At 64.6% G+C, this 56,890-nt stretch carries 52 protein-coding genes, 1 pseudogene and 1 riboswitch (2 of these 54 only partly in view); of the genes and pseudogenes, 23 read left to right on the forward strand and 30 right to left on the reverse strand.

The genetic code is table 11. From position 1 onward, the window contains the following. The 3 genes from JQN66_RS12830 to JQN66_RS12840 form a co-directional block, all read right to left on the reverse strand. Positions 1-7: the beginning of an NUDIX hydrolase gene (locus JQN66_RS12830; protein ID WP_204677589.1), read on the reverse strand. 908 nt of this gene lie to the left of the window's left edge; the window shows 7 of its 915 coding nt (coding positions 1-7); its start codon is at positions 5-7; its stop codon lies off the left edge, out of view. A gap of 61 nt (positions 8-68) precedes the next feature. Next, entirely contained in the window at positions 69-545 is a 477-nt protein-coding gene (locus JQN66_RS12835; protein WP_204675381.1) for a RidA family protein, read from the reverse strand. A 32-nt stretch (positions 546-577) separates the two neighbouring features. After that, on the reverse strand, positions 578-733 hold the full coding sequence (locus JQN66_RS12840; protein WP_113607488.1) for a Sp36 family protein: 156 nt from the start codon (positions 731-733) through the stop codon (positions 578-580). 175 nt (positions 734-908) lie between these two features. Between JQN66_RS12840 and JQN66_RS12845 the strand changes: the two genes are divergently transcribed. The 4 genes from JQN66_RS12845 to JQN66_RS12860 all read left to right on the forward strand — a co-directional run bounded on the left by JQN66_RS12845 (position 909) and on the right by JQN66_RS12860 (position 7,952). Continuing rightward, positions 909-3,086: a transglycosylase domain-containing protein gene (locus JQN66_RS12845; protein WP_239464005.1), complete on the forward strand. Its 2,178-nt coding sequence runs from the start codon at positions 909-911 to the stop codon at positions 3,084-3,086. 113 nt (positions 3,087-3,199) lie between these two features. After that, positions 3,200-4,153, forward strand: coding sequence for a metallophosphoesterase (locus JQN66_RS12850; protein WP_204675385.1), 954 nt, complete (start codon positions 3,200-3,202; stop codon positions 4,151-4,153). 158 nt (positions 4,154-4,311) lie between these two features. Beyond that, positions 4,312-6,147 (forward strand): ABC transporter ATP-binding protein, encoded by a 1,836-nt coding sequence (locus JQN66_RS12855; RefSeq protein ID WP_204675387.1) that lies wholly within the window; start codon positions 4,312-4,314, stop codon positions 6,145-6,147. Beyond that, positions 6,144-7,952 carry an ABC transporter ATP-binding protein gene (locus JQN66_RS12860; protein ID WP_204675389.1) on the forward strand — a complete coding sequence of 603 codons (1,809 nt, stop codon included), beginning with the start codon at positions 6,144-6,146 and terminating at the stop codon, positions 7,950-7,952. The genes JQN66_RS12855 and JQN66_RS12860 overlap by 4 nt, the downstream gene beginning before the upstream one ends. Positions 7,953-8,043: 91 nt before the next feature. On the opposite strand, the gene JQN66_RS12865 is transcribed toward JQN66_RS12860, so the two are convergent. After that, a complete protein-coding gene (locus JQN66_RS12865; RefSeq protein WP_204675391.1) occupies positions 8,044-8,949 on the reverse strand; it encodes a phosphoribosylaminoimidazolesuccinocarboxamide synthase in 906 nt (301 codons plus the stop codon). A 14-nt stretch (positions 8,950-8,963) separates the two neighbouring features. Beyond that, positions 8,964-10,250 carry a phosphoribosylamine--glycine ligase gene (gene purD, locus JQN66_RS12870; RefSeq protein ID WP_204675393.1) on the reverse strand — a complete coding sequence of 429 codons (1,287 nt, stop codon included), beginning with the start codon at positions 10,248-10,250 and terminating at the stop codon, positions 8,964-8,966. A 98-nt stretch (positions 10,251-10,348) separates the two neighbouring features. Between purD and JQN66_RS12875 the strand changes: the two genes are divergently transcribed. From JQN66_RS12875 to purM, 5 genes are all read left to right on the forward strand, one after another. After that, a complete protein-coding gene (locus JQN66_RS12875) occupies positions 10,349-11,332 on the forward strand; it encodes an asparaginase (RefSeq protein ID WP_204675395.1) in 984 nt (327 codons plus the stop codon). A 67-nt stretch (positions 11,333-11,399) separates the two neighbouring features. Continuing rightward, entirely contained in the window at positions 11,400-11,780 is a 381-nt protein-coding gene (locus tag JQN66_RS12880; RefSeq protein ID WP_188948734.1) for a sterol carrier family protein, read from the forward strand. A gap of 4 nt (positions 11,781-11,784) precedes the next feature. Next, positions 11,785-12,111 (forward strand): hypothetical protein, encoded by a 327-nt coding sequence (locus tag JQN66_RS12885; RefSeq protein WP_188948733.1) that lies wholly within the window; start codon positions 11,785-11,787, stop codon positions 12,109-12,111. 104 nt (positions 12,112-12,215) lie between these two features. Then, positions 12,216-13,739 (forward strand): amidophosphoribosyltransferase, encoded by a 1,524-nt coding sequence (gene purF, locus JQN66_RS12890; RefSeq protein WP_204675397.1) that lies wholly within the window; start codon positions 12,216-12,218, stop codon positions 13,737-13,739. 89 nt (positions 13,740-13,828) lie between these two features. Beyond that, positions 13,829-14,971 (forward strand): phosphoribosylformylglycinamidine cyclo-ligase, encoded by a 1,143-nt coding sequence (gene purM / locus JQN66_RS12895; protein WP_204675399.1) that lies wholly within the window; start codon positions 13,829-13,831, stop codon positions 14,969-14,971. Positions 14,972-15,462: 491 nt separating this feature from the next. Here purM and JQN66_RS12900 read toward each other — a convergent pair whose 3' ends face one another. Both JQN66_RS12900 and JQN66_RS12905 read right to left on the reverse strand, forming a co-directional pair. After that, a complete protein-coding gene (locus tag JQN66_RS12900) occupies positions 15,463-16,383 on the reverse strand; it encodes a Sir2 family NAD-dependent protein deacetylase (RefSeq protein ID WP_239464006.1) in 921 nt (306 codons plus the stop codon). A 164-nt stretch (positions 16,384-16,547) separates the two neighbouring features. After that, positions 16,548-16,766 carry a DUF3073 family protein gene (locus JQN66_RS12905; protein WP_204675401.1) on the reverse strand — a complete coding sequence of 73 codons (219 nt, stop codon included), beginning with the start codon at positions 16,764-16,766 and terminating at the stop codon, positions 16,548-16,550. A gap of 224 nt (positions 16,767-16,990) precedes the next feature. On the opposite strand from JQN66_RS12905, the gene JQN66_RS12910 reads away from it, so the two are divergent. After that, complete coding sequence (locus JQN66_RS12910; RefSeq protein ID WP_204675403.1) at positions 16,991-17,617, forward strand: septum formation family protein; 627 nt, start codon at positions 16,991-16,993, stop codon at positions 17,615-17,617. A gap of 101 nt (positions 17,618-17,718) precedes the next feature. On the opposite strand, the gene clpB is transcribed toward JQN66_RS12910, so the two are convergent. Further along, on the reverse strand, positions 17,719-20,310 hold the full coding sequence (clpB, locus tag JQN66_RS12915; RefSeq protein WP_204675405.1) for an ATP-dependent chaperone ClpB: 2,592 nt from the start codon (positions 20,308-20,310) through the stop codon (positions 17,719-17,721). A 147-nt stretch (positions 20,311-20,457) separates the two neighbouring features. Here clpB and JQN66_RS12920 point away from each other — a divergent pair, with 147 nt between their 5' ends. Further along, positions 20,458-20,961 carry a DinB family protein gene (locus JQN66_RS12920; protein WP_204675407.1) on the forward strand — a complete coding sequence of 168 codons (504 nt, stop codon included), beginning with the start codon at positions 20,458-20,460 and terminating at the stop codon, positions 20,959-20,961. A 246-nt stretch (positions 20,962-21,207) separates the two neighbouring features. Then, positions 21,208-22,392, forward strand: a complete 1,185-nt coding sequence (locus JQN66_RS12925) for a TerC family protein (RefSeq protein WP_204675409.1) — start codon at positions 21,208-21,210, stop codon at positions 22,390-22,392. Positions 22,393-22,500: 108 nt separating this feature from the next. On the opposite strand, the gene JQN66_RS12930 is transcribed toward JQN66_RS12925, so the two are convergent. From JQN66_RS12930 to JQN66_RS12955, 6 genes and pseudogenes are all read right to left on the reverse strand, one after another. Beyond that, complete coding sequence (locus JQN66_RS12930; RefSeq protein WP_239464007.1) at positions 22,501-22,887, reverse strand: hypothetical protein; 387 nt, start codon at positions 22,885-22,887, stop codon at positions 22,501-22,503. 21 nt (positions 22,888-22,908) lie between these two features. Then, positions 22,909-23,847, reverse strand: a pseudogene (locus JQN66_RS12935) (IS4 family transposase); the annotation flags it as partial. 215 nt (positions 23,848-24,062) lie between these two features. Next, on the reverse strand, positions 24,063-24,680 hold the full coding sequence (locus tag JQN66_RS12940; RefSeq protein ID WP_204675411.1) for a hypothetical protein: 618 nt from the start codon (positions 24,678-24,680) through the stop codon (positions 24,063-24,065). 19 nt (positions 24,681-24,699) lie between these two features. Beyond that, a complete protein-coding gene (locus JQN66_RS12945) occupies positions 24,700-25,128 on the reverse strand; it encodes an integrase core domain-containing protein (RefSeq protein ID WP_204675413.1) in 429 nt (142 codons plus the stop codon). Positions 25,129-25,158: 30 nt separating this feature from the next. Then, positions 25,159-25,422, reverse strand: a complete 264-nt coding sequence (locus tag JQN66_RS18735; protein ID WP_374192901.1) for a transposase domain-containing protein — start codon at positions 25,420-25,422, stop codon at positions 25,159-25,161. Beyond that, the gene (locus tag JQN66_RS12955) at positions 25,379-25,789 is read right to left on the reverse strand and encodes a YccF domain-containing protein (RefSeq protein WP_374189863.1); all 411 of its coding nucleotides are present in this window, start codon (positions 25,787-25,789) and stop codon (positions 25,379-25,381) included. Before JQN66_RS12955 ends, JQN66_RS18735 begins: the two co-directional genes overlap by 44 nt. 130 nt (positions 25,790-25,919) lie before the next feature. Between JQN66_RS12955 and trmB the strand changes: the two genes are divergently transcribed. After that, the gene (gene trmB / locus JQN66_RS12960) at positions 25,920-26,777 is read left to right on the forward strand and encodes a tRNA (guanosine(46)-N7)-methyltransferase TrmB (protein ID WP_188948722.1); all 858 of its coding nucleotides are present in this window, start codon (positions 25,920-25,922) and stop codon (positions 26,775-26,777) included. A 56-nt stretch (positions 26,778-26,833) separates the two neighbouring features. Then, on the forward strand, positions 26,834-27,463 hold the full coding sequence (locus JQN66_RS12965) for a GNAT family N-acetyltransferase (RefSeq protein WP_229777371.1): 630 nt from the start codon (positions 26,834-26,836) through the stop codon (positions 27,461-27,463). A gap of 239 nt (positions 27,464-27,702) precedes the next feature. Here the strand turns inward: JQN66_RS12965 and JQN66_RS12970 are convergent, their stop codons facing one another. The 4 genes from JQN66_RS12970 to dnaK form a co-directional block, all read right to left on the reverse strand. Beyond that, complete coding sequence (locus JQN66_RS12970; RefSeq protein WP_188948721.1) at positions 27,703-28,131, reverse strand: heat shock protein transcriptional repressor HspR; 429 nt, start codon at positions 28,129-28,131, stop codon at positions 27,703-27,705. A gap of 106 nt (positions 28,132-28,237) precedes the next feature. Then, complete coding sequence (locus JQN66_RS12975) at positions 28,238-29,206, reverse strand: DnaJ C-terminal domain-containing protein (RefSeq protein WP_204675417.1); 969 nt, start codon at positions 29,204-29,206, stop codon at positions 28,238-28,240. A gap of 86 nt (positions 29,207-29,292) precedes the next feature. Continuing rightward, a complete protein-coding gene (locus JQN66_RS12980) occupies positions 29,293-29,865 on the reverse strand; it encodes a nucleotide exchange factor GrpE (RefSeq protein ID WP_204675419.1) in 573 nt (190 codons plus the stop codon). Between the two features lie 13 nt (positions 29,866-29,878). Further along, positions 29,879-31,729, reverse strand: coding sequence for a molecular chaperone DnaK (gene dnaK / locus JQN66_RS12985; RefSeq protein WP_204675421.1), 1,851 nt, complete (start codon positions 31,727-31,729; stop codon positions 29,879-29,881). Between the two features lie 248 nt (positions 31,730-31,977). On the opposite strand from dnaK, the gene JQN66_RS12990 reads away from it, so the two are divergent. Beyond that, positions 31,978-32,208 (forward strand): PLDc N-terminal domain-containing protein, encoded by a 231-nt coding sequence (locus JQN66_RS12990; RefSeq protein WP_204675423.1) that lies wholly within the window; start codon positions 31,978-31,980, stop codon positions 32,206-32,208. Between the two features lie 102 nt (positions 32,209-32,310). Here JQN66_RS12990 and JQN66_RS12995 read toward each other — a convergent pair whose 3' ends face one another. From JQN66_RS12995 to JQN66_RS13005, 3 genes are all read right to left on the reverse strand, one after another. Further along, on the reverse strand, positions 32,311-32,781 hold the full coding sequence (locus JQN66_RS12995; RefSeq protein ID WP_204677594.1) for a hypothetical protein: 471 nt from the start codon (positions 32,779-32,781) through the stop codon (positions 32,311-32,313). A 214-nt stretch (positions 32,782-32,995) separates the two neighbouring features. Next, positions 32,996-34,549 (reverse strand): DEAD/DEAH box helicase, encoded by a 1,554-nt coding sequence (locus JQN66_RS13000; protein WP_204675425.1) that lies wholly within the window; start codon positions 34,547-34,549, stop codon positions 32,996-32,998. A 314-nt stretch (positions 34,550-34,863) separates the two neighbouring features. Then, positions 34,864-37,014, reverse strand: coding sequence for an MMPL family transporter (locus JQN66_RS13005; protein ID WP_204675427.1), 2,151 nt, complete (start codon positions 37,012-37,014; stop codon positions 34,864-34,866). 111 nt (positions 37,015-37,125) lie between these two features. On the opposite strand from JQN66_RS13005, the gene JQN66_RS13010 reads away from it, so the two are divergent. From JQN66_RS13010 to JQN66_RS13030, 5 genes are all read left to right on the forward strand, one after another. Continuing rightward, a complete protein-coding gene (locus JQN66_RS13010; RefSeq protein WP_204675429.1) occupies positions 37,126-37,596 on the forward strand; it encodes a MarR family winged helix-turn-helix transcriptional regulator in 471 nt (156 codons plus the stop codon). A 74-nt stretch (positions 37,597-37,670) separates the two neighbouring features. Beyond that, on the forward strand, positions 37,671-38,294 hold the full coding sequence (locus JQN66_RS13015) for a LysE family transporter (RefSeq protein ID WP_204675431.1): 624 nt from the start codon (positions 37,671-37,673) through the stop codon (positions 38,292-38,294). 162 nt (positions 38,295-38,456) lie between these two features. After that, positions 38,457-38,906, forward strand: coding sequence for an arsenate reductase/protein-tyrosine-phosphatase family protein (locus tag JQN66_RS13020; RefSeq protein ID WP_239464008.1), 450 nt, complete (start codon positions 38,457-38,459; stop codon positions 38,904-38,906). Continuing rightward, positions 38,893-40,920, forward strand: coding sequence for a chorismate-binding protein (locus JQN66_RS13025; RefSeq protein WP_204675434.1), 2,028 nt, complete (start codon positions 38,893-38,895; stop codon positions 40,918-40,920). The genes JQN66_RS13020 and JQN66_RS13025 overlap by 14 nt, the downstream gene beginning before the upstream one ends. A 715-nt stretch (positions 40,921-41,635) precedes the next feature. Then, positions 41,636-43,540: an alpha/beta hydrolase gene (locus JQN66_RS13030; RefSeq protein ID WP_204675435.1), complete on the forward strand. Its 1,905-nt coding sequence runs from the start codon at positions 41,636-41,638 to the stop codon at positions 43,538-43,540. A gap of 180 nt (positions 43,541-43,720) precedes the next feature. Here JQN66_RS13030 and cls read toward each other — a convergent pair whose 3' ends face one another. Continuing rightward, a complete protein-coding gene (gene cls / locus JQN66_RS13035) occupies positions 43,721-45,196 on the reverse strand; it encodes a cardiolipin synthase (protein WP_188948825.1) in 1,476 nt (491 codons plus the stop codon). 213 nt (positions 45,197-45,409) lie between these two features. Here cls and JQN66_RS13040 point away from each other — a divergent pair, with 213 nt between their 5' ends. Then, a complete protein-coding gene (locus tag JQN66_RS13040) occupies positions 45,410-46,285 on the forward strand; it encodes an aminodeoxychorismate lyase (RefSeq protein ID WP_204675436.1) in 876 nt (291 codons plus the stop codon). Positions 46,286-46,291: 6 nt separating this feature from the next. Here JQN66_RS13040 and JQN66_RS13045 read toward each other — a convergent pair whose 3' ends face one another. After that, positions 46,292-48,616, reverse strand: coding sequence for an ATP-binding cassette domain-containing protein (locus tag JQN66_RS13045; RefSeq protein WP_204675437.1), 2,325 nt, complete (start codon positions 48,614-48,616; stop codon positions 46,292-46,294). After that, the gene (locus JQN66_RS13050) at positions 48,613-49,233 is read right to left on the reverse strand and encodes an ECF transporter S component (RefSeq protein ID WP_204675438.1); all 621 of its coding nucleotides are present in this window, start codon (positions 49,231-49,233) and stop codon (positions 48,613-48,615) included. The genes JQN66_RS13045 and JQN66_RS13050 overlap by 4 nt, the downstream gene beginning before the upstream one ends. Positions 49,234-49,298: 65 nt before the next feature. Then, positions 49,299-49,417: riboswitch (TPP riboswitch) on the reverse strand. Positions 49,418-49,491: 74 nt separating this feature from the next. On the opposite strand from JQN66_RS13050, the gene JQN66_RS13055 reads away from it, so the two are divergent. Beyond that, positions 49,492-49,743, forward strand: coding sequence for a DUF4235 domain-containing protein (locus tag JQN66_RS13055; protein WP_204675439.1), 252 nt, complete (start codon positions 49,492-49,494; stop codon positions 49,741-49,743). 71 nt (positions 49,744-49,814) lie between these two features. Here JQN66_RS13055 and mnhG read toward each other — a convergent pair whose 3' ends face one another. The 6 genes from mnhG to JQN66_RS13085 are packed head-to-tail and all read right to left on the reverse strand — an operon-like array spanning position 49,815 to position 56,150. Beyond that, a complete protein-coding gene (gene mnhG, locus JQN66_RS13060) occupies positions 49,815-50,222 on the reverse strand; it encodes a monovalent cation/H(+) antiporter subunit G (protein WP_204675440.1) in 408 nt (135 codons plus the stop codon). After that, positions 50,222-50,488 carry an MrpF/PhaF family protein gene (locus JQN66_RS13065; protein ID WP_188948704.1) on the reverse strand — a complete coding sequence of 89 codons (267 nt, stop codon included), beginning with the start codon at positions 50,486-50,488 and terminating at the stop codon, positions 50,222-50,224. Before JQN66_RS13065 ends, mnhG begins: the two co-directional genes overlap by 1 nt. Continuing rightward, a complete protein-coding gene (locus tag JQN66_RS13070) occupies positions 50,485-51,117 on the reverse strand; it encodes a Na+/H+ antiporter subunit E (RefSeq protein WP_204675441.1) in 633 nt (210 codons plus the stop codon). The genes JQN66_RS13065 and JQN66_RS13070 overlap by 4 nt, the downstream gene beginning before the upstream one ends. A gap of 13 nt (positions 51,118-51,130) precedes the next feature. After that, positions 51,131-52,732 carry a Na+/H+ antiporter subunit D gene (locus tag JQN66_RS13075; RefSeq protein WP_204675442.1) on the reverse strand — a complete coding sequence of 534 codons (1,602 nt, stop codon included), beginning with the start codon at positions 52,730-52,732 and terminating at the stop codon, positions 51,131-51,133. Further along, positions 52,729-53,178: a Na(+)/H(+) antiporter subunit C gene (locus JQN66_RS13080; protein ID WP_204675443.1), complete on the reverse strand. Its 450-nt coding sequence runs from the start codon at positions 53,176-53,178 to the stop codon at positions 52,729-52,731. Before JQN66_RS13080 ends, JQN66_RS13075 begins: the two co-directional genes overlap by 4 nt. Next, positions 53,175-56,150, reverse strand: coding sequence for a Na+/H+ antiporter subunit A (locus JQN66_RS13085; RefSeq protein WP_204675444.1), 2,976 nt, complete (start codon positions 56,148-56,150; stop codon positions 53,175-53,177). Before JQN66_RS13085 ends, JQN66_RS13080 begins: the two co-directional genes overlap by 4 nt. Positions 56,151-56,375: 225 nt before the next feature. Here JQN66_RS13085 and JQN66_RS13090 point away from each other — a divergent pair, with 225 nt between their 5' ends. Next, positions 56,376-56,890 carry the 5' portion of an MFS transporter gene (locus JQN66_RS13090; protein WP_204675445.1) on the forward strand. Its footprint extends 823 nt past the window's final position, so only the first 515 of its 1,338 coding nucleotides appear in the window; the start codon lies at positions 56,376-56,378; its stop codon lies off the right edge, out of view.

Genomic DNA, 56,890 nt, shown 5'->3' on the forward strand with positions numbered 1-56,890 from the left:
GCACCACGCCGTGACGCGGTCCCGACGGGAATGCCCGTCGGGACCGCGCTACAGCGTCGCGTCGTTGACTACTCAAATTCCGCGATGACCTCAACTTCGACCGGGGCGTCCAGCGGCAGGACAGCTACGCCGACGGCCGAGCGGGCGTGCAGCCCGGCATCGCCGAGTACCTCGCCGAAGAACTCCGAAGCGCCGTTGATGACACCCGGCTGGCCGGTGAACTCGGGGGCCGAGGCTACGAAGCCGACGACCTTCACGATGCGCTTGATGCGGTCAAGGTCACCAATTTCGGCTTTGATGGCCGCCAAGGCGTTCAGTGCTGCAGTCTGCGCCATGCCCTTGGCAGTCTCGGCGGATACCTCTGCGCCGACCTTTCCCACAGCTGAGAGTTCACCGTTAATCAGCGGCAACTGCCCTGAGGTGTAAACGTAGTTGCCGGTGGTGACGGCAGGCAGGTAGGCGGCTACTGGCTTGGCAACGGCGGGAAGGGTCAGTCCAAGCTCGGCCAGGCGAGCTTCGACACGCGAAGAAGTGGCTTCTTGCATGGGGTTTTACTCCTTTTTTAGGGGTTGGGCGATTACTGCTTCGGACGCTTGAGGTAGGCCACCGGAGAGGTGCCGTTGGGGCCTGGAACTACGGTAACCAGCTCCCATCCGTCGTCTCCCCACTGGTCGAGAATCTGCTTCGTCGCGTGGATCAGCAGAGGTAATGTGGCGTATTCCCATTTAGTCATACTCGATACGTTAGCGCGTCCTTGTAAACTAGTGGGTATGGCAGCTAAGAAGTCACCCTTTTTTGATACAGCTACCACTTTGGGCAAAATCGTCGCATTCTTCGGAATCAGTGCCCTTTGTGGTGTGCTCGCCGCCGGCATGATCGTGCCCGTGGCAGCTATAGCAAAAACCGGTTTGACCACCGGTAACAACATTGTGAGCGCGCTTCCGAGCTCGTTCGAGGCACTTCCGATTTCGGAGCCTTCGACGATCTTGGATTCCGACGGGAAGGAAATCGCGAAGTTCTACGAGCAGAACCGCCAGCCGGTGAAGCTTGATGACATTTCGCCGTTCATGCGCAAGGCCATCGTGTCGGTTGAGGATGAGCGTTTCTACGAGCACAAGGGCATCGATCCCCAGGGCATCGCCCGTGCCGTCGTCAGCAACGTCACCGGTTCCTCGCGCTCGGGTGCTTCGACCCTGACCCAGCAGTACGTGAACAACCTGCTGGTTAACAACCAGGAACTGACCGGTGCCGAAGAGAGCACCATCAGCGGCCAGAAGGACTACGCGGACAAGATCCGCGAGTTGAAGTACGCCGTGTCCATCGAGAAGGAAATGTCCAAGGACGAGATTCTCGAAGGCTACCTGAACCTGGTGCTGTTCTCGGGCCGTGAGTATGGGGTGCAGGCTGCCGCACAGCACTTCTACTCCGTTGATGCCAAGGACCTGAACCTCCAGCAGTCGGCGATGCTCGCCGGCATGGTGCAGCTGCCGAACGTCTACAACCCGATCAACAACCCCGAGCGCTCGCTGGATCGACGCAACAAGGTGCTGGGCAACATGCTGCGCGCCGGCGCGATCACCAAGGCCGAGTACGACAAGGCAGTCAAGAGCGACTTGGAGCTGGACCCCAGCAAGTCCCCGTCCGGCTGCATCGCCGCGGATGACAACGCCTACTTCTGCGACTACGTCACCAACTTGATCCTCACCGACGATGCATTCGGCGAGACCAGGCAGGACCGCGAGAACCTGTTGTACCGCGGCGGCTTGACCGTCAAGACCACCTTGAACGGCAAGCTGAACAAGAAAGCCGCGAAGGACGCCCGCAAGGCGATCGATCCGAAGGCCAAGTCCAACAAGGACGTCTACTCCTCGATCGTTTCGGTCGAGCCGGGCACCGGCAACATCCTGACCATGGCGCAGAACACCACGTACGACCCGGCCGGCGGCCTGGGCAATACCGTGATCAACTTCGCCGTTGAACGTTCGCTCGGCGGTGCCGGCGGCTTCCAGGGCGGTTCCACCATGAAGCCTTACACCACGCTCGCGTGGCTCAAGGAAGGCCACAACATGTGGGACACCATTAACGCTCGCAGGCAGACCTTCCCTGTCGGCTACAAGTTCAATGCATCTTGCTTGCCAGGCGGAACCACGACCGTCGGTGCCCCGTGGGAGCCGAAGAATGCCTCGCGCGGCTTCTACCGGCCGATGAAGGTCGACTACGGCCTGTTTTGGTCGATCAACTCCGCGACCGTTCAGGAAGCGGCCAAGCTCGACCTGTGCAACATCACCGATTACATCAATGCCTTGGGCGTCAAGGCCCAGGACAAGGGTGAAAACGGCACCCCTGCCGATTTCACCCCGGCCAACCCTTCGTTCATCATCGGTTCCGAGAAGATCACTCCGCTGAGCCAGGCCGCGGCATTCGCAGCCTTCGCCAACAGGGGCGAGTTCTGCGAGCCGCGCGCACTAACCTCTGTCACCGACCGCGACGGCAATGCCTACAAGGTCAAGAAGACCACCTGCAGCCAGGCCGTTGAAGAGCAGCACGTCAGCGACTTGAACGGCACCCTGTCAAAGATCGCGAAGACCCGCGTGGCGAAGGGAACCATCAACGTCCCGATCGCCGGCAAGACCGGAACCAACAACGGCGCAACTTCCACCTGGTTCGTTGGCTATACCACTGGCATCTCCACCGCCTCGTGGGTCGGCCGCTTGAAGGGCCAGGGCGAGGACCGCAAAGAGAACCTCATGCACGGTGCCCTGATCAACGACCAGCGCGCTCCGTCCATGGTTGACTCATCGACCTATGCCGCACCGCTGTGGCTGGACTTCATGCAGGAAGCAGTTTACGACTACCCGCACGAATCGCTCGGCTCGGCACGCAAGGCACCGGTCGTGAAGAAGAAAGAACCTTCCGAGGACTCTTCTGATTCCAAGTCCGATTCGAAGGAAGACTCGAAGTCCGATTCCAAGAAGGAATCGAGCTCCGAATCGAAGTCGGAGGAGAAGGAATCCAAATCGGATTCCAAGGAATCCAAGTCCGATTCGAAGTCCGACTCCAAGAAGGAATCGAAGTCCGACGACTAGCTTGCAGCTGTGAAGGCCGCGTTCAACTTTGGTTGAACGCGGCCCTTCGGCTTAGATTGGCTTAATGAAGGCTTTGTGAAAAGCCATATTGAAAGGACGATGACGGACAAGTCATGGCGGAACAAAAAAACTTTGCATCGGCGTTGGGCCATGCTGCCGGGACCGCGGCCCTGCTGGCGGCCGGGACGCTGGCTGTAGGCGGAGCGCTCATCGGTTACGGCATGTATGAGACCCAGAAGTTCGGGGTCCGCCGCGAGACCTTGAAGCTGCTCCCCCGCGGTGCCGCCGACATCCGCATCCTGCATCTGTCCGACATCCACATGATCCCCGGCCAGCACCTGAAAACCCGGTGGATCAGGAACCTGGCCAAGCTGAACCCGGACTACGTCATCAACACCGGCGACAACCTCAGCCATCAGAACGGCGTCCCGGATCTGTTGCACGCCCTGGAGCCGTTGATGCACGTGCCGGGCGCCTTCGTTCCCGGATCCAACTGCTATTTCGCTCCGCGCCCGAAGAACCCGCTGCGCTATCTGGTCCGGCACACCGGCACTCCGAATCCCTCGGAACGCGACGCGCTGCCATTCGAGAACATGCACCGGGCCTTCGGCGCGGCCGGATGGATCAACATGTCCAACCAGGCCTACTCGACCGTGCTGAAAGGCATCCGCCTGGATTTGACCGGCGTGGACGACCCGCACATCGAACGCGACCACTTCGCCGGATGGACCCGCGGCTCCTCCACCAGCAATGAGGCCCCGCACGTGCGCATCGCGCTGACCCATGCCCCCTACCAGCGGGTCCTGGACCAATTCACCGCGGCCAACGCGGACGTCATCTTCGCCGGCCACACCCATGGCGGCCAGGTCTGCATCCCCGGCTACGGGGCGCTCGTGTCCAATTGCGACCTGCCGACCTGGCGCGCCCGCGGCCTGACCTACTGGGAGCATGCCGGCAACAGCGTGCCGTTGAACGTCTCGGCCGGCCTGGGCCATTCCCGCTTCGCACCGATCCGCATTGCTTGCCCGCCGGAAGCGGTGCTGGTGACGCTGACCGCCAGGGACTGACCGCCCCAGACCCATAAAAGCTTCGTTCCTGCCGCATCTCCTTGCTGCAGGAACGAAGCTTTTTGCCCTTTATGAAACATTTACTTCTCAATCCCCTGAATGATTGAATTCTCCCAACTAGTGGTTGTAGGCTGTAGCTCTGTCGAAAATCTGGGTGAATGCGGGGAATCGTGGCGCAGGGGAAGAGCAGTGGAACCGCTGAGGCCGTTCCGCTGTCAAGAACACTGAAACGGCTTGCACCCTTCGTCAAACCGGTGCTGCCCCGGCTCATCGGCGGATTCTTCTGCGCGCTGGGCGCGGGCATCGTGGCATTGGCCATTCCGCAGGTCCTGGCCAAGCTGGTCAACGACGTCCTCGCTGTCAACGGCGCCTCCGCACAGGTCTGGTACGCCGTCGGCATCATCACCCTGCTCGGCTTCGTCGAGGCGCTGCTGATCTTCCTGCGCCGCCAGTTCGTGCTCAACCCGGCCGCGGGTGTTGAAATGACCATGCGAGTGGGCTTCTACAAGCACCTGCAGCGCCTGCCGGTCGCCTTCCACGAACGCTGGGGCTCCGGGCAGCTGCTCTCGCGCTCGATGTCGGACCTGTCGCTGCTGCGCCGCTGGCTCGCCTTCGGAGCCATGATGCTCATCGTGGACACCGTCACCGTGATCACCGGCCTGGTGCTGATGTTCACCCACTCCTGGATCTTGGGCCTGCTGTTCCTGCTGGGCTCCATCCCGATCGCCATCAAGGCCTACCACTTCCGCAACGACTTCCGCGCGGCCAGCCGGCTGAGCCAGGATCAGGCCGGCGACTTGGCCACCGCGGTGGAGGAATCGGTGCACGGCATCCGCGTGATCAAGGCCTTCGGCCGCGGCCGCGACATCTACGAGGGCTTCAACGAGCAGGCGAAGTCGCTGCAGGAAACCGAGCTGTCCAAGGCCCGCACGCTGGCCAGCTTCCTGCTCACCGTGGTGGCCATCCCCGAAACCATCCTCGGCATCGGGCTGGTCATCGGCATCGCCCAGGTGTCCGCCGGCACCCTGAGCGTCGGTTCGCTGGTCGCCTTCTTCGCCATCGCAGCGGTCATCGCCATCCCAGTGGAAGCCATGGGCATGCTGCTGGGCATGACGCTGAGCACCAAAACCGCCCTGGAGCGCCATTTCGAGGTCATGGACTCGATCAACGACATCACCTCCCCCGAGGCCCCGGTCCGTCCGGCGCAGTACTCCGGCGCGGTGCAGCTGGAGCACGTCCGCTTCGCCTACCCGGACGAGGCCGGCCGCGCCCGCCCCATCCTGGCAGAGATCAACCTGCAGATCCGCCCGGGTGAAACCATGGCGCTGGTGGGCATCACCGGGTCGGGCAAGTCCACGCTGCTGAACCTCGTCCCCCGGTTGCACGATGCCACCGCAGGCACGGTCAAGGTGCACGGGGTCGACGTGCGCGACTGGGATTTGGACGAGCTGCGCACCGAGATCGCCGTGGCCTTCGAGGACACCACCCTGTTCTCCACCACCATCCGAGAGAACGTGCTCATGGGCGCCCCCGGGGACCTGGCTGCCGAGCAGCGCGAGGCCCTGCTGGCCGAGGCGCTGGATGTCGCGCAGGCACACTTCGCCTACCAGCTGGCGGACGGGGTGGACACCCTGATCGGCGAGGAGGGGCTCTCCCTTTCCGGCGGCCAGCGCCAGCGCATCGCCCTGGCCCGCGCCATCGCGGCCCGTCCGCGGGTCCTGGTGCTCGACGACCCCCTCTCGGCGCTGGATGTGCGCACCGAGGAGGCGGTCACCGAACGCCTGCGCAGCGTCCTGTCAGGAACCACCACGCTGGTGGTGGCGCACCGCCCCTCCACCGTCATGCTGGCGGACCGCGTGGCGCTGCTGCGCGACGGGCGCATCGACGCGGTGGGAAGCCACGCGAACCTGCTGAGCACCAACGAACACTATCGCTACGTGATCGCCAGCCTGGATGAGAACGAACCCGAGATCCGATCGGAGGTGGCCCGATGAGCAGGCCCCTGGGCGTCGCCAATGAGGACGCCGTCACCCTCACCGGAGCCGAGCGCAAGGAAGTGCACCGCCGCTCCTTCCGCCTGCTCGCCGCGCTGGCGCTGCCGCAGAAGAAGCTGTTCATCCAGACCATCGTGCTGGTGCTGTTCACCAACGCGGCCCGCGTGCTGCTGCCGATCCTCATTGCGCTGGCGATCGACTGGACGCTGCCCCAGGTGCGCCAGGGCAACTGGGCCGCGCTGGGCCTCACCGGCGGCGCCTACATCGTCTGCGCCATCCTGGCCGGCGTGCTGTTGTCCTGGTACATCAAGTGCGCCGCGAGGATCTCCCAGGCCATGCTGCTGGACCTGCGCCAGAAGGTCTTCCGCCACACCCAGCGGCTGAGCCTGGAATTCCATGAGAGCTACACCTCCGGGCGCATCATCTCCCGCCAGACCTCCGATCTGGAAACCCTGCGCGAGCTGCTGGACCAGGGCGTCTCCGAGCTGGCCTCCTCCTGCGTATTCATCGTCTTCACGTTGATCTCCATCTTCGCGCTGGACTGGCGTTCCGGCGTGGTGGTCTGCATCGCGGTGCTCCCGGTGGCCGTGCTGTTCCACTGGTACCAGAGCCGCTCCGAGGTGCTCTACCGCGAATCCCGGGTGGTCTCGGCCAGGGTGATCTCCACCTTCGTGGAAACCATGACCGGCATCCGAGCGGTCAAGGCCTTCCGCCGCGAGCGCGCCAACGACGCGAACTACGCGGACATCGCCGGGCAGTACCGGGACAACAGCGTGCGCTCCTTCAACCTCTTCGGGGTGCTGCAGCCTGGGCTGGTGCTGATCGGCAACCTCACGGTCGCCGCGCTGCTGGCCTACGGCGGGTTCCGCATCATCGACGGCACCCTGGCCGTGGGCGTCATGGTCGCGATCCTGCTGGCCGCCAAGCGCGTCTTCCAGCCCATGGACGAGATCGCCATGTTCTACTCCTCGCTGCAGTCCGCCACCGCGGCCCTGGAGAAGGTCTCCGGCCTGCTGGAGGAAGAGCCCACGGTCCGCGAGCCGCGCTCACCACGCAGCATCGACCGGGTCCGCGGAGAACTGGTCTTCCAGGACGCGGTGTTCGGCTATGGCGACGGGCCGGTGGTCATGGACCGTTTCGACCTGAAGATCGAAGCCGGCCAGACCGTCGCCGTGGTCGGCCAGACCGGGGCCGGCAAGTCGACGCTGGCCAAGCTGATCGCGCGCTTCTACGACCTGCGCTCCGGAAGCCTTGAACTGGATGCGGTGCCGATCAGCGAACTGTCCAACATCGAGCTGCGCCGGCACGTGGTGATGGTGATGCAGGAGGCGTTCCTGTTCTCCGGGACGGTGACGGAAAACATCGCCCTGGGTCGCCCCGGCGCGTCGCTGGAGGAGATCCACGACGCGGCGCGCGCCGTCGGCGCCCACGAATTCATCCTGGACCTGCCCGACGGCTACGACACCGACGTGAACAAGCGCGGCGGCCGGGTGTCGGCGGGGCAGCGCCAGCTGATTTCCTTCGCCCGCGCCTTCCTGGCCGACCCGGCGGTGCTGATCCTGGACGAGGCCACCAGCTCGCTGGACATCCCCTCGGAGCGCGCGGTGCAGCACGGCCTGCAGACCCTGCTGGGCAACCGGACCGCGCTGATCATCGCCCACCGCCTGTCCACGGTGCAGATCGCCGACCGGGTGCTGGTGGTGCACGACGGGAAGATCGTGGAGGACGGCAGCCCGGAAGAGCTGATCGCCGCCGAGGGCCGCTTCGCGGCGCTGCACCAGGCCTGGCTGGACTCGCTGGTGTAGCCGGCGGGCAAGGACTCCCGGGCCTGCCTGAATAGGACAGCCTCGCGCACCGGGCTAACGGTGTGCGGGGCTGTCCTGTTGAGCGTCGGGGCTAGGCGGCGAAGGTGCGCCCGGTCAGCCGCTCGTACGCCTCGATGTAGCGCGCACGGGTCTTTGCGATGATCTCCTCCGGCAGCGCAGGTGGCTGCTCGCCAGAGTTCTTGTCCCAGCCCGAGGCCTCGGAAGTCAGCCAGTCGCGGACGAACTGCTTGTCGAAGCTGGCCTGGGCCTGGCCCGGCGCGTAGTGCTCGGCATCCCAGAAGCGCGAGGAATCCGGGGTCAGCACCTCGTCGCCCAGGGTGATCTGGCCGGTGGCCGGATCTTCGCCGAACTCGACCTTGGTGTCGGCCAGGATGATGCCGCGCTCGCGCGCGATCTTCTCGGCCTGCTCGTAGAGCGCCACGGTCTGCTCGCGCAGCGCTTCGGCGACCTCGGCGCCCACGCGGTCCACGGTCTGCGCGAAGGAGATGTTCTCGTCGTGCTCGCCCACCTCGGCCTTGGCCGAAGGGGTGAACAGCGCCGGCTCCAGGCGCGAGCCGTCCACCAGCCCGGCAGGCAGCGGCAGCTCGCACACGGTGGAGGACACCTTGTATTCGGCCAGCCCGGAACCGGTCAGGTAGCCGCGGGCAATGCACTCGATCGGGTACATGTCCAGCTTCTTGCAGACCATTGCGCGTCCTGCCACCTGGGCAGGCACCTCGGTGGAGATCACGTGGTTGGCGAAGTCGCCCAGCTGCTCGAACCACCACAGGCTCAACTGGGTGAGCACCTTGCCCTTGTCCGGGATTTCGCTGGTCAGCACGAAGTCGTAGGCGCTGATGCGGTCCGAGGCCACCACCAGCACGCGGTCGGTGTCCTGGAAGCTGACGCCCGCCGGAATGTAGAGGTCGCGCACCTTGCCCGAGTAGAAGTGGTCCCAACCCTCAAGGGCGAGCACGTCGGTCTGGAATCCTGCCATGAATCTGTAGTCCTCTACTTGCTTTCGTTTGCAACGACAATCTCGCCGCGTTCTGCCTTCAGTGCGATGTCGCTGCGCGACTGGGCACCGGGCCAGCTGATTTCGGCCACGCCGGCATACGCCGCCGCGCGCGCCGCCGACAGGTCGTCGCCCAGTCCGACGACGGCCAGCACGCGGCCGCCGGCCACGGTGATGTTGCCCTGCTCGTCTCCGGCGGTGCCGGCGTGCATGACATGCACGTTCTCCAGTCCGTTGGCCGCTTCCAGGCCGGCGATGGCCGCGCCCTTGACCGGGGTGTCCGGGTAGTTCTCGGCGGCGATGACCACGTCCACCGCGGTCTGCTTGGACCACACCAGCTGCTCGGTGTCATCGAGCTTGCCCTGGGCCGCGGCCAGCAGCACGCCGCCCAGCGGGGTCTTCAGCCGGGCCAGCACGGCCTGGGTCTCGGGATCGCCGAAGCGGGCGTTGAACTCGATGACGCGGATGCCGCGCTTGGTGATGGCCAGGCCGCAGTAGAGCACGCCGGTGAACGGGGTGCCGCGCTTCTCCATCTCGCGCAGGGTCGGGTAGGCCACGCGTTCCATGACCTCTTCCGTGAATCCCTCGGGCAGCCAGTCAAGTGGCGAGTAGGCGCCCATGCCACCGGTGTTCGGACCCTCGTCATTATCGAAGATGCGCTTGAAGTCCTGGGCCGGGGACAGCGGCACCGCATGCTTTCCGTCGCAAATGACGAACAGCGAAACTTCCGGGCCGTCCAGGAATTCCTCGATGACCACGGTGCCGCCGGCGGCGAAGCAGGCCTGGGCATGGGCCAGCGCCTCGGCGCGGTCGGACGTGACCACGACGCCCTTGCCGGCGGCCAGGCCGTCGTCCTTGACCACGTAGGGTGCGCCGAATTCGTCCAGCGCGCGGGCGGCCTCGTCGGTATTCGTGGCGACATGCGCCATGGCGGTGGGAACCTGGGCCGCGGCCATGACGTCCTTGGCGAAGGCCTTGGAAGCTTCAAGCTGCGCGGCGGCCTTGGTCGGCCCGAAGACCGGGATACCCGCCTCGATCAGCGCGTCGGCCACGCCGGCTGCCAGCGGGGCTTCCGGGCCGACGACGACCAGGTCGCTGGACAGCTCGCGGGCCAGCGAAACAACTGCCGCCGGATCCTGGGCATCGATCGCGTGGGTGGTGACGTCCTGCGCGATGCCGGCGTTGCCGGGTGCGCAATGGACCTCATTGACATAGGGGTCTGCACTCAGTGCTCGGACAATTGCGTGTTCGCGGCCGCCTGGGCCAATAACCAGTACCTTCACATGCCAAAGTTTACCGGAGATGCCCGCTCCCCCAGGCTTGTGTGACCGGGCCCCGCCATACGCCCGGGCCGGGCAGTACAGGATCTAGACTGGCAGGCATGGAACTTGGTCTTGAGTTGTCAGACTGCGCCGAACTGGTGCGCATCACCCGCAACGGCATGGTCGAATCCCGCCATCTCGGCGTGGCCGTGGTGCTCGATCCCTCCGGGCAGGCGGTGGCCGAGCTGGGCAACCCGCAGGCGCGGATCTTCCCGCGCTCCGCGCTCAAGCCCTTCCAGGCCATCGGCTCGCTGCGCGCCGGGGCGAAGCTTTCTCCCCAGGGCACGGCCCTGGCCTGCGCCAGCCACCTGGGAACCTTCCGGCACCAGCGCATCGCCGGGGAAACGCTGGAAACTGCAGGGCTGGATGCCGCCGATCTGCAGTGCCCCAGTGCCTGGCCGGGCGATGGCGCCACCCGGACCAGCATGATCTTGAACCGGCAGCATGCCAATAGGCTGGCGTTCAACTGCTCGGGCAAGCATGCGGCTTTCCTGAACGCCGCGGTCCTTGCGGGCGCCCCAAAGAGCTCGTACCTCGCGCCCGAGCACCCGGTGCAGCGTGCGGCGCTGGCGGCCATGGAGGAATTCTGCGGACCGATCAGCTTCGTGGGCGTCGACGGCTGCGGCGCTCCTGCCCCGCAGATGTCGCTGCTGTCGCTGGCCCGGGGATTCCGCCAACTGGTGCTGTCCCGGGACGTCCACGCCCAACAGGTCGTGCATTCGATCCGCGAGAATCCCTGGGCCATCCGCGGCGAGGGATCGGCCAACACCCTGGTGGTCGAGCGCACCGGCATCATCGCCAAGCTCGGCGCCGAGGGCGTGCTGGCCATGGGAACCCCTGCCGGATACAGCGTGGCGCTGAAAATGCTCGACGGTTCCCCGCGCGGCACCGATCTGCTGGCACTGGACCTGTTGGCCTCCGTCGGAGCGCTGGGCGAACTCGACCACCGCTGGCTCCGGCAGGCCTTGACGCCTGAACCCCCGACCCCCGGGGCCAGGGCTGCTGGATTAGAGTTGGCGGGTAGGGATTTCCCCGGATGCTAGCGGCCGTGGCGCCGCGCCCGGGAACAAACATGGCGGAAAACCGTCATCGAGCGAAGGAACCGGATCCATGGCCATCAAGCGGCGCATCAACGAAGCCGACGGGCGTTCGGCGCTCAGGGAATGGGTTAATTCGTTGCAGGCCGAAGCCTCGCCGTCGCGCCCGGTGCTCGCCATGGCGGTGCGCTTCACCCTTGAAGAGCTCGCCTCGCGGGCCGAGGGGAACTCGGTGGAAGTACGCGTGCCGCCCTTCGGTGTGACTCAGTGCATACCCGGCCCCCGGCATACCCGCGGGACCCCGCCGAATGTGGTCGAAATGCCAGCCGATCTCTGGCTTCGCCTGGCAACAGGGAAGCTCGACTGGGCACAAGCCCTGCAAAGTGGGCAATTGCACGCCTCGGGACTTAGGGCAGACTTGTCGGCACATCTTCCCCTGATTGAGTACCCTTAAGGGTATGGAGCAACACCCCGCCACCCCGTCGTCTGCTGATCAGCCCATTGAAGTCCAGGTTCACGCATCACCGAAGTTCTGGCCTTTTGTCTTGACGTTCCTTGTCGTAGGTGCGTTGGTGGGTCTGATTGTCGGCCTGATTGGCGAGCCGTCCGAGGAATATTCACGCGCATCGGCCTCCGGGTTCTTTGCCATGTTCTGCGGCGGCTTGGGCGTAGGTATCGGCGCCGTGGTCTATGTGATCGTTGATCGCGTGACCATGCGCAAATCCAGCAAGCATCTGGCGGTTCCTCTGGCCGAGGACACCGACTCCAGCGGACCACAAGGCTAGGCAGCCCTTCCCCTTCCCAGGAAGGCAGGCGGCCGCGCACCTGGCCGCCACCCACCACATATTTGGTCGGTGTCGACCTCTGAGAAACATGAGAGAATAATTACATGGCGCGTGGCGATGGATTTCTAAATCACGACCTCCTTCCGGGCGAGAAGGGGCCGCAGGATGAATGCGGCGTCTTCGGTGTCTGGGCTCCGGGCGAAGAAGTCGCGAAGCTGACCTATTACGGTCTATATGCACTGCAGCACCGAGGCCAGGAATCCGCTGGCATTGCAACCTCCGATGGCGCACGCATCAACGTCTACAAGGACATGGGTCTGGTTTCCCAGGTCTTCGACGAGAACACCCTGAACTCCATGACCGGCCAGCTGGCCATCGGCCACTGCCGCTACTCCACCACCGGTTCCAGCCACTGGGCCAACGCGCAGCCGACCCTGGGCCCGACCACCACGGGCACCGTGGCCCTGGCCCACAACGGCAACCTGACCAACTCCGCAGACCTGGCCGAAATGGTCCGCATCAAGCAGCTCGCCGAAGGCGGCAAGGTCCGCGGCGAACTCGCCCAGGGCAACACCACCGACACCGCGCTGGTCACCGCGCTGCTGGCCGGTTCCGAAGGCCAGAGCCTCGAGGACACCGCGCTGGAGCTGCTGCCGAAGATCGAAGGCGCCTTCTGCTTCGTCTTCATGGACGAGGACACCCTCTACGCCGCCCGCGATCCGCACGGCATCCGCCCGCTGGTGCTCGGCCGCCTGGACCGCGGCTGGGTTGTCGCCTCCGAGCAGCCTGCGCTGGCCACCGTCGGCGCCTCCTTCATCCGCGAGATCGAGCCGGGCGAACTGATCGCCATCGACGCAAACGGCGTGCGCTCCACCCGCTTCGCGGAGGCGACCCCCAAGGGCTGCGTCTTCGAATACGTCTATCTGGCCCGCCCGGACGCCACCATCGCCGGCCGTTCGGTGTACGAATCCCGCGTGGAAATGGGCCGCCAGCTGGCCCGCGAGAACTCCGCCGACGCGGACATCGTGATCCCGGTGCCGGAATCCGGCACCCCGGCGGCCATCGGCTACGCCGAGGAATCCGGCATCCCGTTCACCCACGGCTTCGTGAAGAACGCCTATGTGGGCCGCACCTTCATCCAGCCCTCGCAGACCCTGCGCCAGCTGGGCATCAAGCTCAAGCTCAACGCCCTGGAGACCGTGCTGCGCGGCAAGCGCGTGGTCGTGGTCGACGACTCGATCGTCCGCGGCAACACCCAGCGCGCCGTGGTGCGCATGCTGCGCGAAGCCGGCGCCGCCGAGGTGCACGTGAAGATCTCCTCCCCTCCGGTGAAGTGGCCCTGCTTCTACGGCATCGACTTCGCCACCCGCGCGGAGCTGATCGCCAACGGCGCCGCCGTGGAGGAAATCGGCAAGTCGATCGGCGCCGACTCGCTGGCCTACATCTCCGAAGACGGCATGATCGAGGCCACCCGCCAGCCGCGCGAGCGCCTGTGCACCGCCTGCTTCACCGGCGACTACCCGATCGAGCTGCCCTCGGCCGAGCGCCGCGGCAAGAACCTGCTGGAAGCGGCCAACCAGGCCGGCTGCGAACCGGGCCCGGACTCCGAGCTCGAAGCAACCCTCTAGCCCACGCCCGAGTACCCCCGCAACCCACCTCGTTGCAAGCGCACCGGAGCACAGCTACGGTGTCCACGACAGAAAAGGAACCCTCTGCCATGAGCGGCACGCAAGATCAGCCCACGTCCATCACCTATGCCGGTGCAGGTGTAGACGTCGAAGCCGGCGACCGCGCGGTCGAGCTGATGAAGGGCGCGATCAAGGCGACCCACACCCCCGGCGTTGTCGGCGGCGTCGGCGGCTTCGCAGGACTCTTCGATGTCTCCTTCCTCACCGGCTACAAGAAGCCCTACCTGGCCACCTCCACCGACGGCGTGGGCACCAAGGTCGCCATCGCCCAGAAGCTGGACATCCACGACACCATCGGCCAGGACCTGGTCGGAATGGTCGTCGACGACATCGTGGTGGTCGGCGCCAAGCCGCTGTTCATGACCGACTACATCGCCACCGGCAAGGTCGTCCCGGAGCGCATCGCTGACATCGTGCGCGGCATCGCCGAGGGCTGCAAGCTGGCCGGCACCGCGCTGGTGGGCGGCGAAACCGCCGAGCACCCGGGACTGCTGGCCGAGGACGAGTACGACGTGGCCGGCGCCGCCACCGGCGTCATCGAGGCCGACCAGCTGCTCGGCCCGGAGCGCGTGAAGGCCGGCGACGTGGTCATCGGCATGGCTTCCTCCGGCATCCACTCCAACGGCTACTCGCTGGTGCGCCGCGTCATCGCCCACGCCAAGTGGGAGCTTGACCGCGAGGTCGCCGAGTTCGGCCGCACCCTGGGCGAGGAGCTGCTGGTTCCGACCCGCATCTACACCAGCGCCTGCCTGGATCTGGTCGACGCCCTGAACGACGGGGAGAACTTCGGAGTGCACGGCTTCAGCCACGTCACCGGCGGCGGCCTGGCCGCCAACCTGGCCCGCGTGCTGCCGCAGGGCCTGATGGCCCGCGTGAACCGCTCGACCTGGTCGCTGCCGGCGGTCTTCTCCACCATCGCGCAGCTGGGCAACGTGCCGCAGGCCGACCTGGAGCGCACCTTGAACCTGGGTGTGGGCATGGTCGCCGTCGTGGATCCGGCCGTGGCCGACCGCGCGGTGGAACTGCTCAACGCCGCAGGCATGGGCGCCTGGGTCATGGGCGAGGTCGATGTGCTCGATCCATCCGCTTCCGCCGCGGGTCTGGACTTCGTCCAGGGCGCCAAGGGCGTGGACGGCGGCGCGGTGCTGCTGACCGGCAGCTACGCCAAGTAGTCTTCCAAAGCTCACCCCCGGGATGCCGGCCGACAGGCTGGTGTCCCGGGGGTTTTGCGTTCCCGGCGCAGGGCCGCCGGCCGCGGATCTCACCGGCGGCTCCGCCAGTTGTGAGCGGCGGGATCCCGAAGGCGCGTCCGGAACGACCGTCTCGTCCTTCAGGCCTTCGCAGGTGCACAGGTCAGGTACCGAGCCGAAGCCCCTGACGGGCCTCGGGATTTCCGCACCCGCCCGGCCCAGGCAAAGAGCTGATCTGCCCGACGCGGGGCGAACGCCGCGCAGCGGAGCACAATGCGTCAACACCCCGTGAGCCGCCCTGACGGACCGCAGATTCACGGCTCAGAAGCAGGACACGAACTCCAGCAGCACTCGCGGCCTGAGCGTGAAAACCGTGCCACGGCACTTGAGCAATATCTTCGCCACGCTCGATGTGGGCTCGCGTACAGCCGCAGCAGCGTGGGCCTTGGCGCGCACTCTGATGCAGCCGTCGGCTAGAGCAGCTGCGCCATCGCGCGTTCCAACGGCACCCGCCAGCGCCAAGTGGCCTTCTGCTCGCCACGGACGTGCCCGTTGGTGATCAATGCGACAGGCAGCCCCAGCTTCACGAAATCAAGCAAGATGCGGTAGCCGCTCATCACCGCCAGCGAGGAGCCGAGCACCAGCAACGAGGTGGACTCGGCCTGCAGCTGCGCCATGGCCTCCTTGCGGGCGGGCGGGACGCTCTCGCCGAAGTACACGACATCGGGTTTGAGCACCAGCGACCCGCAGTTTTCGCAGGCGACCATGTTGAACTGTTCCACCAGGTACTGCGGCAGCTCCACGTCCCCGTCCGGGTTGACCGCCTCGGGATCGATTTCCACCGATTCCAGATAGCCTTCGTTGGCCGCCTGCAGCCGCGCATCGAAGTGCAGCCGGTCTTCGGCATGGCCGCAGTCCAGGCAACGCACGATCGACAGGTCGCCGTGCACCGGGATCACGCGCCGGGATCCGGCCTGCTGGTGCAGCCCGTCGACGTTCTGGGTGATGATCCCGTTGATCCGCCCCTCGCGTTCCCACTGGACCAGGCGCCGGTGGATGCCGTTGGGTTCGGCATTTCCCATGTGCCGCCAGCCCACGTAGCCTCGCGCCCAGTAGCGCTGGCGGGCCTGGGGGCGGTAGCGGAACTCCTGGAAGGTCATCGGGCGGTGGCGTTGCAGCGAGCCGTTGGGGCCCCGGTAGTCGGGGATGCCCGAATCCGTGGAAACGCCGGCCCCGGTGACGACCAGGACCTTGCCCTGATCCAGCATCGACTGCACCCCGTCCCGGGCTTCGCCCTCCGCAGACGCCTCGGCCTGTTGCTCCACGATGCGCTGCATGGATCGGATCGCCGAGTGGTGCGCCATCTGGATCGAAAGTTCCTCGGGCGTGCTCATAATCGACCTTTCAAGGTTCCGGGTACGACAAAGGCCGCAGCGACCTCAAAGCTAATTTAGCTTATTCGCTGCGGCTTATCGTAAAAATGTATTAAAGAGCTGTACCACTTACTGCACAGGTGTGGCACCCCGAGCAAAAAGAATCCCGGTAAACGTCGACGACCTTAGTCGTCTTCGTCTTCTCCCGAATACTTCTTAGTCAACTCGTCGTAATCCGAATAATCGTCGTCATACGATGAATCATTACGCTCAGTGTCCCGAGCATGACGATCGGAGGGCACACCCAACTCGCGTTGGAGTGCCGAAAGGTCCGTCGAGGGCGAGTAGTACTTAATGTCTCGCGCTTGACGCTGTGCTTTAGCCTTTTGACGGCCGCGCCCCATGGCGTGACCCCCTCTTTTCAGTAGAGTCGGGAGGTGGTCCACCTAATAGATGGAGGCCCCCGAATATGTGATCAGTTCTTTCGTAATTAAAGGTTAACACGATTCCACGGCGAGCGCTGAACGCAACACCGGCCAGACCCGCTAGACTGGCGATTAGTCCAACGACTATTTTATGAGTAGTTGCCGTTCTCGCCCGATCCGCTGACGAAGGAGCCCATCAGGTGGTGGATAAGAACCTCCCGGAGCCGCAGGCCGCACTGCCTCCGTTGCGCCCGGAACCGGAGAAACCCAAGCGTCAGATCGGGCAGTGGTTCCTGCTGGCCGCCGCGGTCATCGCCTTGGCGGCCGCCGTGGTTTTCGTTGTGCTCAGAATCATCGATCCGCCGCCTTCGCCACAGGCGAACAACGTGCAGCGCAATGAGGCCCCCGGATTGGACGGGGTCATCGCCGAGAACATGCCGCCGGAGCAGCTGTTGCTCGGAGACTGCCTGCGCGGCTTCACCACGCCGCTGGATCCGCAGACCGTAGTCACCTGCGATTCCTCCCACAACGCACAGCTGATCGGCAGCTTCGAACTTGAAGGTGCCCCCGAGGCCCCATATCCCGGAGCGGACCAGCTGCTGACCCAGTCCGAAGACCTGTGCAAGTCGGTGTCGCTGGACCCGAGCGCGGGGATCGACTCGACCTGGACCTATCATTTCTCCCGTCCGTCGAAGGCTACCTGGGAGAAGGGCGACCGGGTGGTGTCCTGCTTCCTGAGCTTGACCGACGGCAACGTGCGTAGTTCCCTGCTTCCGGCCTCGGATGATGCAGGAAGCCCAACCCCGAGCCCATCGAAAGACAACGCCTGAGACAGGCGCCGGCGCTGCTGCGCCGGCGCCGGGTAGCAGGAATGCGGTGTGAGGACCTGAAAGTCTTCACACCCCATTCCTTTGCTCACGGCCCGTGGACGCTAGCCGTTGGCGCGTCCCACAGCCAGCCGGTCGTTGCCCTCATCCAGCGTGACCGAGACGGTATCCCCGTCCTGGACCTCGCCGGCCAGGATCTCCTTGGCCAGCCGGTCGCCGATCTCGCGCTGCACCAGGCGGCGCAGCGGGCGGGCGCCGAAGGCCGGGTCGTACCCGGTCAGGGCGAGCCATTCGCTGGCGGCCGGATCCACTTCGAGGGTCAGACGGCGTTCGGACAGTCGTTCGGACAGCTGGTCGATCTGCAGCTTGACGATATTGCCCAGCTCGTCGATGCTCAGCGGGTCGAACATGATGACCTCGTCCAAGCGATTCAGGAACTCCGGCTTGAACGACGCATTGACCACGTTCATCACCGCGGCCTTCTTGGCTTCGGCGTCCAGGGTCTGATCCACCAGGAACTGGGAGCCCAGGTTGGAGGTCAGGATCAGGATGGTGTTCCTGAAGTCCACCGTGCGCCCCTGTCCATCGGTCAGCCGCCCGTCATCGAGCACCTGGAGCAGGATGTCGAAGACTTCAGGATGGGCCTTCTCGACTTCATCGAGCAGGATCACGGAGTACGGCCGGCGGCGTACCGCTTCGGTGAGCTGCCCGCCCTCTTCGTAGCCGACGTAGCCCGGAGGGGCGCCGACCAGTCGCGAGACGGAGTGCTTCTCCGAGTACTCGGACATGTCGATGCGGACCATGGCGCGCGGGTCGTCGAAGAGGAAATCGGCCAGGGACTTGGCCAGCTCCGTCTTGCCTACGCCGGTGGGGCCGAGGAACAGGAAGGAACCGGTCGGGCGGTTCGGGTCCGCGATGCCGGCCCGGGTGCGGCGCACCGCATCCGAAACCGCTGCCACGGCCTGCTTCTGGCCCATCAGGCGCTGCCCGATGATCTGCTCCATGTCCAGCAGCTTCTGGCTCTCGCCCTGGAGCATGCGTCCGGCCGGGATGCCGGTCCAGGCGGAGATCACCTCGGCGATATCATCCGCGGTGACCTGGTCGGCCACCATGGTGTGCGCCTTGGCCCCGTGCTCCTCGGCCGCCGCGGCGGCTTCCAGCTCCTGCTGAAGGGTCGGGATCTCTCCGTAGAGCAGGCGCGAGGCCTTCTCCAGGTCGCCTTCGCGCTGGTACTTCTCCGCCTCCGAACGCAGTTCATCCAGCTTGACCTTCAGGTCGCCGACGCGGTTCAGTCCGGCCTTCTCCGCTTCCCACTGCGAGTTCAGTGCGTCGAGCTTCTCCGTCTTGTCGGCCATGTCCTTGCGCAGGGCGTCGAGGCGTTCCACCGATGCGGGATCGGTCTCGTCGCTCAGCGCCAGCTCCTCCATGGTCAGGCGGTCGACCTCGCGACGCAGCTCGTCGATCTCCTCCGGAGCGGAGTCGATTTCCATGCGCAGCCGGCTGGCGGCCTCGTCGACCAGGTCGATGGCCTTGTCCGGCAGTTGGCGCCCGGAAATGTACCGATTGGACAGCGCCGCGGCGGCAACCAGCGCGGAGTCCGCGATGGACACCTTGTGGTGCGCTTCGTAGCGCTCCTTCAACCCGCGCAGGATGGCGATGGTGTCATCCACGCTCGGCTCCCCCACATACACCTGGGCGAAGCGGCGTTCCAGGGCCGGGTCCTTCTCGATGTTCTCGCGGTACTCGTCCAGAGTGGTGGCGCCGATCAGGCGCAGCTCGCCACGGGCCAGCATCGGCTTGAGCATGTTGCCGGCGTCCATGGCGCCTTCCGAAGCACCGGCGCCGACCACGGTGTGGATCTCGTCGATGAAGGTGACGATCTGGCCATCCGAGGCCTTGATCTCCTCCAGCACCGCCTTCAAGCGCTCTTCGAACTCACCGCGGTACTTGGCGCCGGCGACCATGGCGCCCAGGTCAAGGGAGATCAACGTCTTGCCGCGCAGGGATTCCGGAACGTCGCCGGCGATCATGCGCTGGGCCAGCCCCTCGACCACTGCGGTCTTGCCGACACCCGGCTCGCCGATCAGCACAGGGTTGTTTTTGGTACGGCGCGAGAGCACCTGGACCACACGGCGGATTTCGCGGTCGCGGCCGATCACCGGATCCAGCTTGCCGGAGCGGGCCAGGGCGGTCATGTCGGTGCCGAACTTCTCCAGCGACTGGAAGGTGGCCTCGGGGTTGGGGTTGTCGACCTTGCGGTCTCCGCGAATGGTGGGCAGGGTGCCCACCAGCAGGTCGCGGGTGGCGCCCAGCTCGCGCAGCGCCTCGCCGGTCTTGGTCTGGTCGCTGGTCAGCGCGATTAGCAGGTGCTCGGTGGACACGTAGGTGTCCCCCATCTCCGTGGCGGCCTCCTGGGCATTGTTCACGACCTGGAGCAGCTGGCGGGAGAACTGGGCCTGGGCCACAGAGGACCCGGAGCTGGAAGGCAGTGCCTTGATGAGCGAGCTGGCCTTCACCGAAAGCGCGTCGACATCCAATCCTGCAGTCTTCAGCAGGGCCACCGCGACCGAGTCGCGCTGGTCCAGCAACGCCTTGAGCAGGTGTGCAGGTTCAATCTGCGGATTGCCTGCGGTGGATGCATTCATTCCGGAGGCCGATAGTGCCTCTTGGCTCTTGGTAGTGAGTTTGGTGTCCACGCGCTTCCTTTCGATATGAGGGCGAACCGTTAAACTTGAGTGTACTTAACTCAACTCTGTTTTGTCAGGGGTTATTCCGTTTCCGTCGAACTATTTCAAAAAAGTTTTTCCTTGTTTTCACCGGAGCCCGGCACCGACAATGGAGCCATGGCAAACCCCAATTCACCAGAGCATTTATTCGCCGAACACGATGAGCAGGTGAAGGTCTTCATCGACCAGCATCGCCAGATGCTGATCGGCTGCCTCGACGGTCTGACCGAGGAGGAGGCCCGCAGGCAGCTGGTTCCCTCGCGCACCACCCTGCTAGGGCTGGTCAAGCACGGAACGTTCGTCGAGCAGGTCTGGTTCCGGGAGGCGCCCACGGGAAACTCCCGCGAGACCTTGGGCATCGCACCGAATCCCGACGAATCCTTCAAGCTCGACGTCGAGGACACCATCAGCAGCGTCATCGCCGAGTACCGCGAAGAAATAGCGCATACCCATCAGGTCCTGGAGGGAACAACCGGAGAGACGGTTTTTCCCGGAAACAAGCGCGGACCGCTTCCCCTGCGGTGGATCCAGTTGCATATGCTGCGCGAACTGGCCCAGCACTGCGGGCATGCCGACATCCTGCGCGAGCAGGTTCTGGCTGCGCGCAACACTTCGAGCTAGCCCGAATCCCAAGGAGGACCTCCCCCCTATAGATTGCAGCCGGTCAGCGCCGCCAACGCCTGCGAGCTTTCCCTGAGGGTGGAACGCACGATAGAGTGGATTTCACGTAAGGGAGTATTCACAAGCGTTTGATCCGTCAGTACGTAAGACACGGGAGTCTTGCCGGGTTCTGCGGCCGACCGAATTCGGTTGGCGAAGAGACTTACCTCGATGGCTTGTACCCAACTTACGAAAGCAGGAATCCCCATGGGAGTTTCTCCTTTAATCTGGGGCATCACGATTGCCGTGATCCTCGCACTTCTGGCATTCGACTACTTCTTCCACATCCGCAAGGCGCACGTTCCGTCGCTGCGTGAGGCGGCAATCTGGTCGAGCATCTACGTCGGCCTCGCACTGGTCTTCGGCATCGTCGTTTTCATCTTCGGCGGCGTGGACATGGGCGCGGAGTACTTCGCCGGCTATATCACCGAGAAGGCCCTCTCGGTCGACAACCTGTTCGTCTTCCTGATCATCATGGCCAGTTTCAAGGTGCCACGCGAAGACCAGCAGAAGGTATTGCTCTTCGGCATCGTCTTCTCGCTCATTGCCCGAACCGCCTTCATCTTCGTCGGCGCCGCGCTGATCAACCAGTTCGCCTGGGTCTTCTACATCTTCGGCCTGATCCTCCTGCTGACCGCTGGCAACCTGCTCAAGAAGGACGAAGAGTCCGACGAGGCCAACAACTTCATCATCCGACTGGCCAAGAAGCTTTTCCACACCACCGACAAGTATGACGGCGACAAGCTGTTCACCAAGATCGACGGCAAAAAGGTCCTGACCCCGATGCTGCTGGTCATGGTGGCCATCGGCGGTACCGACATCCTCTTCGCCTTGGACTCGATTCCTGCGATCTTCGGACTGACCCAGAACGTCTTCATCGTGTTCACCGCGACCGCGTTCTCCCTGATGGGCCTGCGCCAGCTGTACTTCCTGCTTGACGGCTTGCTGGATCGACTGATCTACCTGTCCTACGGCCTGGCCGCGATCCTTGCATTCATCGGCGTAAAGCTGATCCTGCACGCGCTGCACGAGAACAACCTGCCGTTCATCAACGACGGCGAACACGTGCCGGTCATCGAGATCACCACCGGCCTGTCGCTGAGCGTCATCATCGGCGTCCTGGTCTTCACCGTTCTGGCGTCCCTGTTCAGCAAGGCCGGCAAGGCGCAGACCGCCGTCGCCAACCTGCGCCGCCATGCGAACAACTACACGGATCTCTCTTACACCGCAGACCAGGCAGAGCGCGAGCGCATCTATACCGAACTGCTGGAAGAAGAGTCCTACGTGAAGACCATGGAGAAGAAGTACCGCGACAAGGTCAAGGACATCGACAAGATCCGCGACGAGATCATCGAAGCCCACCGCCAGCACGACGAGTACCTCAAGAACTAGCTCCATCTCTGGCAACAGGCCGGGACCGCACTTCCAGATGGAAGGGCGGTCCCGGCCTGTTTTGCTCCGGAGTGTGCCGAACGGGGGTCTAGCGGCAATGCCAGTAAGTTAAGGTTTAGCCGGGGGTGTCAACCAGTACTCCGCCCCCAGCATCTCGACGCGCAGTGTCGCCGGCCGGGTGGGCGTGCGCGGATTGCCCGCCCGCGCCTGATAGTTGGAGTTCGAACGCTTCACTGTCCGCGAACTGGTGCGCAGCCGCCGTGCCGGCTGCAACGCAGCCAGCACACGGGCACCAATCGGGCCAGCCCGCCTCAACCAGCCCGGATGCTGGCCCAGGAGTGTTGCTCCACCGTGCCCGGCACCGGTAAGCCGGGGCACCATCTGGGCAGCGACGGCTGCTGACGGGCCAAGCAGCAGCGTGTTGGTAGCTTCGGCCATCATGTTGCGCAGCAACTGATGCACGATCAGCAGCGCATAGATTTCCTGCTCTACCAAGGCCACGCTCCGAGAACGCAGCACCCGTGACTTGAGCAAGGTGGCTCTGATTTCCTGGAACGTCGTTTCGATTTCCCACCGCTGGTGATACAGCTCGATCAGTTGCTCGGCGGTACCTTGGGCCGGGTGGTGCAGATTGGTGACCAGACGGTAGGTTTAGGTCTTCTCCTCACGGTCGGTATGCAGGGTGATCCGAGCATTGAGCACCCGTACCGGCACCCCGGCCAGGGTGCTGTAGTAGGAGCCGTCCGTGAGGATCTGGTGCACCGGCAGGTTCCGCCCGTTTTTCACCCGGACCAGGAATCCGGCCCCCTGGGCGGCGATTTCGTGCAGGAGCTTAGCGGAGGCGAAATTCCGGTCTGCGAGGATCAGCATGTCCGGGCGCATGCTGGGCACCAGTTGGGGTGCGTAAGTGGTTTCCCCAATGCTGGTGGGGCCGAAAACCGCGTCGCTGATGCTGCGGGTGGCGCAGTCGACCAGGGCGAGCAGGCGGGCCTGGGGGTAGCCGGTGCCGCCGTGATTGCCGGCCTGCTTGTGGTACTTGGCCAGGATTTTAGGGGTGTCGGGCAGGGGCAGGATCGTCCCGTCGATGGCGCAGGCCCTGTATCGGCCGAAGAACGCTGGGGCGTGCAGGGTTTGCTCGGGACCGCGCAGCTGGCCGAACAGCCAGCGCAGGGGCTTGACGTCCAGGCCGATCCTGGCTTGGGCCAGGGCCGGTGAGGTGGCGCGCAACAGCAGCAGCCCGGTGTGCTGGGTCAGTTTGGTGAACACCTCGGTGTAACTGGCGTGCGGGTAGAGGATCAGGGCCAGGATGAAGTAGATCATCGTGCGGGCTGGCAGGAGCCTGACGCGGCGTTGGGTGGTTCCAGTGGCTTGAAGGGCCGAGTCCAGAAGGTCTGGGCTATCGGAGTCCGGCGGAATTCGAGGAACTCTATTATTCTGAAGTCGACGGCGCGTTATCCGATGTTGCCGCTAGTAAATTATCGGCATGATTTCCGGGACGGTTTAATTTCCATCGTCAGGGGAACCTGCCGGTGAGAACAAAAAGGAAATGGCCTAAAACACGGCATCCGCCACTCTGTAGGCCACTCACTCATTCTCGCCGGGGGCGTTGGCTAACTCTGTGAATAGCCCCAGACCATTCAATCCAACTCAATGCAGCACCTATGCGTTGCCTAAATGAGCCCGCATTCAGCTGTTGCTTCGAGGTAGTCCACAAACACAGGGTCTGTCAGGTCTCCCGCACGCATGAAGGGCCCATCCTCCGGATCTTGCTCACGGCGCGACGGAAAGCCAATGACCGCGGTGAGGTACCGATTGAGCTTGTCTCCTGCCACCCCATAGACCTTGAAGCCGGTGGTGAATCTTCCTTCGCGCTCAAGCAACACCGAGACTCGTTGTCCCAAGGCATGCTGGGCAGAAAGAACCCTATATGGGAGTTCCAGCATGTCGCCCTCGAAAAGCTCTTGCCAGTAGAACTCGGCGTCTTCAACGGAATCTTCATCGACAGCGACCGGCCGCCCATTTCTTAGTTCCAGGAGAACCGCGGGATTGGTGATGGTAAACAACGCATCAATCAGATCTTCCCGCACTTCCTCATCGAATTCGAATCCATCAGGTTCCATCAACCGAACGGGAATTCCGTAGGCCTTATAGTTGTCTTCAAGGAGTGCGCGCACCTGTATTGGAGTCACCGACGGCAACTTTGCGGCTTCCCAGCTCTTCAGCAATTCTCGTGGATCTGTTGGAGTCACGATCACTTGATCAGTTCCATCTTTTTCCTCCATCAGCATGCCTGAACTGTCCCGGAAATCATGTCGCCGTCTTGTGGGCGGCAGCGTCGGGCAACGAGCCGGAAATTTCATCATAGTATGTCTGCTCAAATTCCTCCGGAGTCTGGTGATCCAAAGAGGAATGCAAGCGATCATTGTTGTACCAGTGGACCCATTCAAAAACGACATCAACGACGTCGGATTCGGTCTTCAATGCTCCGTTGCGGAACGGTGAATCCTTGGCCACCGCTTCATTCTTGAACAAGCCCATCACGGTTTCGGCGGCGGCATGATCGTACGCGTCGCCGACGCTGCCGGTCGAAGGAATGAGCCCTTCGATTTCCAGGGTGTCTGCGTATCGGATCGAGGTGTACTGCGATCCCGCATCGCTATGGTGCAGAAGCCCCTTGCCCACCGGCCTATTCGTGTGTTTTCGGCGCCAGAGTGCCATTTTCAGGCACTGCTCCACGAACTCGGTGTCCTTGACCGTGGAGGTTTCTCAGCCGACGTCGGTGTAACTGGCGTGCGGGTAGAGGATCAGGGCCCGGATGAAGTAGATCATCGTGCGCGCTGGCAGGAGCCTGACGCGGCGTTGGGTGGTTCCGGTGGCTTGAAGGGCCGAGTCCAGAAGGTCTGGGCTGATGTGTTCGGTCAGGGCGCCGAGGTGGGCGGGTCGGGCTTGACTGGGGCGCTGGGACCTTAACTTACCGGCATTGGGTCTAGCGGCGCATGCTCCCGATGTAGTAGTCCGATGGCACAACAACCTTGCCCAGCGGCATCAGGGATACCGGAATCATCTTCAGGTTCGCGATGCCCAGCGGGATGCCGATGATCGATACGAACATCGGAATAGCCGTGATCACATGGCCGATGGCGATCCAGATACCGGCGAAGACCAACCAGATGACATTGCCGAGGGTGGAAAAAGCGCCAACGGCCCCGCGGTCAACCACGGTACGGCCGAAGGGCCACAGCGCGTAGCCGGCGATGCGGAATGAAGCAATGCCAAACGGAATTGTCACGATCAGCAGGCAGCAGATGATGCCGGCCAGGACATATCCCAGGGCCAGCCACAGGCCGCCGAAGAGCAGCCAGATAATATTCAGGATTCCCCGCAGTAGATCAGTCATGGGTCCAGTCTTCCCCATCCCCGCCCCGGGGCGCTATGGGTGACAGCCCGGATTTTCCCCTGACATCGTGGCCAATCCCCTATCAGCCGAGGAAGATTCGAGGCGTACAGCTCGGCTAGGATTAATGATCATGAGCGATTCGAGCGAAGAACAGCGTCAGGCCTCGGCCACGACTCCCAAAGACCCAGCACTTTTCCGGGCCGAGCCGGTCTCATTTGTCCGTCGCGGCAACCGGTTGCAGGGCCGCCGTGCCAGCGCCTGGGAGCGCAACGCCGAGCAGTACGTCATCGAGCCTCCCCGCAAGATCGCCGATACTTCTGTCGCCGACGACTTCACCCTCGACCCGGACCAGGCATTCGGCCGCGTGGCCCCGTTGATCGTGGAGATCGGCACCGGACTGGGCGAATGCATCGCCAATGCCGCCAAGGATGATCCCGAGCGCAACTACCTCGCGGTAGAGGTCTATCGCCCGGGACTGGCCCAGTTGATGCTCAAGGTCGAGTCCTTCGGCATCGAGAACGTCCGCGCCGTCCAGGCCAACGCCCCCGAGGTGCTGGATGTGATGCTCGAAGAGAACAGCGCCGACGAAATCTGGATCTTCTTCTCCGACCCCTGGCACAAGCCGCGCCACCACAAGCGCCGCCTGATCAAGGCCTCATTCCTGGACAAGGTGTCGCGGGTGCTCAAGCCCGGTGGAACCCTGCGCCTGGCCACCGACTGGTCCAACTACGCCGAGCAGATGCGCGACGTGCTCAGCGCCCATCCGGACTTCGAGAACCAGTTCCCCGGCAACCTGGCCGGCGAGGACAGCAACCTCACCAAGGTCCGCCGCGAGGGCATGGAAGGCTTCGAGAAGGAACCCGACTTCACCGACGAGCTCGGCGGTTGGGCTCCTCGCTTCGAACGCCGCATCCTGACCAGTTTCGAAGGCAAGGCGCTGAAGGCAGGACGCTTGATCTTCGATTTGGCCTACACCCGCGTCGGCTAGTACACGACCGGAAACAAAGTCCGGCAATGGCTCATGACCAACCTAAACTGGTGGTCATGAGCCATTCGTCATTAATCCCCGCCGCCGAGTTCGCCCTCGCACCCACCATGGAGTACGCGGGAGTCAGGCTGGAGCAGCTCGCGCCGTCGCACGCGCCGGACTTGGCCGAGGCAGTGGCCGCAGGGCGTTTGGACGAGGCATGGTTCGCCACGACCCCATCGGCTCAACAAATGAATGCCAATATCGCCCAGCGGCTGGCCTCCCAGGCGGCCGGAACCATGGCTCCCTTCGCCATCATCGATACCTCCACCGACAAAGCCGTCGGCGCCACCACCTACCTGAACATCGATGCCGCGAATCGCCGGGTGGAGATCGGATCAACGTTCCTGGCCGTTGCGGCGCAGGGCACCGGCATCAACCCGGCGGCGAAATTCCTGCTGCTGCGCAGGGCCTTCGAAGAACTCGGCTGCTACTCGGTGGCCTTCTGCACGCATTGGCACAATGAGGCCTCGCGCGCGGCCATTGCGAGGCTGGGCGCCAGGCAGGACGGCGTGCTGCGCAACCACAAGTACGATCCGGTGACCGGCACCCTGCGCGACACCGTGGTCTTCTCGATCCTGCCCCACGAGTGGCCGGCGGTGCGCACACAGCTGGAGGCCCGGCTACGCCGCCATGGCCGAATCTAACTACAATCCTGCCCAGATTCCATCCAAAGAAACCCACCAGTCGCTTGTCCTGCTAAAGGGCTTCACCATGGCCGGCGCCAAAAGCTGACAAAAGAAATCCAGCCCACTCCGGATGTTTCATCCGTGCGGGCTGAACGATTATGACGAGCATAAAATAATCTGAACTTGCACTGCAAGTAAGGCGTGTCGTTGAAACGGGTATCCGCGTCAACGCAACTTTCGCGTGCAGGCGTGGAATTCTACCTGCCGATGGCGCGGCGCACCGGGAACAGCGTCACCGTGGGTTCGGGCCGCGACGGGCGCATGCCGCGGGCCAGCGACACCACGTCGCCTGCGACGGTGCCAGCGGCGAAGATGCGCGATTGGCCTTGGCGCACGTAGTCCAGTTCGGCGCGCAGCTGGTTCACTTGGCCCTTCAAGCTTGCTACCTGGTCTTCCAACTCAAGGATCCGCTTGATGCCTTCCAGCGATACGCCGTTCTTGCTCAGCGCCTGGACCTGGCGCAGCAGCGACACGTCGTGCTGGGAATAGCGGCGTTGCTTGCCCGACTGCCGGCTGGGCGAGACCAGACCGATGCGGTCATACTGGCGCAGGGTCTGCGGATGCATGTCGGCAAGCTGTGCGGCAACCGAAATGACGAAGACAGGTCGCAGGTACTCACCGTTCACGGTTTTTCAACCACCTTTCTGCCTTAGCTGTATCTTGAGTCCATCGCCGGTGCCGGAGGGTGGTGATCCCTCCTGCACCGGCGATGGGTGATCGGCGTGGCCGATCCTAGAGCTTGGCCTTCGAAGCCAAGCCCGTCCGCGGATCTTCGTCCTGCGTGGCAGCGGCGAAATCTTCGACCGCCTTCTTGGCGGCGTCCGAGAGATTCTGCGGAATGACCACGTCGAGCACGATCAGCAGGTCGCCGGTGGCCTTGGAGGTCTTTACACCGCGGCCCTTCAGGCGCAGCGTGCGGCCCGAGTTCGAACCCGCCGGAACCTTCACTGCGACCTGCTCCCCGTCCAGGGTCGGGACGTGGATCTTGGCTCCCAGTGCGGCCTCGTCGAAGGTCACCGGGACATGCACGCGGATGTTGTTGTCCTCGCGCTTGAAGAACGGGTGTTCGGCGACCTTGACCTTGACGATCAGGTCCCCGTTGCCAGCGGCTCCAGCCTGGCCGCGCCCGCGCACGCGCACGGACTGGCCGTCCTTGATACCCGCCGGGATGCGCACGTCGATGACCTCGCCGCTCGGTTCGCGAAGCCCGATCTTCGTGCCGTTAATCGAGCCGGCAAAGGAAATCGAGGTGGTCGCGGTGCGGTCTGCGCCCTTGCGCGGCGGCGCGCTCTGGCCGCTGAAGCCGCCAAAGCCTCCGGCACCCCCGAACAGGTCGGAGAAGTCCGGTTGCCCGCCGCGCTGTCGCGCCCCGCCACCGCCTCCGAAGAGGTTGGAGAAGATATCCTCGAATCCCGCGCCGCCGCCCGGAGCACCGCCCGGGCCTCCGGCCGAGAAACGGGCTCCCGAGCCCATGGCCCGGATGGCGTCGTACTGCTCGCGCTCTTCCTTGTCGGAGAGGACCGAGTTGGCTTCGGTGATGTCCTTGAACTTCTGTTCGGCGGTTGCGTCACCGGCGTTGGTGTCAGGGTGGTACTTGCGCGCCAGCTTGCGGTACGCCTTCTTGATATCCGCGTCCGTGGCGTCCTTGGAGACACCGAGGATCGCGTAAAAATCTTTGTCTATCCAGTCCTGACTTGCCATCAGGTCCTCATCCTTTCTATGACAATTCGAAACTGCCCACTGGCGAATACTCGACAGTGGGCAGTTTCGGTTGTACTAGCTAGTTGCTATTCGCCGGTGGCGACCAGTACCTGGGCAGCGCGCAGGATGTTGTTTCCCTTGCGGTAGCCGGTACGCAGTACCTGTCCCACATGATCGGCCGGGACCTCCGGCACAGCCTGACGCAGCAGCGCTTCGTGGACGTTCGGATCGAATTCGACCCCCGCCTCGTTGATGCGCTCCAGGCCATGCTGGGCCAGGATCGAGTCCAGCTTGTTGGCGATCGATGCGAAGGGACCATCGGTCAAATCGCCATGGGCGCGGGCCGCGTCGATATCGTCAAGCACCGGCAGCAGGGCGGACAGCATGCCCTGCACGGCGTTTTCACGCGCTACGGCGCGGTCGCGTTCCACGCGCTTGCGGTAGTTGACGTACTCGGCCTGCAGGCGCAGCAGGTCGTTGCGCAGCTCGGTAACGACCTCGCTGACCTCGTCCTGCTCCCCGTCCACGGATTCGCCTGCCTCGTTCAGGATCGCCTCGGCCTGACCCAAAGCGTCAGCAGTTGGCTGCTGGTCAGCTGCCTCTGGCTGGTTCTCCGGCTCCTGGCCGGAGTTTTCGTTCTGGTCCTTTGCCTCGGACATATTCCTAAACTCCCTACTTCTTGTCGGCTTCGTCTTCGTCGATAACCTCGGCGTCGACGATGTCTTCATCAGCGTTTGGTGCATCCGGCTCGCCGGCAGCTGCGCCTTCGGCCTGGGTGTTGGCGTAGATGGCCTCGCCCAGCTTGGACTGCGAAGCCTGCAGCTTCTCGAACGCGGCCTTGACCTCGTCGTCGTTGTCCTGCTTCTCCAGGGCCGCCTTCAGGGCGTCGACGTCGGCCTGGACCTCGGTCTTGACTTCCTCGGGCAGCTTGTCCTCGTTGTCCTTGATCAGCTTGTCCACCGAGTAGGCGGCCTGCTCGGCAGCGTTGCGGGTCTCGGCTGCCTCGCGGCGGGCCTTATCCTCTTCTGCGTGGGCTTCGGCTTCCTGGACCATGCGCTCGATGTCTTCCTTCGACAGCGAGGAGCCGCCGGTGATGGTCATCGACTGCTCGGTTCCGGTGCCCTTGTCCTTGGCGGACACGTGCACGATGCCGTTGGCATCGATGTCGAAGGTAACCTCGACCTGCGGGATGCCGCGAGGAGCCGGAGCGATGCCGGTCAGCTCGAAGGTGCCCAGGGCCTTGTTATCGCGGGTGAACTCGCGCTCGCCCTGGAAGACCTGGATCGAAACCGAAGGCTGGTTGTCCTCGGCGGTGGTGAAGGTCTCCGAACGCTTGGTCGGGATCGCGGTGTTGCGCTCGATCAGCTTGGTCATCACGCCGCCCTTGGTCTCGATGCCCAGGGACAGTGGGGTGACGTCGATCAGCAGAACGTCCTTGCGCTCGCCCTTCAGCACGCCGGCCTGCAGGGCTGCGCCCACGGCGACGACCTCGTCCGGGTTGACGCCCTTATTGGCTTCCTTGCCGGCCAGGTCCTTGACCAGTTCGGCAACGGCTGGCATACGGGTCGAACCGCCAACGAGGATCACGTGGGCGATGTCCGAGACCTTGATGCCGGCTTCGGCAATGACATCCTTGAAAGGCTTCTTGGTGCGCTCCAGCAGGTCCGAGGTCAGGTCCTGGAACTTTGCACGCGACAGGTGCTCGTCCAGGTGGACCGGGCCCTCAGGGGTGACCGAGAGGTACTGCAGCGAGATGTTCGTGCTGGTGGCCGAGGACAGTTCCTTCTTGGCCTGCTCGGCAGCTTCCTTGAGGCGCTGCAGGGCAATCTTGTCCTTGGACAGGTCAGCGCCCTTGGCCTTGGCCTGGGCCAGCAGCCAGTCGACAACACGCTGATCCCAGTCGTCGCCGCCCAGGCGGTTGTCGCCGGCGGTGGAGCGGACCTGAATGGTCGAGAAGCCGTCGTCGTCCTTGCCGACTTCCAGCAGGGAAACGTCGAAGGTACCGCCACCGAGGTCGAAGACCAGAATGAGCTCGTCCTCGTTGCCCTTCTCCAGGCCGTAGGCCAGAGCGGCAGCGGTTGGCTCGTTGACGATGCGCAGCACGTTCAGGCCTGCGATTTCGCCGGCCTCCTTGGTGGCCTGGCGCTCGGCGTCGTTGAAGTATGCAGGAACGGTAATCACCGCGTCGGTGACCTTCTCGCCGAGGTAGGACTCGGCGTCGTTCTTCAGCTTCATCAGCGTACGTGCCGAGATTTCCTGGGCGGTGTACTTCTTGTCATCGATGGCGATGGACCAGTCGGTGCCCATGTGGCGCTTGACCGATGCGATGGTGCGATCGATGTTGTTGACTGCCTGGCGCTTGGCGATATCGCCGACCAGAACTTCGCCGCCCTTCGAGAAGGCAACGATCGATGGGGTGGTGCGGTTGCCTTCCGCGTTAGCGATGACGGTTGGCTCACCGCCTTCAAGCACGGATACGACGGAGTTGGTGGTTCCAAGGTCAATACCTACGGCACGCGACATAATGGCTCTCCTTTGCCTTGTCTGAAAAAATTCCAACGCTGGGGCTTCCGCCCCATTGAGCGCTTCGGACTCAAGTTTACTCAGCCGCTTTCGACTGTCAAATTAACTTGAGTGAACTCGACTCAACTTTGCGCTCTGTCTTATTCAACGGGTGGGGTGGCAGAATAATTCCCATCAACCAAAAACTTTTTCAGGCTGCCCCAAACCGCCAGGACGCGAACTGAAAACTACAGATCAAAGGTGGAACCATGGCACGAACCAAAAAGAAATTCTCCGAACTCCCTCCCCTTGCGCGAACCGCCGTCGTTGTCGCGGGCACGATCGAAATTGCCTTGTTCGCCGCCGCGCAAATCGATATCTATCGACGCAGCCCTGAACAGATTCGCGGACGCAAGGGCTTGTGGGTCGGGTTGTGCTTCGTGAATACCCTCGGCCCGTTGAGCTATTTCAGCTTCGGCCGGAAGAAGCTGCAGGACTAGACCGCGACCGGCAGTCGACAAAAAACCGCCGGGAGCCTGCGTCGCAATGGTGCGCAGGCTCCTGGCGGTTTTGACGTGAACCGTCCTTGGGACGGGGACAAGTTATTTGGCCAGCAGCGGCATGCCAAGCGCGGCCAGAGTTCCGAAGATCACACCCCACAAGATGATGGAAATGACCTGCCAGAAAATCACTTTCTGCTTTGATGCACCGAAAGATACCAAAGCCGCCGAGGTGATCTGCGAGGGAAGCATTGTCTGGCCGACCAGGCTGACGCCGGCAATGCCGAACCTGTCGAATGCCCGGTGGATTTTTTCGTATTTCGGCTTGCCGTTCTCCTTGCCCTGGCGCACCTTGGAACGTACAGCATGTGCGCTGTTGACGAATAAGAACATCGAGATGCCGTTGCCGAGGACTGCCGCAAGGATTCCGACTGTTGGAGGCAGGCCGATTAACACCCCGATGACGGATCCGAAGTAGGACTCGACAAAGGGAATGGCCGATACCAATGCAACGGCCAGCCACTGCAGCGGCTCGGGGAAAACTGCAACGAAATCCTGCAGTGAATCGATCATCGTCAGTCGCTCCTGGCTAGGTGAAATAGGTACTCTCGCTACTTCAAGCCTAGGATGCGGAACTTCGCCCACTGGTCATCCGCCGGGGCTAAACTTTTGTCCCGTCTCCGGTATACGCGGCGGGTCGGGGGCACGAGCGCAAAAAAATCCTCCGCCCGATGTACGAGCGGAGGATCTTCTTGTGGTCAGCCGGAAATCCGGCTATCCGGAAAGCTTAGCGGCTGCGGGTGGCAGGGCTGGTGGCGCGGCGCGGACCGCGTGAACGGCCGCCGGCCGAGGCGTCCTGGGCGGTGCGGCCGCCCTGGCGCGTGCTTCGGCCTGCACCCGATGGGCGCTCCGAACCTGCTCCACGGCCGGCACCGGCCGGACGATCGGAACCTGCTCCGCGGCCAGCGCGGGCTGGGCGTTCTCCGGTTGCCTTCGGGCCGCGTTCATTGCGGCGTCCCGACTCGCTGCGCTGCGGGTTTTGGCCCTCGCCGGATGCGCGACCGCCGCGCGATCCGCGCTGGCCGCGTCCTCCGCGCGAACCGCCGGATTCGCCGGCAGGCTTGCGCTTGGCCGGAGCGCTCTGCTGCTTCGCCGGGCCGGTGTATGGCACCAGTTCAGCAACTTCGCCCACGACGTCCTTGACGACCTGCGAGTTCAGGTTGACCTTTTCGAATGGAACCTTCTTCAGACCGGCCTGCTTCATCAGGGTAGCGACGTCGCCCTGCTGGTCTGGAGTGCAGATGGTCACCACGGTTCCGCTGGAGCCGGCGCGGGCCGTACGTCCGGAACGGTGGGTGTAGGCCTTGTGCTCTGCTGGCGGATCGATGTGGACCACCAGCTCCACTCCATCGACGTGCACGCCGCGCGCTGCCACGTCGGTGGCGACCAGGACCTTGGCCTCGCCCGAGGCGAAGGCGGCCAGGTTGCGGTCGCGGGCGTTCTGCGACAGGTTGCCGTGAAGGTCAACGGTCGGCACGCCGGCCTTCGACAGCACTACTGCCATCTTTTTTGCGTGGTGCTTGGTGCGCATGAACATGATGCGGCGCGAAGTACCCTGCGCCAGCACGCGGATCAGGTCCTTCTTGTCGTCGTTGCTGACCACGAAAACGTGGTGCTCCATGGTGTTCACGGCGGCTTCGGGAGCATCCACGGAATGGATGGTCGGGCTACTCAGGTAGCGCTTGACGACCTTGTCCACGCCGTTGTCCAAGGTGGCGGAGAACAGCATGTGCTGAATGCCGGTCGGCATGCGGTCCATGATGCGGCGGACGACAGGAAGGAAGCCCATGTCTGCCATGTGGTCTGCTTCGTCCAGCACGGAGATCTCCAGCTGCGACAGGTCCACGATCTTCTGCTTGATCAAATCGTCCAGGCGGCCGGGGCAGGCGATGACGATATCGACGCCTTCGTTCATGGCCTTTTCCTGGCGGCTCTGTGCCACGCCGCCGTAGATCACGGTGGTGCGCAGGCCGCTGGCGGCAGCCAGCGGGTCGACGGTCTTGGCGATCTGGGTTGCCAGTTCGCGGGTCGGCGCCATGATCAAGGCGCGTGGGAAACGAGCCTTGCGGCGCTGCGGGCGCTCGCTCAGTCGGGCCACCAGCGGCAGCGAGAAGGCAAGGGTCTTGCCCGAACCGGTCTGGCCGCGGCCCAGGACGTCGCCGCCGGCCAAGGTGGTGGGAAGGGTTGCTTCCTGGATCGGGAACGGGGTTTCGATGCCGCTCTTGGACAGCACGTTCACCAGGGCCGCGGGCACGCCAAGGGCGCTAAAAGTAGAGGTCAATGCTCAAACTTTCTCTCTGAATTCGCGCGTCGTTTTCGACGCTCGGGTTCGCCGATCCAGGAGGAAGTCCGGTGCGGGCCGGCGTGGAGAACGCCTGTCGCCCGCGCAAAAAACCGGGAATCCGGAAGTTTTCGCACAAAGGAAATCAAGTCTGTCGACGAATACGCACCGGGCATGCCAGGTCTTCCAGGCATTGCGCTTTCGGTGCGTACAAGTTTCAAGTCTACAGGCAGGCTCCCGGACTTACCGGGCCAGGAGCCTGCCAACGGGGCGAATCACAGGAGATTTCCGCCATGTCCACGGCTCGCAGACGCTTATTTGCGATGGGCGCCAACTGCCTTTTTCTCGTGCGCCAGCTTCGACGGCCACCACACTGCCGGGCCGATGTCCTCGACGAGCGCCGGGACCAGCAGGCTTCGCACAATGAACGTGTCGAGCAGCACGCCGAAGGCCACGATGAAGCCCAGCTGGCCCAGGAACATGATCGGCACAACACCCAGCGCGGCGAAGGTCGCCGCCAGCACGATGCCCGCGGAGGTGATCACTCCGCCGGTGACGGTCAGGCCGCGGCGCATCCCGTCCCGCGTGCCGTGCACCAGCGTCTCCTCGCGCACCCTGGTCATCAAGAAGATGTTGTAATCCACGCCCAGGGCCACGAGGAACACGAAGCCGAACAACGGCACCGATGGGTCCGCACCCACGTAGTCCAGCACATTGTTGAATACCAGGGCGCTCACGCCCATCGCCGTCCCGTAGGAGAGCACCGTGGTGAGGATCAGCAGCACCGGCGCCAGGATGGAGCGCAGCAGGAGCATCAGGATGACCAGGATCGCGGCCAGGGTGATCGGGATGATCTTGAACAGGTCCGCCTGCGCGGTGGAGTTCTTGTCCATCTGGGTTGCGGTGGTTCCGCCGACCAGCGTCGAGGAATCGATCTCGTGCACCGTGGCGCGCAGCTGCGTGACGGTGTTCGCCGCCTCGTCCGAGTCCGCCGCGTCGCTCAGGGTGACGGAGATGAGGTTGCGCCCCTCGACGGTGTAGGCCGGAGCGCCGCGCTGGGCCATGGCCGGGCCGCCGTCCTCGGCCTGGAGGTAGGCCGAATCCACGCCGGGCACCTGCAGAACCGCATCCAGCGTGGTGTTCGCTTCCGCCTCGTCGACGATTACGGCGGCCGGGGATCCGCTGCCGCCCGGGAAATGCTCGCCGAGCGCGACCTGCCCGTCACGGGCCTCGGATCCGCCGATCACCAGTTCGCTTTGCGGCACGCCGCTGGCCTTGAGCTGCAGCGAGAACGCCGCGCCGATGGCCAGCACCACGGCAGTGATCATCCAGATCGGACGCGGGTGGGAGGCGACGAACGTTGCAATGCTGTCCCACAAACCCGGCTTGGATTGGGCCTGGGTATCGGCGTCCTGGGGCTTGGGCATGAACGGCCAGTAGGCGGCGCGGCCCAGCAGTCCGAGCACTGCGGGCAGGAAGGACAGGGCGGCGATGATCGAGAAGACGATGCCCGAGGCGCCGATCGGGCCCAGCGCCTTGTTGGAGTTCAAATCGGAGAAGAGCAGGCACAGCAGGCCAACGGTCACGGTGCCGCCCGAGCCGATGATCGGTTCCAGCGAGCGTTTCCAGGCCTTGGCCACGGCCTGCCAGCGGTTCAGCCCGGAGGACAAGGCTTCCTTGTGGCGGGCGACGAACAGCAGCGAGTAGTCCGTGGCCGCACCGATCACCAGGATCGAGAGGATGCCCTGGGCCTGGCCATCCAGTCGGATGATGCCCTCCTTGGCCATGAAGTAGACCACCAGGATGGCGGCGCACAGCGCCACCATCGACGTCATCAGCACGGTCAGCGGGAGCAGCAGCGAACGGTAGACCAACAGCAGGATCACCAGCACCGCCACCAGGGCGACGCCCAACAGTACCCCGTCGATGCCCCCGAAGGCCTCGATCAGGTCTGCGGAGAAGCCGGCGGGGCCGGTGACGTAGGCCTGCATGCCCTCCGGTTGGATATCGGCCAGCAGGGCCCGCAGCGCGGTCACGCCCTCGTCGGCCTTGACCGTCGAGGAGATCGGCAGGATGAATTCTGCCGCCTTGCCGTCCTCGGCCAGGAACGGACCGGTTACCTGCCCGTCGAGGAATTCGAATTCGGAGAGCTTCCCGGCGAGCGCTGTGGCCTGATTCTGGTCCACCCCCTCGTCGGAGGTCACCAGCACCACCGCGGGAATTGCGTCGCTCGTGCGGAACTTGTTCTGCCATTCCAGGGCCTGCGTGGCTTCGGCGCTGGCCGGCAGGAATGCTGTCTGGTCGTTGGTCTGGACCTCCGAGAGCTTGCCGAAGGTCGGTCCGCCGACTCCGGCGATGCCGATCCAGAGCACGATCAGCAGTGAATACACCACCGCCCGGATGGCGATGGCCTTCCCGCTGATGGAGCGCTCGGCAGGCTCATCGACTTTCGCTACGTGTGACATGGTGCTGTCCTCAAAGTTGGTCCAAGTAGGTGCGACCGCTGCGGCCTACCGCTCCAGCGTACCAACTTTTAGTTTGATGATGGAATTGTTTGCTTAGTTTATGATTAGAGGATGGAAGCGAGCACCCACCACCGACTGTTGCAGCTGCTGCAGGACTTCGGGCAGGCCTCGGACCGCTATGTTGAATCCACCGGCGGCCACTACGGCACGCACCGGACCGACATGAACGGCCTGACCGTGATCATGAAGTACCAGCGCGCCGGGACGTTGCCGTCGCCCCGGGACTTGAGCAGGGAATTGCAGCTCAGCTCCCCCGCCACCACGGCCATGCTCGACCGGCTGGACCGGCTGGGCTACATCACCCGCCGCCGCAGCGAGCAGGACCGCCGCAGCGTGCACATCGCCCTGACCGACAAGGCCATGACCGAGGCACGGGAGATGTTCCGCCCGCTCGGCGCAAAGATGACGGACCTGATCTCCTCCTACGACGAGCAGCAGATCGAGCTGCTCAGCGACTTCATGGCCCGAGCCGTCGCCGGCGTGGATGAGGCCCGGCTGGAAGTCGTTGCCCAGCCCAAATAAGCCTCCCGCCATTGCGCCCGTCATGACCGGTCTTCGAGTGAAAAGAACCCCGGCGATGCCACTACCCTAGACAGGTGGCACTTTCACTCTGGCTTTCGCTTCTCGGCGCATCCATCGTCATCAGTTTCACCCCGGGCGCCGGGGCCATCAACACGATGAACAACTCGATGCGCCAAGGCTGGCGCGCCTCCATCTGGGGAGTGCTCGGCCAGCAGATCGCCTTGCTGATCCATGTGGTCATCGTTGCCGCCGGCGTGGGGCTGCTGGTGTCCAGCTCTCCGCTGCTCTTCGCGGGCATCCGCTATGCCGGCGCCGCCTACCTGGTCTACCTGGGCATCCGCATGATCCTGTCCAAACCCGATGTCGCCTCGGACGGAACCAGCACCGGCGGCACGCTCACTCGCGGGGCCATGTTGCGCCGCGGCATCCTGGTCAACTTGCTGAACCCGAAGGCGATCGTCTTCTTCCTGGCCTTCACGCCGCAATTCATCCGCACCGACCAGCCGCTGCTGCCTCAGTACCTCATCTTTATCGGCACCATCATTGCGGTCGACGTGCTGGTGATGTTTTTCTTCTTCGCGGGCACCGCCCGCAGCTTCCAGCGCTTCACCACGACCGTGCGCGGAGCCAAGATGCTCAATATCGTCTTCGGCGTCCTGTTCATCCTCGTAGCCGCGATGATGCTCCTTATCCACTAATCACCCGCGATTTTGGAGTTGCTCCAAATCGTTGCCGTATCGTTGCTGATTATCTTGCGCGTAGCCCTCGATCGAAATGTGAACTGGCCATAGACTGATGCCATGTTCCGGATAATGATCGTGTGCACGGGAAATATTTGTCGCTCTCCCATGGCCGAGTACATGCTGAAAAGCGCCTTGCACGATGCAGAGGTGACCGAGGTCGAGGTCTGCTCCCGGGCTCTCAGCGAGGGGGAAGCTGGCAACGGGATCGACCCGCGTGCCGCCAGCACCCTGCGCGCCCACGGCCTGGATGCCTCTGACCACGTCGCAACCCTTATTGGCGCCGACGAACTGGGCGCCGTGGACCTGGTACTGGCCATGGACACCGATCACTTCGAAGATCTCGTTCCGGCATTGACGGAGATCGACCCCAGCGAGCGCCCCATGCTGCGCATGTTCAGATCCTTCGACCCCGTCGCCGCCAGCGAACCCCACGACCGCCAGGGAGTCTACGACCCGTGGTACGGCGACGCGGGAGACTTCCGCGAGACCTGGAAGCTCGTCTCCGCAGCCCTTCCTGCACTCGTTGACTACGTCAGGAGTAATATAGCCTCTCGTGGAAACCGCTAGACCCTACCTCATTGCTCTTGATGGACGCTCCGGCTCGGGAAAGAGCAGCCTGGCATCGTTGCTAGCGAACCAGCTGTCCCAAACCGCCTCGGTGGCGATCTTGCGCTTGGAAGACCTCTACTACGGCTGGGACGGGCTCCAGCCCGCCCAGGACCTCTATTCGGGCCTGCTCGAACAGCTTGCCCACGGCCGCACCGCCAGCTGGTCACTGTGGGATTGGGATGCCGGCGCGCTCGGCGCCCGCACCAGTCTCGACCCTGCACAGGTCGTCATCGTGGAGGGCGTGGGCGCCGCGCACCGCCGGGTCCGCGACCTGCTCGACCTGAGCATCTGGCTCCAGGCCCCGCCCGAGGTGCGCAAGCAGCGCGCCCTGCGGCGCGACGGCCAGACCTATGCTCCACATTGGGAGCGCTGGGCCGCCCAGGAAGAGGACTACCTGTCCCGGGACGACATTCCCAGCGCCGCAGACCTGGTCCTCGACGCCGACGGCCCGCACCCGCCATTCGAGCAGCTGCTCGGACTCAGCGCCTTCCTGCCGGCCCGCCTGCGCGACCTGCTTCCGCCCGCCGCACCGGCCTCCGCCGCGCCGCCGCTGGCCGGGCACCATGCAGCCCCGGCAGATGCCGCCACCCTGTTTGAAGCGCTGGCCGAGGGACTGGAGCATGCAGCCCTGCTGGAATCCACCAGCCACCATCTCACCGATCCGCTGGACCGCAACAAGTACTCGCTGATCGCCTTGGCGGTCGGCGACGCCTATCCCCTGCTGCAGAGCTCGTCCGTCGGCACCACGGTGCAGCGCGGCGGGGCCAGCCTGCGTCTGCAGCCCGGATTCTTTGAATCGTTGCAGGGCCTGTGGCCCGCCGCCGGCACCATTCCGGACCACTACCCGCTGCCGGCCTGGGTCGGCTACCTGGGCTACGAGCTCAAGCGGGAGGTCGGCTCCGACACCGCGCCGGCAACCGGGCATCGCTCCGGACGCCCCGACGCGGGGTTCTTCGCACCGAATATCGTGCTGGTCATCAACCACCGCACCGGGCAGATGGCCATCCACGCACCCGTGCACCTGCGGGAGTGGATCACCGAGCACCTGGCCGGGGCCGGAGTCCAGCACCGCCTCGCGGTGGACCTGCAGCCGGTGGAATTCACCTGCGCAGACACCGAGCAGGGCTACAAGGACAAAATCGCCTGCGCCCAACAACAAATTTACGAGGGAAACACCTACGAGGTCTGTCTGACCACCGAGTTGACCGCCACCGTCGCGCGCTACAGCCCCTTCGAGGCCTACTGCCGGATGCGCACCTCCAGCCCCGCGCCTTTCGCCCACTACCTGCGCATGGGACGCACCGAGGTGGCCAGCATTTCCCCGGAGCGTTTCCTGAGCCTGGGAGCCACCGGGCTGCTGCGTGCCGAGCCGATCAAGGGAACCCGACCGCGCGGGGCTACCGTGCCTGAAGACCTGGCGCTGAAGCAGGACTTGGCGACCAGCCCCAAGGACCGCGCGGAAAACATCATGATCGTCGACCTGCTGCGCAATGACCTCTCGCACCATGCGGTGCCCGGCTCGGTGCGCGTGGCACGGCTCTGCGCGGTGGAAAGCTACGCCACCGTGCACCAGATGGTCTCCACCATCGACGCCCAGCTGCGCGATCCGGCGCTGTCCGCGCAGGCGCTGCGGGAGGCCTTCCCGCCCGGCTCCATGACCGGAGCGCCGAAGCTGTCCACCATGCAAATCCTGAACGAGCTGGAGGACCAGCGCGAGCGCGGACTGTATTCCGGTGCGGTGGGATATCTGGGCGCTGACGGATCCGCAGACTTCTCGGTGGTCATCCGCACCCTGGTCTGCGACCGGACGCCGGACGACGGATGGAGGCTGAGCCTGGGCCTGGGCGGGGCGATCACCGCCGATTCCGAGGCCCAGGATGAATGGGACGAAGTCATCACCAAGTCCGTGGGTGTGCTCTCCGCTCTGGGCTCGTCGTTCCCGGACCAGCCTATCGCCGCCGCCAGCCAGTAGCCCTAGGCCACTTCAGACAGCGAGTCATCCACTCGGCAATACCGGCGGATATTCTCCGGGTATGCTACCCATGCGTTGGGAGCAGCAGAAGGTTACCTTCCTTGTCGGGGCTTCAGCGTGTTTCCGGGACAAGCCAAACACCGACAACAGCGCACAGCGCATTTCGACCGTCACATCGGAACGCGGCGGAACAAGAAGAATCACAGGTTCAAAACTACTTCTTGCCAGCCATTGCCGCATCACCGCAAACAATACTTTTCGCGCCTGCATGCAGACCTTGTCTGCGCAGGCTGGCCCGCGGTCGCGGGACGCAGGATGGAATCAGCTTCGCTATGGACTGACAAGGCGTTCTCCGGCCAGGCGTCAGCTTTCGCTCTGTTGGGTGCCCGGCACTATCAGGTCGAAGCACTACCCCATTGGTCTGAAAATTCGTCTGAAATTCTGCGAAAGTGGCAGGCGCGATCTTCCTGAGAATCCTGCGTCCCGGCATGGAGCGCTTCCTGACTGAGTTTGAAAGTGCTGCGGACGAACTCGCACCACCAACGACCGTGTTCTGCGACTTGGCTTTCATTTTTCCAGAGTTTGGAAGAGCCTTTGCCAAATCGTTACACTCCAAACGCTTAATTTATCCATCGAGTCCAAGATAATTCAATAATGGCCAAGTGACCGACCGTCCGAGATGCCATGCAGAGCACCTACTTGGGAAGGAACTGACATGACAAACAAACGATGGGGTCGTGCCCTGGGCATGGCGATGGCGGTGGGACTCGTGGCAGGAACGGGTTTCGTCGTTCCTGCTAATTCAGCACCCCCGCCAACCAAGGAAAGCGCCGCGCTGAGTGTGTTCACGGCGCAGACAACCGCACAAAGTGCACATGACAAGACGAGCAAGGCCGAACGCAAACGCGTTGACGGGGTTACGACACCCCGTCCGAAGTGGTTCAACTGCGCACAGCTGGCCGCAGGCGCCCAATGCACGTCGGTGAAATTGCCCTTGGACTACGACAACCCACGTGGGGCCAAAACCGAGGTCGCGTTATTGCGAATCAAGGCGAAAAACCAGTCCAAGCGCATTGGAACCCTGTTCGTGAACCCCGGGGGCCCGGGTGGTTCCGGGATAGATTTTGCCTCGATGGCCCCCGAATTCATTTCCCCCGCTGTGCTTGAGCGTTTCGATATCGTCGGGTTTGATCCGCGCGGCACCAACTTCAGCGACAACGTGCGTTGCTGGAAAAATTTCGGCGCCCAAGACACTGCGCTAGCGGGCATGAACGTCCCCTACCCGGTCACAGCCAAGGAAACACGTGCCTTCGTACAGTCCTCCAAGTCCTTCGGCAAGGCCTGCTCCACCACCGGCAAGCCCCTCTCCACCTCAATGTCGACCGCCCAGGTCGCCCGTGACATGGATGTGTTGCGCCGCATGGTAGGTGACAAGCAACTGAGTTATCTGGGCTTCTCCTATGGCAGTTATCTCGGTACCGTCTATGCCAACATGTTCCCCGACAAGGTCCGCACGGTGGCCATCGACGGGGTACTCGATCCCGTGGCCTGGGCTGGCACCCTCACCAACATGTGGACGCCGCAGACCCAACGCATGAAATCGGGCGAAGGCGCCGAGAAAGCCATGCGCGGGATTCTGAGCCGTTGTAAGAAGGCCGGTCAGGACTATTGCATGTTGGCTGGCTATGGCGATCCGGAGAAGCTCTATCGCGAGATCATGGCCGAATTGCGGCGTTCACCGCTGGTGTTCTCCGACCCGGATTATCCCGAGTACGATTACTCGATCACCGCAGCGACAATGTTCTCGGTCCTGCTCAATTACATGTACGATCCGCAGGGATCCGCCATGGTAGACCCGGAACTGACCTATACCTTGCTGGCGCTCCAGGACCGGGCCGCATCGAAGGGAACCACGTTCCCGAAGTCGACAAGCAAGGCTAAGGCACCGGCCAAGTCCACGATGAAGACGGCTCACAAGGCATTGGCCCAAAGCCTGCGTGCCATCGAGGAAGAGCAAAAGACTGCGGCGAAAGAAATTGCCGGCAAGGCTGCCGCCACCGGTTTCGCGTTCCCCTATGAGAACTGGCCCGAGGCCTACCAGACGGTGCTGTGCACCGACTCACGCAACCCGTCGAAGGCCGAGAACTGGTCTCGCTACGCGGAAAACGCAGGTAAGAGTGCACCGGGATTCGGACAGATATGGACGTGGAGTTCAGCTCCGTGCGCCAGCACCACGTGGAAGGCCAAGGACGAAGACACCTATAAGGGTCCCTTCACCAAGCGGACCGTGAATCCGATGCTGGTGGTTGGAAACTTCTGGGATCCGGCCACGAATTATTCCGGGGCCCAGAAGGTCTCGAAGTTGATGCCCAACTCTCGGCTTCTGAGCAGCAACAGTTGGGGCCACACCGCCTACGGCACGTCAAGGTGTATCACCGATGCGATGGACCGTTACCTGCTGACCAAGCGCCTGCCTGCCGCCGGGACGCTATGTACCGGAGAGGTGCAACCGTTCACCGATAAACTGGAAGAATTCGATAACCGGCGTCGGAAGGCCGCTCCTGAACGCCAGCTGCCGCCAGTGGTGCCACCGCTTCCCGGTGCGTTGCCGCGTAGCTAAGCTGCCCTGCCACGGGTATTGAATATGAGCGGTGGAACCGCGCTGCCGGTTCCACCGCTCATTTTTGTGGACTGAGCGAAATCCTGCTTCGTGGAGGGAACCACGACACCGCATGGCACAGAGCGACAGAGCTTTGTCCGGCTACACCCCGCGGAAAGGAGTGGCGCGCCATGCCCGGCGCTACTGCAAGGTGGCGGTCAGGCGCGCCACGTTGTCGATCCAGCGCTGCATGCGTGGACGGCGGCGCCATTCGGCCAGGCTGATTTCCGAGGAGATCTCCAGGTAGTCGTTCTGCACCGCGTTCACCGCGTCGACCATTTCCTGGCCTAGCAGCATGACCGAGATTTCCATGTTCAGGCTGAATGAGCGCATGTCCATATTCGAGGAGCCGACCACCGCCACCTCGTTGTCCACGGTGAAGCACTTGGTGTGCAGCACCATCGGCGCCGGGTATCGGTGGATCCGCACCCCGGCCTCCAGCAGCTGCTGGTAGTAGGACTGCTGCGCGTGGTGCACCAGGAACTGGTCCCCCTCCTCGCAGACGAACAGGTGGACTTCCACCCCGCGCTGGGCGGCGGTGGTGATGGCGTAGAGCAACGAGTCGTCCGGCACGAAGTAGGGGCTGGTGATCATCAACCGCTCGGAGGCCGAATAGATCAGCGTGTTGAACAGGCGCAAGTTATTTTCCCCGCCGAATCCCGGGCCGCTGGGCAGCAGCTGGGCCAGCGTGCTGCCGGGCCGGTCGTCGTAGGGCAGCGGGTGCCTGGCCTCGGTGATGTCCATCAGCACCTCCTGGCCGTCGTCTTCCTGCCACCAGTCGGTGGCGAAGGTGACGTCCAGGCTGCGCACCAGCGGGCCTTCCACCCGCAGCATCATCTCGACCCATTCGCGCCCCACCTTGTGCGCTGATTCGCGCTTGTAGCCGGGTTCGATGAGGTTCTGGCTCCCGGTGAAGGCGACCTCGCCGTCGATGACCAGGATCTTGCGGTGGTTGCGCAGATCCGGCCGGCGCCAACGCCGGCCGATCAGGTCGATGGGAAGCATCGGGCGCCAGTTGATGCCGGAGCTTTTCAGCCGCTTCTTGAAGTTGCGGTAGCCTTTCACCCGCAGCGTCCCTAGATGGTCGAAGAGCAGTCGCACGTTGACCCCGCGCTGCACTGCGGCTTCCAGGGAATCCAGCACCGGGTCAACGTAATCCGGATCGTCGCCCATGATGTAGAACTGGATATGCACGTAGCGCTTGGCCTTGTCGATCTCCTCGCGCATGGCTTCCAGCGAACCACGGTAGTCGGAGAGCACCTGCACGGTGTTCCCGCCTTCCAACGGCATGGCGCCCAGATTACGGTTCAGGATGACCGCGGATTCGACCCATTCCTCCGTGGAATGGAATTCCTCGGGCAACTGCATGTGGGCCGTGCCGCGCATGATCTCGTCGTGCGCCCGCTTCTGCTTCTCCAGCCGGCGGCGCGAAAGCCTCGGGTTGGCGAACAGCCAGTAGGCCACCAGTCCGACCACCGGGATGAAGAAGATGGCCAGCAGCCAGGCCATCGCCGTGGTGGGGCGCCGGTTGCCGGGGACGATGCCGATCATGAAATAGCGGACCGCCAGTTCGGCCGCGACCAGGATGCTCCACACGACGCCACCGATCTGCAGCATCACTTCATTACTCGGCCACATCGCGGCACCCCCTCACGTCAGCGCCCATGGGCGTCCGCGGCGTGTGCGCCGCAGCCCGCCACCGACAGCGACGGGCAAAAACATCTTTGCCTAGCCTATCGAATCCCCTGCCGCATGTTGGAATATCGTCCAAGCGGTGTGGACAGGGGGCTTCGCGCGCGAGCAGGGCGCGAAATTCGATAACCTTGGAGAATGAGTTCTCTTGTATTCCTCGATCCGGCCTATCCCGCCGGACGCCTTGCCGACATCAGCGCGCCCCAGCTCCCGGTCACCTTGCAGGGTGTGAACCGCGGCGACGGGGTCTTCGAGTCGATGCTGTACACCCAGCAGACCGTCCGCAAGTTCGAGGCCCACTTGGCTCGCCTGGCCATCTCGGCCGAAACCTCCGACCTTCCCATTCCGGACGAACGCAGCTGGCGTGCCGCAGTGGACACCGCCGTTGCCGACTTCGACGCCACCGGAGGCGCCGAGGAAGCCGTGGTCAAGCTCGTGGCCATGCGCGGCGAACTGGACCACGACCCGGCCGTGTGCTGGGTCACCGTCTCCCCGGCCCCGCGCATCGGCATGGAGCAGCGCGAAACCGGAGTGGATGTGCTGTTCCTCGACCGCGGCTACGATTCGAAGCTCGCCGAGCGCGCGCCGTGGCTGCTGATGGGCGCCAAGACCCTGTCCTACGCGGTGAACATGGCGGCGCTGCGCTACGCCCGCAAGCACGGAGCCCACGAGGTCATCTTCACCTCCGCCGACGGCGTGGTGCTCGAAGCCCCCACCGCCACCGTGCTGCTGGCCCAGCGCGACGGCGACACCCGACGCCTGCTGACCCCGATGCTGGAAACCGGCATCCTGCCCGGCACCACCCAGAGCGCCATCTTCGACGCCGCGCGCCAGGACGGCTGGGAACTGGGCTACGGCCCGCTGCGCCCGGAGGACCTGTACCAGGCCGACGGCGTGTGGCTGGTGTCCTCGGTCCGCCTGCTCACCCCGGTGCGCACGCTGGATGCCAAGCCGATCCGGATGGACGCCGAGCTGCATGCGCAGCTCAGCGCCCTGGCCGATTCGATCCGCTAGCCCCGGCTACCAGATCAAGTTGTAGGTTCCGGCCCAGATCGCGGCCGTGATGGCCGCGGCGCCCAGCAGGACGCCGACGGCCAGCACCGCGCCGTCCCGCCGGGTGAACGTGGCGGTGCGGATCCAGGTGCGCTGCCCGGTGCCGAATCCCTTGGCCTCCATGGTGGTGGCCAGGCGCCCGGCCCGGCGGATCGCCTGCACCAGCAGCGCCAGCAGCTGGCCGAGCTTCGCCCCTACACGCTGGCGCACGGTGCCTAGGTTGCCGATGCCGCGGGCCCGCCGTGCAAGGGTCAGCGTGGTGAATTCCTCCACCATCAACCCCAGCAGACGCATGCCGGCCAGCGCTCCGAGGACGAAGCGGTGCGGCACCTTCAGCTGCTGCGACAACGCGCCGCCCAGGTCGCTGGGGTTCGTGGTGGACAGCAGCAGCACCATCGGAACCGCCATGGCCAGGGCACGCAGCCCCGTGGCGATGCCGCCGGCCACCGAGCCCTCGGTGATATCGAAGATCCCCAGGTCCAGCAGCACCCGCCCGGAATCCTGGCCCACCAGGGCAATGCCCCAGGCCGCCAGGACACCTGCCACCAGCAGCGGCCAGCCGCGGCGGAAGAACGCCCCGATCCCCAACCCGGCCAGCGGCAGCATCAGCAGCGTGGCCGCGATGACCACCGCGGCCGAAACCCAGTCCACCGTGCTGATCAGCGGCAAGGTGGCCCCGGCGATCGCGCCGAACTTGGCCAGCGGATTAATCTTCGCCAGCCAGCTGTCCCCCACCGGTGCATCGAGCATCGGCGCCGAAGAAGACCTTCCGGAAGCCGCCTGGGCCGGTGCCAGCACCAGCTCGTGGGCCCCCAGCGCCGCGGCGAAGTGCTCGTCATGGGTCACCGCGATGATCGCGGTGGATCCGGCGAGCTGTTCAATCAGCAGCTGCGCCAGCTCGCGCCAGGTATTGGCGTCCTGCCCGAAGGTCGGCTCATCGAGGATCACCACGTCCGGCGAGGCGGCCAGCACGGTAGCCACCGACAGCCGGCGCTTCTCCCCGCCGGAGAGCGTGAACGGGTTCGCCTCGGCCAGGTCCTGCAGGCCAAGCCGCACCAGCAGCTCCTCCACCCTGGCCTCGACCTGCCGCGTGTCGTACTTCAGCTCCTCGGCCGCGCCGCGCTTGGCACGCAGCGGCGCGAAAGCCAGCTCTTCGCGCACGGTCTGGGTGACGAACTGGTGTTCGGGTTCCTGGAACACCGAGCCGATGCGCGCGATGAGCGCACCGGCCTTCCAGCTGAACGGCGAAGGCGGCAGCCCGTCGGCCAGCTGGCCGCTGGCGGCGAACTGGCCGGACACCGGTTCCAGCAGTCCGCCCAGGGTCAGCGCGAGCGTGGACTTCCCGGTCCCGTTCTCACCGCGGATCACCAGGGCGCTGCCTGCGGTGACCTCGAAGCTGGCCGGCGCGGTGCGCACCGCCTGTTCGCCGCGCGCGCACACCAGCTGCTCGGCGTGCAGCATGGGGGCGCCGGAGGCCTGCGGCACCGGCGAGGTCTGCGGCACATAACCCGGGATCCAGACCCCCGCCCGCGCCAGCTCGGCGCGGACCTCCTCGTCGCCGACCAGCGCGTCGGGGTGCAGGTCGTGGGCGATCCCTCCTCCGGGGGCGAGCACCAGCACCCGGTCCACATGCCGGGCCCAGGCCTCCAGCCGGTGCTCCACCACGATGAGCGTCGCACCGGTGGATTCGACGGCGCCGATCACCGCGTCGCGCAACGGCGGAATGCTCTGCGGGTCGATGTTCGCGGTCGGTTCATCCAGCAGCATCAGTCCGGGGCGCATGGCCAGGATCCCGGCCAAGGCCAGGCGCTGCTTCTGTCCTCCTGACAGTTCCTGCGTGCGGTGCTCGTAGCCCAGCGCCCCCAGGCCCACTGCCTGAAGCGCCTGCGGGATCCGCGCGCGGATTTCCTGCGGTTCGACCCCCAGGTTCTCGGCGCCGAAGGCGACGTCGTCGCCCACCCGGCTTTGCACCACCTGGGTTTCGGGATCCTGCTGCATCAGGCCCACCGGGAAGGAGCGCGCGAACGCGTCCTGCCCGCCAACCAGCAGCTCGCCGCGCGGGCCGGCCTCCTCATCGACTTCGAGCACACCGGCCAGCGCGTGCAGCAGGGTGGATTTGCCGGCCCCGGACGGGCCCAGCAAAAGCACCTTCTGCCCCGCGGGGATGTGCACGTCCAGCCCGGCAATGGCCGGGCGCGCGCGCTCCGCATGCTGCCAGGTGAACCTGCGGGCGCTGATCTGCACTCCCTGCCGGGTCAACGGGGCCGTACGCCCGTTGGCGGCGGCGCTCATTTTCGCACCGCGAACGCCGGCTCCAGGTGCGCGCGGCGGCTGGCGAGGTTGCTCAGCGCGCCGGTGCGGGCCAGTGCCCGGGTGATCCACCAGGACAGCAGGCCGGCGACCACCAGGCCGGAGAAGGCGGTGGCACCCACGTGGAACAGCTTCATGGCCTCGGTGTATTCGGCCACGCTGCCCACCACGTAGGCTTCGCTGAGGCCGGCGAACAGGCCCGATCCCAGACCCGCCAGCAGCGCCACCGGCAGGTTCCAGTTGCGGTAGCGGAACAGCGCGAACACCAGCTCGGCGCCGAGGCCCTGGACCAGCCCGGAAATCAGCACCGGCATGCCCCAGTGCGTGCCCAGCAGTGCTTCGACAACCGCGGCCAGCACTTCGCAGAACAGGGCCGCGCCTGGCTTGCGGATGATCAGTGCGCCGAGCACCGCCGGGAACAGCCACAGGCCGGTCAGCAGGGCGGTGCCGGGCGGGAAGGCGGTGAAGGCCAGCGAAAACAGGCCGTAGCTGGCGGACCAGGCCCAGAAGACCACGCCGGAGGCGACGGCGATCACCGAGGCGATGACGATGTCGACTACGCGCCAGGTGCTGCGCTGCGTCGTGCGGGATGTACTCATAAGATGTCCTCCTTGATACAGGAGGGGGGATGAACGGATTAAGGGCGCCATCAGACGCCGGTCCGCATCCGAGATGCTCGACTTCCTTCGCCGGTACTAGCCGGGGCAGGTTCGAGGGTCTGCGATCTATCGCACTCTCAGCGTCTTTTGCCGCGAACGGCCTGACGCTCCCCTGTCGGAATAATTGCTGCCCACCCACCATACCGCAGGTAAGCTGGCAACGGAACGACAAGTCGCAACGTTGAACGTGAGGTCCACATGAACACAGTACAAAAGCTCATCGCCACCGGTATTTCCCTGGGTGCGGGCTTCGTCGGCAGCAAACTGGTCGACCAGCTCTGGAAGGGTTTCACCGGCAGCACCGCCCCGCGCAAGGGCAGCGAGGAAGCAGCCGAGGCCTCCATGCGCCAGGCGCTGACCTTCGCCGTCTTCTCAGCCGTGGTCGCGGCAGTCATCCAGGTGCTGGCCGATCGCGGCGCCACCAAGGCCATCGCCAAGTTCACCAAGTAGAACCCCCGGCGCAACGGCGGCGGGCCATTCCCCAGCGGGGTGATGGCCCGCCGCCGTTCGTTGCGGGAAGGCTATTTTCCGTCCGGCCCGGGGTCTTGCCTGTCGACGACCGGAATGGCGCCGGTGGCCGACCCGGAGCTCACCTTGTCCACAACTTGGCGCAGCTCGTCGGAGAACAGGGTGTCCTTGGCCGCGTGCTTGGTGCGGTAGCCCGAACGTCCGATCATGTGGGCGGACACCGGAGCGGTCAGCAGCTGCATGGCCCACGCCAGGATCAGCACCGGGACGATGGTCCAGTTGCGCAGGTGGATGGCCAGCCCGGCGAAGATCAGCAGGAAGCCGAGCACCTGGGGTTTGGTGGCCGCGTGCATGCGGGTGAGCATGTCGGGGAAGGTCAGCAGGCCGATGCCCGCGATCAGGGACATCAGGCATCCGAGGATCAGCAGGACCGCAACGAGGATGTCGAGGAAAAGCTCCATTACGCATTCCTCTGATCCGACACGTAGCGCGAGACGGTCACCGATCCGATGAATCCGAGGGTGCAGGCGGCCACCACGAACAACAGGTAGTCGGTGTGCCGGTTCAGCGCCATCTCCAGGCACAGGGCTGCGGAAATAATCAGCAGCATCACATCCAACGCCAGCACCCGGTCCAGGATCGAGGGGCCCTTGACGACGCGGATCAGGCAGGCGATGCCGCCCAAGGCCAGCAGGCTGCCGCAGATCCAGATGACAACTTCGATCATGGCTGCTCCTTCTTCCTTCTCACCCTGGGACTGCATTCGTTTTTGATGGCTTCGTACTCGTCCTGGCTGCCGATCGCCATGATCAGGCGGCGTTCGATGTCGCGGATGTTCTCCCGCGCCTTCTCGACCTCCCGTGCGGAGTCGACGTCGATGTAGTGCAGGTACAGGGTCGAGGAGCTGCGGTCCACGTCCAGCACGAAGGACCCGGGTATCAGCGTCAGCACGTGTCCCACGGTCATCACGATCAAGTCCGAATCGGTGCGCAGCGGCACGGCGATGACCGAGCTGCGGGTCTGCTTGCCCCGCACCACTGCCAGCCAGGCCACGTGCACGCTGGCGGCGATGACCTGGCCGAGGAACCACACGAACAGCTTGACGCAGTACCAGAGGTTCAACCGCCCGGAGAGCACCACCGGAGGCAGCGGGAACAGGTTGACGATGACCAGGGCGATGATCGCCCCGAAGATCAGGTTTCCCGGGGAGAAATCCTGCCAGAGCGCTCCCCAGACGAAAACCAGCAACAGCAGCAACGGCCATTCCTGCTTGAGCGTGGCGCGGTGGCGGACGCCGGCGGTGTCCAGCGCGTCGTCGATGCGCTGGTCGCGCGGGGCCAGGTTCTTGTTCGGCATGCTTTCCCTCCGCTCAGTAGTTCAGGATGGCGTTGATGTACGGTTCATGGGCGATCAGCTGCGCCGCCACGCGCTGGCAGAACTCGAAGATCGGCCCGGCGAACACCGTCAGCGCGATGCCCGCCACCACCAGCGACCCGGTGGCATAGCGCATGCCCCACGGCAGCGCGGCGGATTCGAGCTCGCGGGCCAGCTTCAGGCCCAGATGCGGTGCCTGCGCCCCGCCGGCGGCGGTCTGGTCGGCCACCTTCGCGGCCTCGTCCACCAGGTCCGGGTTGGGGATCTCGGCGTCCGCCGCACGGCGCCAGAACATGCGCGCCCACACGCGGATGATCGCCAGCAGCGTCAACAGGCTGGTCAGCAGGCCGGCACCGATGACCACCCAGGTCAGCGCGTCCGCGTCCTGCGCGGCGGCGTGCAGCAGCCCGAACTTGCCCAGGAAGCCGGAGAACGGCGGGATGCCCCCGAGATTGATGGCCGGGATGAAGAACAGCAGCGACAGCGCCGGCGACAGCTTGGCCAGCGAGCCCAGCCGGGTCACGTTCGCGCTGCCGGCCCGGCGCTCGATCAGCCCCGCCACCATGAACAGCGAGGTCTGCACGATGATGTGGTGGCCCACGTAGTAGATGGTCGCCGCAATGGCCAGCTCGCCGCCCACTGCCACCCCGAAGATCAGGTAGCCGATGTGGCTGGTCAGCGTGAAGGAAAGCATGCGCTTGAAGTCGGTCTGCGCGATCGCGCCGAGGATTCCGATGACCATGGTCAGCGCCGCGACCACCAGCAGCCCGGCGTTCACCGCGCCCCCGGGGAACAGCAGCGTCTCGGTGCGCACGATCGCGTACACACCCACCTTGGTCAGCAGGCCGGCGAACACCGCGGTGACCGGCGCCGGGGCCGTCGGGTAGGAGTCCGGCAGCCACAGCGACAGCGGGAAGACCGCGGCCTTGATGCCGAAGGCGATCAGCAGCAGCACGTGCAGGATCAGCTGCGGACCCGTGTCCAGCTGCGGCAGCTTCACGGCCAGGTCGGCCATGTTCACGGTGCCGGTGGCCGCGTAGGTCATCGCGATGCCCATCAGGAAGATCACCGAGGAAACCACGGAAACCACCACGTAGGTGGTGCCGGCGCGGATGCGCTCAGCCGTGGCGCCCAGGGTCAGCAGCACGTAGCTGGCGGTCAGCAGGATCTCGAACCCGACATACAGGTTGAACAGGTCGGCGGCCAGGAAGGCGTTGGACACCCCGGCCAGCAGGATCAGGTAGGCCGGGTGGAACACGGACACCGGCCCGGGCTCGTCCCCGTCGGCCAGGCCCTGGCTGGTGGCGTAGAACAGCACCGCCAGCGACACCACGGTGGAAATCAGCAGCATGAACGCGCTGAAGCCGTCGACCATCAGCGAGATGCCCCACGGCGACTGCCAGCCGCCGATGTGCACCGCATAGCTTTCCCCGCCCCACACCGCGGCCAGCATGCCGGCCTCCAGCACCAGGGTCACGCACAGGATGCCGATGGTGATCAGGCGCTGCAGCTTGATGCGGCGGCGGACCAGGAAGGCCGCGCCGGCTCCGAAGATCGGCAGCACCACCGCCAGCGGAGCAAGATCCAGGAAATTCACTCTTCCCCCTCGCGAATCGGTCGGCCTTCTTCATCGACGAATTCTGTCGTGTCCTCGGCCACCGGCGAATCCTCTTCCTCGTCATAGGCGGTGGACTGCGACACCTTGATGTCTTCGGTGTCGTCGGCCAGCACGTCGGCACTCGTCAGCGTCCAGGAGCGGTAGATCATGGCGAGCAGGAACGCAGTTACCGCGAAGGTGATGACGATGGCGGTCAGGATCAGGGCCTGCGGCAGCGGGTCGGAGTACTGGTCCGCCGGCAGGTCCGGCCTGAACAACGGCGCGGCGCCCTTGCGCCCGCCGGAGGTCAGGATCAGCAGGTTCACCCCGTTGCCCAGCAGCATGATGCCCAGCAGCACGCGGGTCAGGGTGCGTTCGAGCACCAGATAGAACCCGGTGGCCAGCAGGACCCCGGTGATGACCAGGAAGGTGATGTTCACGCTCATCGTCCGACTCCCGTCTGCGAGGCTTGGATTGGGTCATGTTGTTCGATGGGGCTGCGGCCCTCGGACAGCAGGTCGATCTCGCTGCCCAGGGAGCGCAGCACGTCCTGCACCAGGCCGAGCACCACCAGGTACACGCCGATGTCGAAGATCGTGGAGGTCACGAACTTGTGCTCGCCGAAGACCGGCAGCCAGAACTCCCACGCGTAGGTGGTGAAAATTTCGTCCCCGGCAAACAGCGGCATGATGCCCGACAGCCCGGCCAGCGCGATGCCGCCGCCGATCAGCATGCCCGGGGCGATGCGCATTGACTCGGACAGCTCGATGCGCCCGCCGGCCAGGTAGCGGATGGTCAGCGCCAGACCCGCGATCAGGCCTCCGGCGAAGCCGCCGCCGGGGGTGTTGTGCCCGGCCAGCAGGGTGTACACGGACATGATCAGCACCGTGTGGAACATCAGGCGGGTGACCACTTCGAAGATGATGGAGCGGCGCTCGGCCACCAGCGTGTTGCCGGCCATCAGCCAGTCCTGGTTGGAGCTGACGGCGAAGCGCCGGGCGATGCGCAGCTCCACTTCCTTCTCCGCCGTGGCGCCCATGGCTTCGGAGCCCGAGTCGATGCTGCCCGGGGCCACCTGGTGGGCGCGCACCCGCCGGCCGAAGCCGCGGCCGGCGAAGATCAGCGAGGCCACGCCGGTGGCCGCGGCGGCCAGCACGGTGATTTCACCGAAGGTGTCCCACACGCGCATGTCCACCAGCGCCACGTTGACGATGTTCTTGCCGAAGCCCTCGTAATAGGCCAGCTCCGGCCATTGCAGGGAGATCGGGGCCTGTTCGCGGGAGGCCATCATCGCGATCGCGATGTATACGACCATGACCGCCAGCGCGATCGCCAGCAGCGCCCGGCCCCACTTGATGCGGGTCAGCCCCACCCACAGGCGCTTGGGCAGCGCGCGCAGCGCCAGCACGAAGGAGACCAGCACGATGGTCTCCACCAGCAGCTGGGTCAGCGCCAGGTCCGGGGCGCCCTGCAGCGCGAAGATCGCCACCATGCCGTAGCCGGTGACCGAGACCATCAGCACGGCCATGAAGCGCTTGGGCGCGGCGATCGAGATGACGCAGCCGGCGATGATGATCGCGCCGATGATGATCTGCGCCGGATGGTCCGCGACCACCCAGTTGGACGGCCACGGGGTTTCCACGGCCAGCGCGATGCCCAGCGGCAGGATCAGCACCACGGACAGGATCACGCCCAGGTAGAAGGACAGCGAACCGCGCTGGGTGCGGCCGGTGATCCAGATTGCGGCCATGTCCAGCACGTTCACCGACATGCGGTACAGCTCCTCGGCGGAGGTGACCATGCGGCGCAGCGGTGCGCCGGTGTCGGTGCGGCGGCGGATCCAGTAGAAGAACAGGCCCAGCCCCACCGAGATCGCGCTCAGGCCCAGGGCCGCGTTGAATCCGGCGAAGGCCGCCAGGTGCATGTCCGGGGCTCCGCCCTGCGCTTCGGACCAATGCTTGGACAGCAGCTCCACCGGGTACGGGAACAGCCCGAACACCATGGTCAGGGTGCTCAGCACCAGCAGCGGGGTCAGGAAGATCAGCGTCGGCGGCTTGCAGACCAGCGGGTCCACCTTGTACTTCTTCACGCCGAACGCGCCGAAGAAGAAACGCAGCGAGTAGGCCATGGTCAGCGCGGCGCCCAGCACCATGGCGGCCAACGCGAACGGGCCCCACGCTGCGTCCAGATGCAGCGCCGACTCGTAGACAGCTTCCTTCGCCACGAAGCCGAGCAGCAGCGGCAGCCCGGCCATGGAAGCCGCGGCGATGCCCGCGGCGGTAGTCAGGATCGGCATGGCGCGGCGCAGCCCGGTGAGCTTGCGGATATCGCGGGTACCGGTGTTGTGGTCGATGATGCCCACCGACAGGAACAAGGTGGCCTTGAACAGGCCGTGGGCCAGGGTCAGCGCCAGCGCCGCGAAGGCGGCGTCAGGGGTGCCCAGGCCGAAGATCGCGATGATGAAGCCCAGCTGGGAGACGGTACCGAAGGCCAGGATCAGCTTCAGGTCGTACTGCTTCAACGCCCGGAACCCGCCGATGAGCATGGTGGCCAGGCCGATGCCGACGGTCATCGGCACCCACAGTCTGGTCTCGGCGAATCCGGGGGCCAGGCGCGCAATCAGGTAGACGCCGGCCTTCACCATCGCCGCGGCGTGCAGGTAGGCGGACACCGGGGTGGGCGCGGCCATGGCCCCGGGCAGCCAGAAATGGAAGGGCACCAGCGCGGACTTGGACAGCGCGCCGACGATGATCAGCGCGACCGCCACATCGGTGGAGGCGCCGAGCTCGACCAGCTGCCCGGAGGCCGCGAGGATCTCGGAAAGCTGGTAGCTGCCGGCGCTGGCGCCGAGCATCAGGATGCCGGCGAGCATCACCAGGCCGCCGAAGGTCGTGATGATCAGCGCGGTCATGGCCGAGCGGCGCGCGGTGATCAGGGCCTGGCTGAAGCCGATCAGCAGGTACGACAGCACACTGGTGATTTCCCAGAAGATGAACATGACGATCACGTCGTCCGCTGTGACCAGGCCGGTCATCGCTCCGGCGAACGCGACCATCTTGGCCGCGAAGCCGCCGATCTGCGGATCGTCGTTCTTGAAGTAGCGTGCGCAGTAGAACAGCACCAGGGCGCCGACACCCAGGATCAGCAGCAGGATCGTGGCGGACAGGGTGTCCATGCGGAAGTTCAGCCCGATGTTCAGCCCGGGGATCCAGTCGATGCTGATCGACGGCGGGGCGTTCGGGGCTCCGGAAGCCAGCGACTGGTCGGAGTCCAGCACCGCGGGCAGCTTGGTGAGCAGCCAGATGAATCCCACGGCGGGGACCACCGCGACAACGTAGAACGCGTTTCGCTTCAGCACCCGGAAAAGAAGTGGGCACAGCAGTGCTGTGGCAAACAGTGCACTGAGAATGATGAGCACGCGTCTCCTCTGTCGACTGGAAATGGGGCAGAGTTCGACGACCAAAAAATAGCCGGCACCTGCGATTTTATCAGTCTGCACGCAGACTTTCTTCATGTCAGCGCGTTTCCATGCCATAATCTGCGGCCACCGGGCCCGAGCCCTCGAACGCGCTGCAGCCCGCCGCCGCCCCGTGGAATCCCGCGAATTCACATGCTGATTACCGCAAACGGGTACTATGCGAGCATGAGTTTCAATCAGCGGGCGCAGGCGATTCCACCAGCAGAGAAATGGCTGACCAAGTACACCTGGGCGTGGGCCAGCTGGGATTGGGGCCAGGCCGCGATCAACGCGGTGATGATCACCTTCGTGTTCACTGTGTACCTGACCAGCGAGCTATTCGGCGACCAGGACCACGCCTCGCTCGTGCTCTCGCAGGCGCTGGCCATCGGCGGGGTGCTCATCGCCCTGCTGGTGCCGGTCACCGGCATGCGCGCGGATGCCGCCGGGCGCCGCAAATTGTGGATCATGGTCAACACCGTCCTGCTGGTGCTCATCTGCGCCGCCGGTTTCTTCGTCTACCCGGATCCCGGATTCCTGTGGTTCGGCGCGCTGCTCATCGCGGCGATGTCGGTCGCCAGCGAGTTCGCCGGGGTGAACTACAACGCGGTGCTCAACCAGATCTCCACCCCGGCCACGGTCGGCAAGGTCTCGGGCTTCGGCTGGGGCATGGGCTACGTGGGCGGCATCCTGGCGTTGGC

The sequence above is a fragment of the Glutamicibacter protophormiae genome (assembly GCF_016894325.1).
Lineage (GTDB): Bacteria > Actinomycetota > Actinomycetes > Actinomycetales > Micrococcaceae > Glutamicibacter > Glutamicibacter protophormiae.

What these genes read in the sequence shown, in the direction of transcription:
- JQN66_RS12880 (WP_188948734.1), top strand. Translation starts at nt 11,400, where the DNA reads ATGGCCATCAAGCGGCGCATCAACGAAGCCGACGGGCGTTCGGCGCTC.
- JQN66_RS12940 (WP_204675411.1), bottom strand. Translation starts at nt 24,680, where the DNA reads ATGCTGATGGAGGAAAAAGATGGAACTGATCAAGTGATCGTGACTCCA.
- trmB (WP_188948722.1), top strand. Translation starts at nt 25,920, where the DNA reads ATGAGCGATTCGAGCGAAGAACAGCGTCAGGCCTCGGCCACGACTCCC.
- dnaK (WP_204675421.1), bottom strand. Translation starts at nt 31,729, where the DNA reads ATGTCGCGTGCCGTAGGTATTGACCTTGGAACCACCAACTCCGTCGTA.
- JQN66_RS13040 (WP_204675436.1), top strand. Translation starts at nt 45,410, where the DNA reads ATGAGTTCTCTTGTATTCCTCGATCCGGCCTATCCCGCCGGACGCCTT.
- JQN66_RS13055 (WP_204675439.1), top strand. Translation starts at nt 49,492, where the DNA reads ATGAACACAGTACAAAAGCTCATCGCCACCGGTATTTCCCTGGGTGCG.
- mnhG (WP_204675440.1), bottom strand. Translation starts at nt 50,222, where the DNA reads ATGGAGCTTTTCCTCGACATCCTCGTTGCGGTCCTGCTGATCCTCGGA.
- JQN66_RS12955 (WP_374189863.1), bottom strand. Translation starts at nt 25,789, where the DNA reads ATGACTGATCTACTGCGGGGAATCCTGAATATTATCTGGCTGCTCTTC.
- JQN66_RS13020 (WP_239464008.1), top strand. Translation starts at nt 38,457, where the DNA reads ATGCTGAAAAGCGCCTTGCACGATGCAGAGGTGACCGAGGTCGAGGTC.
- JQN66_RS12920 (WP_204675407.1), top strand. Translation starts at nt 20,458, where the DNA reads ATGGCAAACCCCAATTCACCAGAGCATTTATTCGCCGAACACGATGAG.
- JQN66_RS12865 (WP_204675391.1), bottom strand. Translation starts at nt 8,949, where the DNA reads ATGGCAGGATTCCAGACCGACGTGCTCGCCCTTGAGGGTTGGGACCAC.
- JQN66_RS12990 (WP_204675423.1), top strand. Translation starts at nt 31,978, where the DNA reads ATGGCACGAACCAAAAAGAAATTCTCCGAACTCCCTCCCCTTGCGCGA.
- JQN66_RS13070 (WP_204675441.1), bottom strand. Translation starts at nt 51,117, where the DNA reads ATGCCGAACAAGAACCTGGCCCCGCGCGACCAGCGCATCGACGACGCG.
- JQN66_RS12965 (WP_229777371.1), top strand. Translation starts at nt 26,834, where the DNA reads ATGAGCCATTCGTCATTAATCCCCGCCGCCGAGTTCGCCCTCGCACCC.
- JQN66_RS12900 (WP_239464006.1), bottom strand. Translation starts at nt 16,383, where the DNA reads ATGAGCACGCCCGAGGAACTTTCGATCCAGATGGCGCACCACTCGGCG.
- JQN66_RS12875 (WP_204675395.1), top strand. Translation starts at nt 10,349, where the DNA reads ATGGAACTTGGTCTTGAGTTGTCAGACTGCGCCGAACTGGTGCGCATC.
- JQN66_RS12975 (WP_204675417.1), bottom strand. Translation starts at nt 29,206, where the DNA reads ATGGCAAGTCAGGACTGGATAGACAAAGATTTTTACGCGATCCTCGGT.
- purM (WP_204675399.1), top strand. Translation starts at nt 13,829, where the DNA reads ATGAGCGGCACGCAAGATCAGCCCACGTCCATCACCTATGCCGGTGCA.
- JQN66_RS12995 (WP_204677594.1), bottom strand. Translation starts at nt 32,781, where the DNA reads ATGATCGATTCACTGCAGGATTTCGTTGCAGTTTTCCCCGAGCCGCTG.
- JQN66_RS13050 (WP_204675438.1), bottom strand. Translation starts at nt 49,233, where the DNA reads ATGAGTACATCCCGCACGACGCAGCGCAGCACCTGGCGCGTAGTCGAC.
- cls (WP_188948825.1), bottom strand. Translation starts at nt 45,196, where the DNA reads ATGCTGCAGATCGGTGGCGTCGTGTGGAGCATCCTGGTCGCGGCCGAA.
- JQN66_RS12905 (WP_204675401.1), bottom strand. Translation starts at nt 16,766, where the DNA reads ATGGGGCGCGGCCGTCAAAAGGCTAAAGCACAGCGTCAAGCGCGAGAC.
- purF (WP_204675397.1), top strand. Translation starts at nt 12,216, where the DNA reads ATGGCGCGTGGCGATGGATTTCTAAATCACGACCTCCTTCCGGGCGAG.
- JQN66_RS13045 (WP_204675437.1), bottom strand. Translation starts at nt 48,616, where the DNA reads ATGAGCGCCGCCGCCAACGGGCGTACGGCCCCGTTGACCCGGCAGGGA.
- JQN66_RS13080 (WP_204675443.1), bottom strand. Translation starts at nt 53,178, where the DNA reads ATGAGCGTGAACATCACCTTCCTGGTCATCACCGGGGTCCTGCTGGCC.
- JQN66_RS12980 (WP_204675419.1), bottom strand. Translation starts at nt 29,865, where the DNA reads ATGTCCGAGGCAAAGGACCAGAACGAAAACTCCGGCCAGGAGCCGGAG.
- JQN66_RS12840 (WP_113607488.1), bottom strand. Translation starts at nt 733, where the DNA reads ATGACTAAATGGGAATACGCCACATTACCTCTGCTGATCCACGCGACG.
- JQN66_RS12925 (WP_204675409.1), top strand. Translation starts at nt 21,208, where the DNA reads ATGGGAGTTTCTCCTTTAATCTGGGGCATCACGATTGCCGTGATCCTC.
- JQN66_RS12855 (WP_204675387.1), top strand. Translation starts at nt 4,312, where the DNA reads ATGCGGGGAATCGTGGCGCAGGGGAAGAGCAGTGGAACCGCTGAGGCC.
- JQN66_RS13030 (WP_204675435.1), top strand. Translation starts at nt 41,636, where the DNA reads ATGACAAACAAACGATGGGGTCGTGCCCTGGGCATGGCGATGGCGGTG.
- JQN66_RS13005 (WP_204675427.1), bottom strand. Translation starts at nt 37,014, where the DNA reads ATGTCACACGTAGCGAAAGTCGATGAGCCTGCCGAGCGCTCCATCAGC.
- JQN66_RS12860 (WP_204675389.1), top strand. Translation starts at nt 6,144, where the DNA reads ATGAGCAGGCCCCTGGGCGTCGCCAATGAGGACGCCGTCACCCTCACC.
- JQN66_RS13010 (WP_204675429.1), top strand. Translation starts at nt 37,126, where the DNA reads ATGGAAGCGAGCACCCACCACCGACTGTTGCAGCTGCTGCAGGACTTC.
- JQN66_RS13065 (WP_188948704.1), bottom strand. Translation starts at nt 50,488, where the DNA reads ATGATCGAAGTTGTCATCTGGATCTGCGGCAGCCTGCTGGCCTTGGGC.
- JQN66_RS12850 (WP_204675385.1), top strand. Translation starts at nt 3,200, where the DNA reads ATGGCGGAACAAAAAAACTTTGCATCGGCGTTGGGCCATGCTGCCGGG.
- JQN66_RS12835 (WP_204675381.1), bottom strand. Translation starts at nt 545, where the DNA reads ATGCAAGAAGCCACTTCTTCGCGTGTCGAAGCTCGCCTGGCCGAGCTT.
- JQN66_RS12885 (WP_188948733.1), top strand. Translation starts at nt 11,785, where the DNA reads ATGGAGCAACACCCCGCCACCCCGTCGTCTGCTGATCAGCCCATTGAA.